This window comes from Streptomyces brevispora (genome assembly GCF_007829885.1).
In the GTDB taxonomy this organism is placed as follows: domain Bacteria; phylum Actinomycetota; class Actinomycetes; order Streptomycetales; family Streptomycetaceae; genus Streptomyces; species Streptomyces brevispora.
Map to the genome: position 1 here is coordinate 3,536,357 of NZ_VIWW01000001.1, position 55,454 is coordinate 3,591,810.

Annotated in this window: 53 protein-coding genes and 1 pseudogene (2 of these 54 running past the window's edge); 23 read left to right on the top strand and 31 right to left on the bottom strand. The window is 71.4% G+C overall.

What is annotated here, in order from left to right:
• The 4 genes in view from FHX80_RS16475 to FHX80_RS16490 are tightly spaced (at most 29 nt apart) and all read right to left on the bottom strand, a layout consistent with a single transcriptional unit that may run on beyond the window.
• Positions 1-127 carry the beginning of an ABC transporter substrate-binding protein gene (locus FHX80_RS16475; protein WP_145764872.1) on the bottom strand. 851 nt of this gene lie to the left of the window's left edge, so 127 of the gene's 978 nt are visible here — the first part of the coding sequence; it begins with the start codon at positions 125-127; its stop codon lies beyond the left edge, outside the window.
• A gap of 29 nt (positions 128-156) precedes the next feature.
• A complete protein-coding gene (locus FHX80_RS16480; RefSeq protein WP_145764873.1) occupies positions 157-1,002 on the bottom strand; it encodes an ABC transporter ATP-binding protein in 846 nt (281 codons plus the stop codon).
• Entirely contained in the window at positions 999-2,069 is a 1,071-nt protein-coding gene (locus FHX80_RS16485) for a FecCD family ABC transporter permease (protein WP_145764874.1), read from the bottom strand. The genes FHX80_RS16480 and FHX80_RS16485 overlap by 4 nt, the downstream gene beginning before the upstream one ends.
• A complete protein-coding gene (locus FHX80_RS16490; RefSeq protein ID WP_145764875.1) occupies positions 2,066-3,076 on the bottom strand; it encodes a FecCD family ABC transporter permease in 1,011 nt (336 codons plus the stop codon). Before FHX80_RS16490 ends, FHX80_RS16485 begins: the two co-directional genes overlap by 4 nt.
• 104 nt (positions 3,077-3,180) lie before the next feature.
• On the opposite strand from FHX80_RS16490, the gene FHX80_RS16495 reads away from it, so the two are divergent.
• Positions 3,181-3,804, top strand: a complete 624-nt coding sequence (locus FHX80_RS16495; protein ID WP_145764876.1) for an HAD family hydrolase — start codon at positions 3,181-3,183, stop codon at positions 3,802-3,804.
• A gap of 178 nt (positions 3,805-3,982) precedes the next feature.
• On the opposite strand, the gene FHX80_RS16500 is transcribed toward FHX80_RS16495, so the two are convergent.
• Entirely contained in the window at positions 3,983-4,207 is a 225-nt protein-coding gene (locus tag FHX80_RS16500) for a hypothetical protein (RefSeq protein ID WP_145764877.1), read from the bottom strand.
• Between the two features lie 210 nt (positions 4,208-4,417).
• Here FHX80_RS16500 and FHX80_RS36400 point away from each other — a divergent pair, with 210 nt between their 5' ends.
• The gene (locus FHX80_RS36400; RefSeq protein ID WP_145764878.1) at positions 4,418-4,801 is read left to right on the top strand and encodes a cold-shock protein; all 384 of its coding nucleotides are present in this window, start codon (positions 4,418-4,420) and stop codon (positions 4,799-4,801) included.
• A gap of 50 nt (positions 4,802-4,851) precedes the next feature.
• Here FHX80_RS36400 and FHX80_RS16510 read toward each other — a convergent pair whose 3' ends face one another.
• From FHX80_RS16510 to FHX80_RS16525, 4 genes are read right to left on the bottom strand one after another with little or no spacing between them, the layout of a single operon-like run.
• Positions 4,852-5,709 (bottom strand): 1,4-dihydroxy-6-naphtoate synthase, encoded by an 858-nt coding sequence (locus FHX80_RS16510; protein WP_145764879.1) that lies wholly within the window; start codon positions 5,707-5,709, stop codon positions 4,852-4,854.
• Positions 5,690-6,397, bottom strand: a complete 708-nt coding sequence (locus FHX80_RS16515; protein WP_145764880.1) for a futalosine hydrolase — start codon at positions 6,395-6,397, stop codon at positions 5,690-5,692. Before FHX80_RS16515 ends, FHX80_RS16510 begins: the two co-directional genes overlap by 20 nt.
• 28 nt (positions 6,398-6,425) lie before the next feature.
• Entirely contained in the window at positions 6,426-6,905 is a 480-nt protein-coding gene (locus FHX80_RS16520) for a DUF2771 domain-containing protein (RefSeq protein WP_145764881.1), read from the bottom strand.
• A gap of 27 nt (positions 6,906-6,932) precedes the next feature.
• Positions 6,933-8,378, bottom strand: a complete 1,446-nt coding sequence (locus FHX80_RS16525; RefSeq protein ID WP_145764882.1) for an MFS transporter — start codon at positions 8,376-8,378, stop codon at positions 6,933-6,935.
• Between the two features lie 419 nt (positions 8,379-8,797).
• Here FHX80_RS16525 and FHX80_RS16535 point away from each other — a divergent pair, with 419 nt between their 5' ends.
• The 3 genes from FHX80_RS16535 to FHX80_RS16545 all read left to right on the top strand — a co-directional run bounded on the left by FHX80_RS16535 (position 8,798) and on the right by FHX80_RS16545 (position 14,602).
• Positions 8,798-9,733: a DUF3027 domain-containing protein gene (locus tag FHX80_RS16535; RefSeq protein ID WP_145764883.1), complete on the top strand. Its 936-nt coding sequence runs from the start codon at positions 8,798-8,800 to the stop codon at positions 9,731-9,733.
• 441 nt (positions 9,734-10,174) lie between these two features.
• Entirely contained in the window at positions 10,175-13,381 is a 3,207-nt protein-coding gene (locus FHX80_RS16540) for a sacsin N-terminal ATP-binding-like domain-containing protein (RefSeq protein ID WP_145767334.1), read from the top strand.
• 273 nt (positions 13,382-13,654) lie between these two features.
• Positions 13,655-14,602: a hypothetical protein gene (locus FHX80_RS16545; RefSeq protein ID WP_145764884.1), complete on the top strand. Its 948-nt coding sequence runs from the start codon at positions 13,655-13,657 to the stop codon at positions 14,600-14,602.
• A gap of 38 nt (positions 14,603-14,640) precedes the next feature.
• Here FHX80_RS16545 and FHX80_RS16550 read toward each other — a convergent pair whose 3' ends face one another.
• Together FHX80_RS16550 and FHX80_RS16555 are read right to left on the bottom strand one after the other, a co-directional pair.
• Positions 14,641-17,127 carry an HAD-IC family P-type ATPase gene (locus FHX80_RS16550; protein ID WP_145764885.1) on the bottom strand — a complete coding sequence of 829 codons (2,487 nt, stop codon included), beginning with the start codon at positions 17,125-17,127 and terminating at the stop codon, positions 14,641-14,643.
• Positions 17,128-17,360: 233 nt separating this feature from the next.
• Positions 17,361-17,660 carry a DUF2530 domain-containing protein gene (locus FHX80_RS16555; protein WP_145764886.1) on the bottom strand — a complete coding sequence of 100 codons (300 nt, stop codon included), beginning with the start codon at positions 17,658-17,660 and terminating at the stop codon, positions 17,361-17,363.
• A gap of 187 nt (positions 17,661-17,847) precedes the next feature.
• Between FHX80_RS16555 and FHX80_RS16560 the strand changes: the two genes are divergently transcribed.
• A complete protein-coding gene (locus FHX80_RS16560) occupies positions 17,848-19,302 on the top strand; it encodes an NCS2 family permease (RefSeq protein WP_145764887.1) in 1,455 nt (484 codons plus the stop codon).
• A gap of 28 nt (positions 19,303-19,330) precedes the next feature.
• Here the strand turns inward: FHX80_RS16560 and FHX80_RS16565 are convergent, their stop codons facing one another.
• Complete coding sequence (locus tag FHX80_RS16565) at positions 19,331-19,540, bottom strand: ribbon-helix-helix protein, CopG family (protein ID WP_145764888.1); 210 nt, start codon at positions 19,538-19,540, stop codon at positions 19,331-19,333.
• A 145-nt stretch (positions 19,541-19,685) separates the two neighbouring features.
• Between FHX80_RS16565 and FHX80_RS16570 the strand changes: the two genes are divergently transcribed.
• From FHX80_RS16570 to thpR, 3 genes are all read left to right on the top strand, one after another.
• The gene (locus FHX80_RS16570) at positions 19,686-20,126 is read left to right on the top strand and encodes a MarR family winged helix-turn-helix transcriptional regulator (RefSeq protein WP_123460825.1); all 441 of its coding nucleotides are present in this window, start codon (positions 19,686-19,688) and stop codon (positions 20,124-20,126) included.
• A 95-nt stretch (positions 20,127-20,221) separates the two neighbouring features.
• The gene (locus FHX80_RS16575; protein WP_145764889.1) at positions 20,222-21,556 is read left to right on the top strand and encodes an MFS transporter; all 1,335 of its coding nucleotides are present in this window, start codon (positions 20,222-20,224) and stop codon (positions 21,554-21,556) included.
• Between the two features lie 127 nt (positions 21,557-21,683).
• Complete coding sequence (thpR, locus tag FHX80_RS16580) at positions 21,684-22,256, top strand: RNA 2',3'-cyclic phosphodiesterase (protein ID WP_145764890.1); 573 nt, start codon at positions 21,684-21,686, stop codon at positions 22,254-22,256.
• 144 nt (positions 22,257-22,400) lie between these two features.
• Here thpR and FHX80_RS16590 read toward each other — a convergent pair whose 3' ends face one another.
• The 3 genes from FHX80_RS16590 to FHX80_RS16600 form a co-directional block, all read right to left on the bottom strand.
• Positions 22,401-23,396 carry an aldo/keto reductase gene (locus FHX80_RS16590; protein ID WP_145764892.1) on the bottom strand — a complete coding sequence of 332 codons (996 nt, stop codon included), beginning with the start codon at positions 23,394-23,396 and terminating at the stop codon, positions 22,401-22,403.
• A gap of 114 nt (positions 23,397-23,510) precedes the next feature.
• Complete coding sequence (gene pip, locus FHX80_RS16595; protein WP_145764893.1) at positions 23,511-24,488, bottom strand: prolyl aminopeptidase; 978 nt, start codon at positions 24,486-24,488, stop codon at positions 23,511-23,513.
• A gap of 61 nt (positions 24,489-24,549) precedes the next feature.
• On the bottom strand, positions 24,550-25,011 hold the full coding sequence (locus FHX80_RS16600) for a DUF2871 domain-containing protein (RefSeq protein WP_145764894.1): 462 nt from the start codon (positions 25,009-25,011) through the stop codon (positions 24,550-24,552).
• Positions 25,012-25,235: 224 nt separating this feature from the next.
• On the opposite strand from FHX80_RS16600, the gene FHX80_RS16605 reads away from it, so the two are divergent.
• Positions 25,236-25,727 carry a hypothetical protein gene (locus FHX80_RS16605; protein ID WP_145764895.1) on the top strand — a complete coding sequence of 164 codons (492 nt, stop codon included), beginning with the start codon at positions 25,236-25,238 and terminating at the stop codon, positions 25,725-25,727.
• A 264-nt stretch (positions 25,728-25,991) separates the two neighbouring features.
• Here FHX80_RS16605 and FHX80_RS16610 read toward each other — a convergent pair whose 3' ends face one another.
• Complete coding sequence (locus FHX80_RS16610) at positions 25,992-26,774, bottom strand: polysaccharide deacetylase family protein (protein ID WP_145764896.1); 783 nt, start codon at positions 26,772-26,774, stop codon at positions 25,992-25,994.
• 326 nt (positions 26,775-27,100) lie between these two features.
• Here FHX80_RS16610 and FHX80_RS16615 point away from each other — a divergent pair, with 326 nt between their 5' ends.
• Positions 27,101-27,790 carry a DUF4232 domain-containing protein gene (locus tag FHX80_RS16615; RefSeq protein ID WP_145764897.1) on the top strand — a complete coding sequence of 230 codons (690 nt, stop codon included), beginning with the start codon at positions 27,101-27,103 and terminating at the stop codon, positions 27,788-27,790.
• A gap of 193 nt (positions 27,791-27,983) precedes the next feature.
• Here FHX80_RS16615 and FHX80_RS16620 read toward each other — a convergent pair whose 3' ends face one another.
• The 4 genes and pseudogenes from FHX80_RS16620 to FHX80_RS36595 all read right to left on the bottom strand — a co-directional run.
• Entirely contained in the window at positions 27,984-28,595 is a 612-nt protein-coding gene (locus FHX80_RS16620) for a hypothetical protein (RefSeq protein ID WP_145764898.1), read from the bottom strand.
• Positions 28,596-28,599: 4 nt separating this feature from the next.
• Positions 28,600-28,779 (bottom strand): DUF397 domain-containing protein, encoded by a 180-nt coding sequence (locus FHX80_RS16625; protein WP_145764899.1) that lies wholly within the window; start codon positions 28,777-28,779, stop codon positions 28,600-28,602.
• Positions 28,769-29,338, bottom strand: a complete 570-nt coding sequence (locus tag FHX80_RS16630; RefSeq protein WP_341874042.1) for a DUF5753 domain-containing protein — start codon at positions 29,336-29,338, stop codon at positions 28,769-28,771. Before FHX80_RS16630 ends, FHX80_RS16625 begins: the two co-directional genes overlap by 11 nt.
• An 84-nt stretch (positions 29,339-29,422) precedes the next feature.
• A pseudogene (locus FHX80_RS36595) lies at positions 29,423-29,638 on the bottom strand (helix-turn-helix domain-containing protein); the annotation flags it as partial.
• 28 nt (positions 29,639-29,666) lie between these two features.
• Here FHX80_RS36595 and FHX80_RS16635 point away from each other — a divergent pair.
• From FHX80_RS16635 to FHX80_RS16650, 3 genes are all read left to right on the top strand, one after another.
• Positions 29,667-30,092, top strand: coding sequence for a hypothetical protein (locus FHX80_RS16635; protein WP_244318302.1), 426 nt, complete (start codon positions 29,667-29,669; stop codon positions 30,090-30,092).
• 838 nt (positions 30,093-30,930) lie between these two features.
• Positions 30,931-31,587: a TetR/AcrR family transcriptional regulator gene (locus tag FHX80_RS16645; protein ID WP_145764901.1), complete on the top strand. Its 657-nt coding sequence runs from the start codon at positions 30,931-30,933 to the stop codon at positions 31,585-31,587.
• A gap of 95 nt (positions 31,588-31,682) precedes the next feature.
• The gene (locus FHX80_RS16650; RefSeq protein WP_145764902.1) at positions 31,683-32,312 is read left to right on the top strand and encodes a helix-turn-helix domain-containing protein; all 630 of its coding nucleotides are present in this window, start codon (positions 31,683-31,685) and stop codon (positions 32,310-32,312) included.
• Here FHX80_RS16650 and FHX80_RS16655 read toward each other — a convergent pair.
• Positions 32,248-33,066 carry a GDSL-type esterase/lipase family protein gene (locus FHX80_RS16655; RefSeq protein ID WP_244318303.1) on the bottom strand — a complete coding sequence of 273 codons (819 nt, stop codon included), beginning with the start codon at positions 33,064-33,066 and terminating at the stop codon, positions 32,248-32,250. The genes FHX80_RS16650 and FHX80_RS16655 overlap by 65 nt on opposite strands.
• Here FHX80_RS16655 and FHX80_RS16660 point away from each other — a divergent pair.
• The 3 genes from FHX80_RS16660 to FHX80_RS16670 all read left to right on the top strand — a co-directional run bounded on the left by FHX80_RS16660 (position 33,065) and on the right by FHX80_RS16670 (position 35,643).
• Positions 33,065-34,051 (top strand): esterase-like activity of phytase family protein, encoded by a 987-nt coding sequence (locus tag FHX80_RS16660; RefSeq protein WP_145764903.1) that lies wholly within the window; start codon positions 33,065-33,067, stop codon positions 34,049-34,051. The genes FHX80_RS16655 and FHX80_RS16660 overlap by 2 nt on opposite strands.
• Positions 34,052-34,114: 63 nt before the next feature.
• Complete coding sequence (locus FHX80_RS16665) at positions 34,115-34,630, top strand: GNAT family N-acetyltransferase (RefSeq protein WP_145764904.1); 516 nt, start codon at positions 34,115-34,117, stop codon at positions 34,628-34,630.
• 107 nt (positions 34,631-34,737) lie between these two features.
• Positions 34,738-35,643: a S41 family peptidase gene (locus FHX80_RS16670; protein WP_145767337.1), complete on the top strand. Its 906-nt coding sequence runs from the start codon at positions 34,738-34,740 to the stop codon at positions 35,641-35,643.
• 15 nt (positions 35,644-35,658) lie between these two features.
• Here FHX80_RS16670 and FHX80_RS16675 read toward each other — a convergent pair whose 3' ends face one another.
• The 8 genes from FHX80_RS16675 to FHX80_RS16710 form a co-directional block, all read right to left on the bottom strand.
• Positions 35,659-36,369, bottom strand: coding sequence for a Uma2 family endonuclease (locus tag FHX80_RS16675; RefSeq protein WP_145764905.1), 711 nt, complete (start codon positions 36,367-36,369; stop codon positions 35,659-35,661).
• 159 nt (positions 36,370-36,528) lie between these two features.
• On the bottom strand, positions 36,529-37,647 hold the full coding sequence (gene serC / locus FHX80_RS16680; RefSeq protein WP_145764906.1) for a phosphoserine transaminase: 1,119 nt from the start codon (positions 37,645-37,647) through the stop codon (positions 36,529-36,531).
• Between the two features lie 119 nt (positions 37,648-37,766).
• A complete protein-coding gene (locus FHX80_RS16685) occupies positions 37,767-38,975 on the bottom strand; it encodes a cytochrome P450 family protein (RefSeq protein ID WP_145764907.1) in 1,209 nt (402 codons plus the stop codon).
• Entirely contained in the window at positions 38,972-40,249 is a 1,278-nt protein-coding gene (locus tag FHX80_RS16690; RefSeq protein WP_145764908.1) for a cytochrome P450, read from the bottom strand. Before FHX80_RS16690 ends, FHX80_RS16685 begins: the two co-directional genes overlap by 4 nt.
• Positions 40,246-40,896: a GTP-binding protein gene (locus FHX80_RS16695; protein WP_145764909.1), complete on the bottom strand. Its 651-nt coding sequence runs from the start codon at positions 40,894-40,896 to the stop codon at positions 40,246-40,248. Before FHX80_RS16695 ends, FHX80_RS16690 begins: the two co-directional genes overlap by 4 nt.
• Positions 40,877-41,242: a DUF742 domain-containing protein gene (locus tag FHX80_RS16700; protein ID WP_145764910.1), complete on the bottom strand. Its 366-nt coding sequence runs from the start codon at positions 41,240-41,242 to the stop codon at positions 40,877-40,879. Before FHX80_RS16700 ends, FHX80_RS16695 begins: the two co-directional genes overlap by 20 nt.
• The gene (locus FHX80_RS16705; RefSeq protein WP_145764911.1) at positions 41,239-41,676 is read right to left on the bottom strand and encodes a roadblock/LC7 domain-containing protein; all 438 of its coding nucleotides are present in this window, start codon (positions 41,674-41,676) and stop codon (positions 41,239-41,241) included. The genes FHX80_RS16700 and FHX80_RS16705 overlap by 4 nt, the downstream gene beginning before the upstream one ends.
• The gene (locus FHX80_RS16710; protein WP_145764912.1) at positions 41,673-43,232 is read right to left on the bottom strand and encodes an ATP-binding protein; all 1,560 of its coding nucleotides are present in this window, start codon (positions 43,230-43,232) and stop codon (positions 41,673-41,675) included. The genes FHX80_RS16705 and FHX80_RS16710 overlap by 4 nt, the downstream gene beginning before the upstream one ends.
• A gap of 278 nt (positions 43,233-43,510) precedes the next feature.
• Between FHX80_RS16710 and FHX80_RS16715 the strand changes: the two genes are divergently transcribed.
• Positions 43,511-46,348, top strand: coding sequence for an FAD-binding and (Fe-S)-binding domain-containing protein (locus FHX80_RS16715; protein ID WP_145764913.1), 2,838 nt, complete (start codon positions 43,511-43,513; stop codon positions 46,346-46,348).
• A 150-nt stretch (positions 46,349-46,498) separates the two neighbouring features.
• Here the strand turns inward: FHX80_RS16715 and FHX80_RS16720 are convergent, their stop codons facing one another.
• The gene (locus FHX80_RS16720) at positions 46,499-47,467 is read right to left on the bottom strand and encodes a LysR family transcriptional regulator (protein ID WP_145764914.1); all 969 of its coding nucleotides are present in this window, start codon (positions 47,465-47,467) and stop codon (positions 46,499-46,501) included.
• 162 nt (positions 47,468-47,629) lie between these two features.
• Between FHX80_RS16720 and FHX80_RS16725 the strand changes: the two genes are divergently transcribed.
• Positions 47,630-48,592, top strand: coding sequence for an EamA family transporter (locus FHX80_RS16725; protein ID WP_145767338.1), 963 nt, complete (start codon positions 47,630-47,632; stop codon positions 48,590-48,592).
• A 272-nt stretch (positions 48,593-48,864) separates the two neighbouring features.
• Here the strand turns inward: FHX80_RS16725 and FHX80_RS16730 are convergent, their stop codons facing one another.
• The gene (locus FHX80_RS16730) at positions 48,865-49,812 is read right to left on the bottom strand and encodes an alpha/beta fold hydrolase (protein WP_208764672.1); all 948 of its coding nucleotides are present in this window, start codon (positions 49,810-49,812) and stop codon (positions 48,865-48,867) included.
• 362 nt (positions 49,813-50,174) lie between these two features.
• Between FHX80_RS16730 and FHX80_RS16735 the strand changes: the two genes are divergently transcribed.
• The 4 genes in view from FHX80_RS16735 to FHX80_RS16750 are tightly spaced (at most 11 nt apart) and all read left to right on the top strand, a layout consistent with a single transcriptional unit that may run on beyond the window.
• Positions 50,175-50,975: a TIGR03084 family metal-binding protein gene (locus tag FHX80_RS16735; RefSeq protein WP_145764915.1), complete on the top strand. Its 801-nt coding sequence runs from the start codon at positions 50,175-50,177 to the stop codon at positions 50,973-50,975.
• An 11-nt stretch (positions 50,976-50,986) separates the two neighbouring features.
• Positions 50,987-52,771 (top strand): acyclic terpene utilization AtuA family protein, encoded by a 1,785-nt coding sequence (locus FHX80_RS16740; RefSeq protein ID WP_145767340.1) that lies wholly within the window; start codon positions 50,987-50,989, stop codon positions 52,769-52,771.
• Positions 52,768-54,366: an acyl-CoA carboxylase subunit beta gene (locus tag FHX80_RS16745; RefSeq protein WP_145764916.1), complete on the top strand. Its 1,599-nt coding sequence runs from the start codon at positions 52,768-52,770 to the stop codon at positions 54,364-54,366. The genes FHX80_RS16740 and FHX80_RS16745 overlap by 4 nt, the downstream gene beginning before the upstream one ends.
• Before the next feature lie 8 nt (positions 54,367-54,374).
• Positions 54,375-55,454: the 5' portion of an acetyl/propionyl/methylcrotonyl-CoA carboxylase subunit alpha gene (locus FHX80_RS16750; RefSeq protein ID WP_145767341.1), read on the top strand. It continues 885 nt past the right edge of the window; only the first 1,080 of its 1,965 coding nucleotides appear in the window; it begins with the start codon at positions 54,375-54,377; the stop codon falls past the right edge of the window.

The following is a 55,454-nucleotide window of genomic DNA, read 5'->3' on the forward strand; positions in this document are numbered from 1 at the left end:
CGCCGGCCGGTGAACTGTCGTCGCTCTTGCTGCCGGAGTCCGAGGAGCCGCAGGCGGAGAGTGCGAGTGCGCCGGTCAGGGCGAGTGCGCCGAGAGTGAGGCCACGGCGGCGGACGGAGGAGCCCATCGATTGCCTTTCGTAGGGGGTGCGCGGATTCAGGACGCCTGCGCGGGCTTCCAGGGAGCCCCCGGCACGACGAGCGGCGAACCCGTCACCGGGTCGGGGACGATCACCGCCTCCAGACCGAAGACCTCACGGACGAGTTCGGCGGTGACGACGTCCTCGGGGCGGCCCTCGGCGACGATCCGGCCCGCCTTCATGGCGACCAGGTGGTCGGCGTACCGGGCGGCCTGGTTGAGGTCGTGGAGCACCGTCACCACGGTCCGGCCGCGGGTGCCGTCGGCCGCCGGGGCGGCGAGCCGGCGCACCAGGTCGAGGACCTCCACCTGGTGGGCGATGTCGAGGTAGGTGGTCGGCTCGTCGAGCAGCAGCAGATCGGTCTCCTGGGCGAGCGCCATCGCGATCCACACCCGCTGGCGCTGCCCGCCGGAGAGCTCGTCCACCGACCGGGTGCCGAGCGCGGTGATGTCGGTGCGCTCCATGGCGTCCGTCACCGCCCGCTCGTCCTCCTGGGACCACTGCTGCCACCAGTGCTGGTGGGGCTGGCGGCCGCGGGCCACCAGGTCGGAGACGGTGATCGCCTCGGGGGCCACCGGGGTCTGCGGGAGCAGCCCGATCGACTGGGCGATCTTCTTCGTGGGGATCCTCGACAGCTCGGTGCCGTCCAGCAGCACCGCCCCGCCGCGCGGCTTGAGGAGGCGGCCCAGCGCCCGCAGGGTCGTCGACTTGCCGCAGGCGTTCGGCCCGACGATGACCGTCACCCGGCCGTCGGGGACGGCCAGGTCCAGCTCGTGGACGACGGTGCGGTCCTCGTACGCGAGCGTCAGCCCGCGCACCGTCAGCCGGCTGGTCACGGCGTCCTGCTGCCGGGTCGTGGTCATGCGTTGCCTCCCCTGCGGCCACTGTGACCGCGGATGATCAGCCAGATCAGGTACGGGGCGCCGACCGCCGCCGTCAGGACGCCCACCGGGAGTTCGGTGGGGGAGAAGAGCCTGCGGGCCAGCAGGTCCGCGAAGACGACGATCACCGCGCCGAGCAGTGCCGAACACAGCAGCGGGATCTGCGCGGTCCGGGTCATCCGGCGGGCGATCTGCGGGGCGAGCAGGGCCACGAAGTCGACCGGCCCGGCCGTCCCCGTCGCCACCGACGCCAGGATCACGCCGAGCGCGACGAGCCCCAGCCGTACCCGGCCCAGCCGGACCCCGAGCGCGGTCGCCGTGTCGTCGTCCATGGTCACGGTGCGCTGGGCGCGGGCGGCCCACAGGACGGCGGGCAGCAGGATCAGCAGCGTCCAGCCGATGGGTGCGGCCTCGTCGTAGCCGCGGCCGTTGAGCGAGCCGGTCATCCAGATCTGCGCCTGCTGGGCGACGAGGTAGTCGCCCTTGGTCAGGAACAGGGTGGTGACCGAGCGCAGCGCGATGGCGAAGCCGATGCCGATCAGGACGAAGCGGGTGGCGTGCAGCCCGCCGCGCCAGGCGAAGGCGTAGACGAGCGCCGCGGCCGCGACCCCGCCGATCACCGACAGGTACGGCAGCACGGTGTACGAGGTGATGCCGAACGTCATCGCGCCGACCGTGAGCGCGCTCGCGCCCTGGCTGATGCCGATGATGTCGGGGCTGGCGAGGGGGTTGCGGGCCACGGTCTGGATCAGCGCGCCGGCGATCCCGAACGCGAGGCCGACGAGCAGCCCGACGACCATGCGCGGCAGCCGCAGCGTGCCGACGACGAGTTCGTCGGCGGACGGCCGGCCCAGGACCACCTTCAGGACCTCGCCCGGCGCGACGAAGCTCTCGCCGACGCAGAGGTACGCGACACAGACGGCGGCCAGCAGCGCGACGAGCGCGGCGGCGACGACCGCGGCCCGGCGGTGCAGCAGGAACCGGCCGCGCGCCCCGATCCGTACGACGCTGTACCCGGCGGGCCGCACGGCGGCCGTGGTGGCGCTCACGCGGGCACCGCCTTCCGGCGCACCAGCGCGACCAGGAACGGCACCCCGATCAGTGCCGTCATCACACCGGCCGGGATCTCGCTGGGCGGGAAGACGATCCGGCCGACCACATCGGATACGAGCAGCATCACGGGTCCGATCAGAGCGGCCATCGGCAGCACCCAGCGGTGGTCGCTGCCGACGATTGCGCGGGCGATGTGTGGAACGGCGAGGCCGATGAACGCGATCGGCCCGGCCGCCGCGACGCCGACGCCGGTGAGCACGGTGGCACCGATGCCGCCGACGATCCGTACCGTCGCGATCTTCTGCCCGAGCCCCTTCGCCATGTCCTCGCCGAGCGCCAGCGCATCGAGCCCGCGGGCCACGGAGAGTACGAGGACCGTCCCCACCAGCAGGAACGGCCAGATCTGCTGAGCCACCTGGGCCTCGCGGCCGGCGATCGAGCCGACCTGCCAGAACCGGAACTCGTCCAGCGCGGACGCCTTCGTCGTCAGCACGGCCATGGTCACCGACACCAGCAGCGCGTTGATCGCGGCGCCGCCGAGCGCGAGCTTCACCGGGGTGGCGCCGCCGCGCCCGCTGGAGGCGATGGCGTACACCGCGACGGAGGCGACGGCCGCACCCGCGAAGGCGAACCAGACGTACCCGGTGAGCGTGTGGACACCCGCGTACGCGATGGCCAGCACCACACCGACCGAGGCGCCCTGGCTGATGCCGAGGATGCCGGGGTCGGCGATGGGGTTACGGGTGATGCCCTGGAGCACCGTGCCGGCGAGGGCGAGGGCGGCGCCGACCATCAGCCCGATCAGGGTGCGGGGCACCCGCATGTTCCGGATGACCTCGGCGGCGTCGGAGTGCCCGCCGTGCAGCAGGGCGTCCAGGACGGCGGACGGGGCGATGGGGCGCGCCCCGACGGCGAGGCTGAGCAGTACGGCGAACAGCAGCGCCAGGACGGCCGCCGCCGTCATGAGAGCGCGTCTGGAGCGGCGTGGTGCGGCGGCTGACATCGGACCCAATCGAAAAGCGAAGCATGGTTAGGCTTGGCTAAGTCTAAGCACCGGCTCCGTGGGACCGTCCGGGGGTGTGCGGAGTCCTGCACGCCCTCGGCACAATGGCAGTCATGGCTTCGCACGCGCTGATGGTCGGCTTCGACCTGGACATGACGCTCATCGACTCCCGGCCCGGCATCAAGGCCGCCTACCTGGCGCTTTCCGCCGAAACCGGGGCGGTGATCGACGCCGACCTGGTGGTGAGCCGGCTGGGCCCGCCGGTGGAGGACGAGCTGGCGAACTGGTTTCCGGCCGCGGAAGTGGCCGCGGTGGCCGACCGGTACCGCGAGATCTATCCCACACACGCGATCGTCCCGACGCTCTCGATGCCCGGGGCGCGGGAGTCGGTGGCGGCGATCCGCGAACTGGGCGGCCGGACGATGGTCGTCACTGCCAAGTACGAGCCGAACGCGAAGCTGCACCTCGCCCATCTGGGGATCGAGCCCGACGTGATCGTGGGCGGCCTGTGGGCCGAGGCGAAGGCGGATGCGCTGCGGGAGCACGGGGCGGGCGTGTACGTGGGCGACCACACCGGCGACGTACGCGGAGCGCGGGTCGCGGGCGCGCTGTCGGTGGGCGTGACGACGGGCCCGTGCGACGCGGAGGAACTCCGGTCGGCGGGGGCGGACGTGGTGCTGGCGTCGCTGACGGAGTTCCCGGCGTGGCTGGAGACGTACGCGGCGTAGGACTTCGGCGGGGAGCGGGCGCGGGATCGCGGAGCGCGTTCCCGCTCACTGGTCGGACCGTGACCAAGGGGATCCCTCAGCCATGGGTTCCGATAATCCGGCGGCAGCGGCTGCTCGGGCCCACCATTACGTGGTCGCGCCGGGCGCGCAGCACCGTGACGGAGACATCCCCCCGGCCCTACTGCTTCGGCGCACCCGCCCGCGCAGACCGGACGACGCCCGCCGCGGCGATCAGGAAGCCGACGCCCATCAGCATGCACAGGGCCCAGGCGATGGACGGCAGCGGGTGGGTGCCGAGGAAGAGCGGTGCCATGGTGGCCAGGGTGCACAGCGCGCCGACGAAGAAGACGATCGCGCCGATCCGGACCAGCCGGTCACCTGCGCCAGAAGATGTAGTACTCACGCTGCCAGGGTAGTTCCCGACGGCGGCGAACCACCCCGGGTCGGCCGGTCGGCGCGGCAAGTGCCGTTTCCGGACAGAGTCCGGATGACCAGGCTTGACGAGGGGTACTTCACCTGTGGAGGCTTCTGTCAGCAGGGGGAGCACGACCACTGGACGGCCTGACCTGCTGAGGCTTTGTTCCGGCATACGTGTTGAGATGGGGTGCGTGCTTTGCCGACTGGCAAGGTCAAATGGTTCAACAGCGAGAAGGGCTTCGGCTTCCTCTCCCGCGACGACGGCAGCGACGTCTTCGTGCACTCGTCCGTGCTGCCCGCAGGAGTCGACGCCCTCAAGCCCGGCCAGCGTGTCGAATTCGGCGTGGTCGCCGGACAACGCGGTGACCAGGCACTTTCCGTGGCGATCCTCGACCCCACACCGTCCGTCGCGGCCGCCCAGCGCCGCAAACCGGACGAGTTGGCGTCGATCGTGCAGGACCTGACGACCGTCCTGGAGAACATCACCCCGCTGCTGGAGCGCGGCCGCTACCCCGACAAGGCCTCCGGCACCAAGATCGCCGGGCTGCTCCGCGCGGTCGCGGACCAGCTCGACGTGTAGGACACCGCCTCAGGGGCACGGCTCAGGGACACCTGCTCAGAGGCACCGCCTCAGGGACACGACAGCGCGTCCGGGCCGAGGGGCGGGACCAGGCCCTCGGCCGCGGCGCGGGTCAGCAGGCCGCGGATCGCCGCGTAGCCGTTCTCGCCGAGGTCGGCGGTGAACTCGTTCACGTACAGGCCGATGTGCTGGTCGGCGACGGACGGGTCCATCTCCTGCGAGTGCTCCAGGACGTACGGGCGCGAAGCCTGCGGGTCGTCCCACGCCATCCGTACCGACGCGCGCACCGACTCGGCGAGCAGCTTCAGCGTGTCCGCGCCCAGCGAGCGCTTCGCGATGATCGCGCCGAGCGGGATCGGTAGACCGGTCGTCTCCTCCCAGTGGCGGCCCATGTCGGCGAGGTTGTGCAGGCCGTAGTTCTGGTACGTGAAGCGCGCCTCGTGGATGACGAGACCGGCGTCCACCTTGCCGTCCCGTACCGCCGGCATGATCTCGTCGAACGGCATGACGACGATCTCGCCGACCCCGCCCGGCACCGCTTCGGCCGCCCAGAGGCGGAACAGCAGGTACGCGGTGGAGCGCTCGCTCGGTACGGCGACGGTCCTGCCCGTCAGGTCCGTGCCCGGCTCCTTCGTGAGGACGAGCGGCCCGCAGCCCCGTCCCAGCGCCCCGCCGCACGGCAGCAGCGCGTACTCCTGAAGGACCCAGGGCAGCACCGCGTACGACACCTTCAGGACGTCGAGCTCGCCGCGCTCGGCCATGCCGTTGGTGATGTCGATGTCGGCGAAGGTGACATCGAGGGCGGGCGCGTCGGGGATCCTGCCGTGCGCCCAGGCGTCGAAGACGAACGTGTCGTTCGGGCACGGCGAGAAGGCGATCCGCAGCGGGTCAGGAGTGGTCTCGGTCATGGTGGGTCGTCCAGCCTTCCAGTACGGGTGTGAGCTGCCCGAACGCGTCGGTGAGCGCGGCCAGCGCGTCGCCGATGCGCCAGGCGTCGCGGTCGCGGGGGCCCACGGCGTTCGAGACGGCCCTGATCTCCAGGACGGGCACGCCGGTCAGGCCGGCGGCCTCCGCGACCCCGAACCCCTCCATGGCCTCGGCGACGGCGCCGGGGTGCGCGGCGAGGAGGGCGGCGGCGCGCTCCGCCGTGCCGGTCACGGTGGAGACGGTGAGGACGTCGCCGGTCACCGCACCGGTCGCGGCGGACACCGCGCGCACCAGGGAGCGGGGCGGGTGGTGCCAGTCCCGGCCGAAGCCGAGCTCGGTGACGGGCACGAAGCCCGCGGGTGTCTCGGCGCCCAGGTCCGCCGCGCCGATGCGGCCGGCCACGACGAGAGAGCCGACCGGGGCGACACCGGCGAAGCCACCGCCGATGCCGGCCGAGATCACCAGGTCGTAGCGGTCCGAGACCAGGGCGAACGCGGCCGAGGCCGCTGCCGCGGCCGGTCCCGCACCGCCCGCGAGCACGTCGAAGGGGCCCGCGCGGTGGATCTCCGCACCCGGCACCCGGCGCACCGACACCTCGGAGCCGTCCCCGGACGCGCGCGTGACCGCGTCCCGTTCCACCGGGACAGCGGTCACGACAAGCACACGCACGGGAGGAGCCTCCGAGGTCAGGAGGGGATCAGTCGGTCTTCTTGAGCTCGAAGTGCCAGATGCCCAGCAGCTCCTTGCCCTTGGTCTCCACGATGCTGATCTGCGTCTTGTTCGAGATCTCGCCGGTCTGGCTGGAGAAGAAGGCGCTGCCCGGGATGGACCGGTAGGTCTTCTTGTACGGCTCCTGCTCGGCCTGCTGGCCGTTGATGAAGAGCGTCCAGCCGTTGTCCGCGACCTTGGGGTCGACGCCGAAGCGGACCTTGTCGTCCATCGCGACCTTGACGGACTTCTCCGCCTTCTTGTTGAGGCAGCTCTTGTACTCGGATTCCTTGAGGGCCTTGCCGTCGTTGTAGCAGGACGCCTCGGCGTTCACCGAGTTGTCGCCGACCGTCACGGTGGCGAGTGGCGTCGGCTTGTCACAGGCGGAGAGGACAAGGAGTCCCGCGGACACGGCACCAAGAGCGACGCCGATTCGGCGGCCCTTACCGGAGAAGAACGCAACGGTCATGGGCCGAAGGCTATCGGTCGCTCCGGCTCATGCCACGCGGGGGTGCGGCGAGCCGCGCCGCGCGGCACCCAGCAGCCCCCGTACGGAGGCCGCCGCACCGAGCGTGAGGATGCCCGCGGCGACCGACATGCCCAGTACGCCGTTGAGGGGCAACGAGATCCCGATCGCGCCGCCGGCCACCCACGCCATCTGGAGCAGTGTCTCGGAGCGGGCGAACGCGGAGGTGCGCACCTCCTCCGGCACATCGCGCTGGATCATCGCGTCCAGCGACAGCTTCGACAGCGCCTGGGTGAAGCCCGCCGTGGCCGCGAGCGCGGCGACCAGGACCGTGCTGAAGAAGGCCGCGGCCAGCACGGCGATGCCGAGCGCCAGGCCCAGCACCGAGGCGATGATCACTTCCGGGCCGCGGGCCTTGAGCCAGGAGCCGACCGCCGTGCCCAGCGCGTTGCCCGTCCCGGCCGCCACACCCACGATGCCGAGCGAGATCGCGGCGCTCTGACCGGAGAGCGGCTGCTCGCGCAGCAGGAACGCCAGGAAGAAGATCAGGAAGCCGGAGAGCGCCCGGTGCGCGGCGTTGGCCTGGAGTCCGTGCAGGACGGACGGGCCGACCGAACGCAGCCCCGGCCGTTTCTCGCCGCCCTTCCCCCCGGACCTGGCCGCTCTCCTCCACACCTTCCCGGTTGTGGACGTGGCGGGCTTGCGGAGCGGGGCGGGCCGGACCGCGCCGTCGTCGTGCGGGTGCACGAGGTGCGCCTTGCGTTCGCCCTTCGCCGAGTCCACCTTGGGCGGTAGCGTGAAGGCGAGCACGGTGCCGCCGACGAAGATCGCGCACGCGCCGTACAGCGGCCAGTGCGGGCCGATCGTCTGGAGTCCCGCCCCGATCGGAGCGGCCGCACCCGTGGCGAGGAGACCGGCGAGGGTGACCCGTGAGTTCGCCTTCACCAGCGAGAACCGGGGCGGCAGCAGCCGCGGCACGACGGCGCTGCGCACGACTCCGTACGCCTTCGAGCAGACCAGGACGCCCAGAGCCGCCGGATACAGCTCCAGGCCGCCGGTGGCGACCGCGCCCGACATGGTGAGCGCCAGCAGCGCACGGGCCAGCATGGAGCCCGCCATCGCGGCACGGCGGCCGTGCGGCAGCCGGTCCAGGAGCGGGCCGATGACCGGGGCGAGGACGATGAACGGCGCCATCGTGACCGCGAGGTACAGCGCGACCCGGCCGCGGGCCTGGTCCGTCGGAACGGAGAAGAACACCGTGGACGCCAGCGCGATCGTGATCATCACGTCACCCGCGCCGTTCACCGCGTGCAACTCGATCAGTTTGCCGAGACCGGACTCGCCGGCTCCGTGTGCGTGCGTCGCCTTCCGGATGCCCCTGGCGGTCCCGGTGAACGGGGACCGAAGGGCATGACCGATCGACCGGCCCGTCCTGCGGAGCGGGCCGGATCCGTCGTGCGACCGGGCTGAAGCCACTTGGTCATAGTGCCCCAGTCCCCGTCGTCGCGAACCGGAACGGGCACGGGGCGCGGCGTGCACCGCCCCGTCGGGTCAGCGATCGGGCAGGTCGCAGGGGGTGCGGACCGGTCGGCACCCATGGCCGGACCGTGCTCTTCATACGGGACACGGCACCGGATACGGCGTCGTTTGGGACGGGCAGGTGGGCGGGAAGCGGCGGAGAGGGTAGCGTGCCTAGCGCGCCACCGGCGGTTGTTCTTGGCCGCGCGCCTCTCGGCGATCCCGCAGAATGGATTGCAGAAGGTGCGCCCGAGGCAGGCACAACGGGTGTGGACGTCGACGCGGCCCCCAGGTCCGCTCCGCCCGCAACCGTATGGCCGAAATCGATGGATGTGCTGGCGCGCTCGTGAGACTGGCGTAGGAGAGAAGCGAGACCTGTGAGTGCTGCGACGACGCGAAGCCGTACGGCCCGTACCCCTGTTCCCGACCGTTTGTGCGCCGAGGCGGTAGACCTCGCCCGCGCGGCGGCCGAGGAGGCAGCCGCGCCAGGGGTCGTGGGTGAGCATGTGGACGTGGTCCCCGAGGGGGACCGGGTCGTCACGCACTACTTCGAGTGCGAGGACCCGGCCTACCGGGGCTGGCGCTGGGCTGTGACGGTCGCCAGGGCCTCCCGGGCGAAGAACGTCACGCTTGACGAAACGGTGCTGCTGCCGGGAGGCGAAGCGCTGCTCGCGCCGGAGTGGGTGCCGTGGAGCGAGCGGCTGCGGCCGGGCGACATGGGGCCGGGCGATCTGCTGCCCACCGAGGCGGACGACCTGCGTCTGGAGCCCGGTTACACCGGCGACGACGAGCCGCCGCCCAATTCCGCGGTCGCCGCGGTCTCGGGTGAGCTGGCCGACCTCGTCGAGTCGGAGGACGCGGAGCTGACGACGCGCCCGCAGCCCCCGCGCCGCGGTTCGATCGCGGCGGTCGCGGACGAACTCGGGATGCGGCGTGCGCGGGTGCTGTCGCGGTACGGGCTGCATGCGGCGGCCGACCGCTGGGACGAGGGGTTCGGCGCGAAGACGCCGATGGCCCAGGCCGCCCCGGCCTCCTGCGTGTCGTGTGCCTTCCTGGTGCCGCTGGCGGGTTCGCTGAAGCAGGCCTTCGGGGTGTGCGCGAACGAGTTCGGTCCGGCGGACGGGCATGTGGTGTCCCTGTCGTACGGCTGCGGTGGGCATTCGGAGGCCGCGGTGATGCCGAAGCCGCCGAAGCCGGCGCCGCATGCGCTGGACACGATGCAGGTGGACGAGTACCCGCTGCGTCCGGCGCGGGATTCCGGCTCCGTGCCGGTGGAGCCGGATGCGCCGTCGGAGGACCTCGGCCACTCGTAGGCGGTGGCCTGGGGCGGGTCCGTGCGGGGTGCCCTGGCGGGCTGCTCCGGGGGCTGCTCCGGCGGGCGGCTCCGGCGGGCGGCTCCGTCGTACCGCGTTGTCCTCAATCGCCGGACGGGCTTGGTTGTGACAGACGGGCTTGGTCGTGCCGGGCCGGCTTGGTTGTGCCGGGCCGGCTTGGTTTTGTGCGGGTTGTTCCGGCTCGCCGGTTCCGTCCTCAATCGCCGGACGGGCTCGGGTGGGTGTGGCGGGCGGGTTCGGTTGTGCCGGGCGGGCTTGAATCGCTTGCCGTGTCCGGGTTGCTGCTGTTCCCCCGGGGGCCGGGTACCCCACCCCGTCCGGCGATTGCGGGCAGGGCCGCTCGCGCGGACCCGGTAGCTTCGGGGCGCACACTTGGCGGCACGGGTACCCGGCACCGGAAGAGGGAGTCACAGCGTGAGCATGATTGCGACCGAGGGGGCCGACCCATTCGGCACCGCACGGCTGCGGCGCGGCGTGCTCGACGCCTGGGGGGCCGGTCCCGCCCGCTTCCGTGAGGACGCCAACGCCGAGGAGGACCTCGCGCTCGGCGGCTACCGCGACCGCCTCGTCGTCGAACTGGCGCAGAACGCCGCCGACGCCGCCGCCCGCGCCCAGGCATCCGGCCGGCTCCGCCTCACCCTGCGCCCGGCGACCGCCGACGCCCCCGCCGTCCTCGCCGCCGCCAACACCGGAGCGCCCCTGGACGCCACCGGGGTGGAGTCGCTGTCCACCCTGCGCGCCTCCGCCAAGCGCGAGGGCCACGAGTCCGCCGTGGGCAGGTTCGGCGTCGGGTTCGCCGCCGTGCTCGCCGTCAGCGACGAGCCCGCCGTCATCGGCCGGCACGGCGGCGTGCGCTGGTCCCTCTCGGAGGCCCGCGAACTCGCCCGGGAAGCCGCCGTCGGGAGCCCCGGACTGGGCGACGAGCTCCGCCGCCGCGACGGCCACGTCCCCCTGCTGCGGCTCCCGCTGCCCGCCGAGGGCACCGCGCCGGACGGCTACGACACCGTCGTCGTCCTGCCGCTGCGCGACGGCGGCGCCGAGGACCTGGTCGGCCGGCTGCTCGACGCCGTCGACGACGCACTGCTGCTCACCCTGCGCGGACTCGACGAGATCGTCATCGAAACCCCGGACACCGTACGGACGTTGAGTCGCTCGCAGCACGGCCCGTACACGCACGTCGTGGACTCCGCGCACGGTACGAACCGCTGGCGCACCGTCGCCCACCACGGCCCCGTCGAGCCCGCCCTGCTCGCCGACCGCCCGCTGGAGGAACGGCTGCGCCCGCACTGGTCGGTGACCTGGGCCGTCCCGGTGGACGCGGAGGGCGCGCCGGTGCACCCCCGTACCGCACCCGTCATGCACGCGCCGACCCCCACCGACGAACCGCTCGGCGTACCCGCGCTGCTCATCGCGTCACTGCCGCTGGACACCACCCGCCGCCACCCCGCGCCGGGCCCGCTCACCGACTTCCTGGTGCAGCGCGCGGCCGACGCGTACGCCGAACTGCTCGCCGACTGGCAGCCGGTCTCCGTCGCCACCATCGCTCTCGTGCCCGGACCGCTCGGCAAGGGCGAACTGGACGGCGCGCTGCGCGGCGCGATCCTGGAGCGGCTGCCGCGCGTCGCGTTCCTGGAACCGGCCGCCCCGCGCGAACCCGCCGCCGAGCCCGACCGGTGGGACGACTGGGACGCGGGGACCGACGACAGCCGCAAGGACACCACCGCCCTGCGGCCCGTCGAGGCCGAGGTGCTGGAGGGGGTCGGCGCGGAGACGGTCGCGGTGCTGGCCGAGGTGCTGCCGTGTCTGCTGCCCGCCGGCCTGGAGCGCCGGGTCGAGCTGCGCACGCTCGGCGTCGCCCGGGTGCCGCTGACCGAGGCGATCGACCGGCTCGCCGGGCTGGAACGCGACCCGGGCTGGTGGCGGCGGCTGTACGACAGCCTGGCCGGCGTCGACCCGGACCGGCTCTCCGGGCTGCCGGTGCCGCTCGCCGGGACGACGTCCCAGGGGCCGGGCCCCGGGGCCCCGGCCGTCCCCCGTACCACCATCGGCCCCCGGCAGGTCCTGCTCCCGCTCCCGGACGCGCTGACCGGCCCGGTCCTGGACCGGCTCGCCCGGCTCGGACTGAAGGTCGCCCACCCGGACGCCGCCCACCCGCTCCTGGAGAAGCTCGGCGCCCTGCCCGCGAGCCCGCGCGCCGTGCTGACGACCCCGCAGGTGCGGGCCGCCGTCGCCGGTTCGCTGGACGCGGGCGAGATCTGGGACGAGGACGCGCTCGACGGCGACGAGCTCGTGGAGACCGTCCTCACCCTGGTCCGGGACGCCGACCTGGCACCCGGCGACGAGCCCTGGCTCGGGGCGCTCGCCCTGCCGGACGAGGACGGCGAGCCCGCACCGGCCGGTGAACTCGTGCTGCCCGCAAGCCCGTTCGCCGACATCATGCGCGACGGCGAACTCGCCCTGTGCGACCAGGAGTTGGCCGACCGCTGGGGCGAGCAGCCGCTCACCGCCTGCGGGGTGCTGGCCACCTTCGCACTGGTGCGGGCCACCGATGTGGTCCTGGACCCGGACGAACTGGAGCCGCGCGACGGCGACTTCGCCGAACCCGACGACGCCGGGCTGCTCGACGCCGTCGACGTGTGGTGCGAGGACATCATCGACCAGCTCCCGGACACACCGGTGCCGCCGGTCGCCACCGAACTCGTCGCCGTCCGCGACCTCGACCTGGTCGACGACGACGCCTGGCCCCAGGCGCTCGCACTCCTCGCCCAACCGCCGCTGCGCGACGCACTGACCCAGCCGGTACGGGTGCTGCTCCCGGACGGCACCACGCGGTCCGTGCGCCCGTACACCTCCTGGTGGCTGCGCGACCACCCGGTGCTGGACGGCCGCCGCCCGGCGGGCCTGCGCGCCGACGGGGGCGATCCCCTGCTGGCGGGCCTGTACGACTCCGCCGACGCGACCGGCTTCGACGACGCCCAGGTGCTGCGCGCCCTCGGGGTGCGCACCTCGGTCGCCGCCCTGCTGGACGAGCCCGGCGGTTCGGCCGAACTGCTGGGCCGGCTCGCGGACGAGGACCGCCGGGTCGGTCCCGTACAGCTGCACTCCCTGTACACGGCGCTGGCCGATCTCGACCCGGAACAGGTCACGCTGCCGGACGAGTTGCGGGCCGTGGTCGACGGCGAGGTGCGGGTCGTCGACGCGGCGGACGCGGTGATCGCGGACGCGCCCGATCTGCTGCCGCTGACCGCGGGCCTGCCGCTCCTGCCGGTCGCCCCGGCGAACGCGGCGGAGCTGGCCGAGCTGTTCCAGGTGCGGCGGCTCGGGGAGAGCGTCGAGGCGGAGGTGACGAGCGACGGCGAGGAGCGCCGGGTGCCGGAGCCGGTGCGCGTCCTGCTCGGCGCGGGCACCCCGGACACCTACGTCGAGCACGGTGAACTGCGCGCGGGCGGCGTCGAACTGGACTGGCGCCGCACCCCGGACGGAACCGTGCACGCCGCGACCCTGGAGGGCGTCGCGGCGGGCCTGGCCTGGGCGGCGGGCCAGTGGCCGCGCCGCTTCGAGGTCGCGGCCCTGCTGGAGGACCCGTCGCGCTCGGAGGAACTGGCCCGGGACCGCTGGTTCGACTGAGTACGGCCCGCCGCCGGCCGTCGCGGGGCTTCGGCGTCGGGCCCGGGCCCGACGCCGAACCGCACTGCTGCCACGACCGGCCCGGGATCCACAGGGTTTCCACAGGAAGCCCTGTGGAAAATTCACAGAAAATACTCAAGGCCCGCACAACCCTTCGGGGTTGGCGATGGTCTCGTCTGTGAAGTCACCAGGCTTCGTGCTTCACCGACGATTCTGGGTCCGGGCGGACATACGTCCGTCGCGGACCCCCTTCTCCAACTTGGGGAACAGAACATGCGCACTCGTGCCACCGTTGCCGCCGTCAGCGGCGCCCTGGCCCTTTCCGCTTTCGTCCTCCCTTCGGCCGCCCAGGCCGACGGCGCGCACGCTTCGGCCGACTCGGCCGCCGCCGTCGCGCGCGCGGCCCAGGCCGCCTCCGCCGCGCCCTCCGCCGCGAAGACCGGTGCGCGCTCGGCCGCGCCCGCGGCCGAGCCCATCCCGGCCCAGCTCGACCTCACCTTCTCCAAGTTCACCGTCAACGGCGGCAAGCCGATCGTCGTGGGGACCACGTACACGAAGCGGGTGGCGACCACCTTCACCGTGACGCACGCCGCCGATGTGGACATCTTCGCGTCGGACTTCGCGCTCGACGTCTCCCTCTACCGCGGCTCGTTCGACTCCCCGAAGAACGAGCTGTACGGCGATGTCATCCCCGTCTGCAAGGCGGTGTCCGCCAAGGTCGCCACCTGCAAGGGCAACATCGCCGTCGTGCCCGGCTTCGACCTGATCGGCAACGCCGACGCCACGAAGTGGAAGGCGATGGGCTTCGCCGTCGACTACAACGGCCAGGACAACCTGGAGAACCCCGACTTCTCCAAGATCGGCTTCGCCCTTCAGGACAACCTGGGCGGCTCCAGCCTCCAGCGCGCGTCGAAGCAGACCGTCAACGCCTCTCCGGAGCCGGTCAAGAAGGGCAAGACCCTCACGGTCACCGGATGGCTGTCGCGGGCGAACTTCGACGACCTGAAGTACCACGGCTACACCGTCCAGCCGGTGAAGCTCCAGTTCCGCAAGAAGGGCAGCAGCACCTACACGACGGTGAAGACCGTCAAGACGAACAACAAGGGTGACCTGAAGACCACGGTCAAGGCCACGGTCGACGGTTACTGGCGTTACAGCTTCGCCGGTACGTCCACCACTCCCGCGGCCACCGCCACGGGTGACTACGTCGACGTGAAGTAGCCCCTCCCGGCTGCTTGTCCGGGCCGCCGCTTCCCCCGTTACACCGGGAAGCGGCGGCTCACCAGGCGCCAGGCGTACTCCAGGGCGGCCGAGGCGATCACGGCGATGCCCACCGCCGTCCACGGCATCTGCGCACCCACCAGCTTCAGGGCGAAGAAGTTCTGCAGCCACGGCACCACGAGCACGACCAGGAACGCCAGGCCCATCGCGGCCACCAGGCAGATCCGCCACCAGGTGTAGGGGCGGGCGATGATCGCCAGGACCCACATCGAGACCAGGAACAGCGTGAGTGTGGCCGCGCTGGTCTCCGCGTCCAGCGAGCCGGGGCCCACGTAGTGGTGCCGGGCGAGCAGGTACGTCACGAAGGTGGCGACGGCCGCGATGGTGCCCGACGGGATCGAGTACCGCATGACGCGGCGTACGAAGTGCGGGTGCGCGCGTTCCTTGTTGGGGGCCAGGGCGAGGAAGAACGCCGGGATGCCGATCGTCAGCGTCGACAGCAGTGTCAGGTGCCGCGGCAGGAACGGGTACTCGACCTGGAAGCAGACCACCAGGATGGCCAGCAGCACCGAGTAGACGGTCTTCGTCAGGAACAGGGTGGCGACCCGGGTGATGTTGCCGATGACCCGGCGGCCCTCGGCGACGACGGACGGCAGCGTCGCGAAGCTGTTGTTAAGCAGCACGATCTGGGCGACGGCCCTGGTCGCCTCCGAGCCGGAACCCATCGAGACGCCGATGTCGGCGTCCTTAAGGGCGAGGACGTCGTTGACCCCGTCGCCCGTCATCGCGACGGTGTGGCCTCGGGACTGGAGTGCGGCGACCATCTCCCGCTTCTGCTGCGGGGTGACGCGGCCGAAGACCGTGTTGTTCTCCATGGCCGTGGCCAGCTCGTCCGGGTCGGTGGGCAGCCGGCGCGCGTCCATGGTGTGTTCGGCGCCCGCCAGCCCGAGCTTCGCGGCGACGGCGCCGACCGAGACCGCGTTGTCGCCGGAGATCACCTTCGTGGCGACCCGCTGGTCGGCGAAGTAGGCGAGGGTCTCCCGTGCGTCGGGCCGCAGCCGCTGTTCCAGCACGATCAGCGCGCTGGGCAGGGCCCCGGCCGCGATGCCGGGCCCGTCGAGCGGGCCCTCGACGCGGGCCAGCAGCAGGACCCGCAGGCCCTGCTGGTTGAGCTGGTCGATCTCGGTGAGGGCCGGGTCCTCCTCGGGCAGCAGCACATCGGGGGCACCGAGCAGCCAGGCGGATGTCCGCCCGTCGTCCTCGTCGAAGGCGGCGCCGCTGTACTTGCGGGCCGAGGAGAACGGCAGCGCCTGCGTGATGCCCCAGTCCTTGCCGTCCGGGACCGGGTAGGCGTCGATGATCGCCTGGAGGCTGGCGTTGGGCCGGGTGTCGGAGGCGCCGAGGGCGGCCAGCACCCGGTGCAGGTACGGCTCGTCCACGCCGTTCAGCGCGCGGACCTCGGTGACGTCCATGCCGCCCTCGGTGAGGGTGCCGGTCTTGTCCAGGCAGACGATGTCGACCCGGGCCAGGCCCTCGATGGCGGGGAGCTCCTGCACCAGGCACTGCTTGCGGCCCAGCCGTACGACGCCGATCGCGAAGGCGACCGAGGTGAGCAGGACCAGGCCCTCCGGGATCATCGGGACGATGCCGCCGACGGTCCGGGCGATGGACTCCCTGAAGTTGTTGTCCTTCACCACCAGCTGGCTGAGGACCAGGCCGATCGCGGTCGGGATCATCATCCAGGTGACGTACTTGAGGATGGTGGAGATGCCGCTGCGCAGCTCGGACTGGACGAGCGTGAAGCGGGAGGCCTCCTCGGCGAGCTGTGCGGCGTAGGCCTCGCGGCCGACCTTGGTGGCGGCGAACGCCCCGCCGCCCGCGACCACGAAGCTGCCGGACATGACGGGGTCTCCGGGCCGTTTCAGTACCGGGTCGGCCTCGCCGGTGAGCAGTGATTCGTCGATCTCCAGGCTGTCGGCCTCGGCGACCCTGCCGTCCACGACGACCTTGTCGCCGGGGCCGAGCTCGACGAGATCGCCCAGGACGATCTCGGAGGTGGAGATCTCGGCCGCGACGCCGTCCCGCCGCACGGTGGGTTTGGCCTCGCCGATGACCGCGAGGCTGTCCAGGGTCTTCTTGGCCCGCCACTCCTGCACGATGCCGATGCCGGTGTTGGCGATGATCACGAAGCCGAAGAGGCTGTCCTGGATCGGCGCGACGAACAGCATGATCAGCCAGAGCAGGCCGATGATCAGGTTGAACCGGGTGAAGACGTTGGCGCGGACGATCTCGCTCATGGAGCGGGACGAGCGGACCGGGACGTCGTTGACCTCGCCGCGGGCGATGCGCTCGGCGACCTCGGCCGCGGTCAGCCCGCGCCCGGCGTCCGCCGGAGCCGGCAGTCCGACCGGGTGGACCGGGTCGAGCTCGCTCCCGGCGTCGATCATCACCGGCCGGTCGGTGCCGGAAGGCCTTGAGGATCTGTTCGGCTCATCCCCGGAGGGGCCGTGTGCCCGCTGAGTCATGGTTCAGACGGTACGGGTGCAACGTCCGCTTCACCCGCCGGGGGTCCGAAGATCAGACCGGGGGAGGACGGGAATCGTCCCGTGGCAGTACGGCGAGGGGGGCCGCCCTCTGACTTTCGGCACTGGTGCGGGGCCGGATGCTCTGATCCCCGACGAGGGTGCGGGACCGGATGCTCTGATCCCCGACGAGGGCGCGGGGCCGTGAACGGGAGGTGGGGGCCGGTGCCGTGGTCTCAGGCGGTGGCGCCGGGGGTGTCCCCGGAGCAGTCCCGCGGGGCGGCGGCGCCAGCCGCGGCGGCCCGCTTGATCGCGGCGTCGCGTCCCCGCACGTACCAGATGCCGATCAGGCCGAGGCCCGCACCGGCCAGGCAGGTCCACACCCACCACAGGTGTCCGTGGTCGTCGAACCAGCCGTAGAACGGGAGCTGGACGAGGAAGAGGACGAACCAGAGGATCGTGCCGCCGGTGATGGTCGCGACGACAGGCCCCTCCAGGGGCTCGGGTGCCTCGTGCTTCGGTGTCCACTTCGCCATGCGGTCAGTGTATGCGGCGTGTGCACATAGGCCGCCGGGTCAGTCGGCCCATGGGTCTACGCGCGGAGATAGCGATCTTCGGCTTATGTATTCATACTGAATCTGCTTACGACTGACTTAAATTGTTCGTATGAAAGTCCAAAGCTGACCGCATTTAGTCTCCCTCTACATATGACTGAGGTCCTACATGTCCTCCTCGGCCACTGCTCCGGTCGACTCCGATCAGCCCCCGGCTCCCCAGCCCTCGGGTGGCCTGGATCGTTTCTTCAAGATCTCCGAGCGGGGGTCGTCGGTCGCGCGTGAGATCCGCGGCGGATTCGCCACCTTCTTCGCGATGGCGTACATCATCGTGCTGAACCCGATCATCCTGGGCAGCGCGAAGGACATGTACGGTCACCAGCTCGACGGTGGCCAGCTGGTCACCGCGACGGTGCTGGTCGCGGCCTTCTCCACCCTCCTCATGGGCGTCATCGGCAACGTGCCGATCGCGCTGGCCGCGGGCCTCGGCGTCAACACCGTCGTCGCCCTCCAGCTCGCCCCCCGGATGAGCTGGCCCGACGCGATGGGCATGGTCGTCCTCGCGGGCGTCGTGGTCATGCTGCTGGTCGCGACCGGGCTGCGGGAACGCGTGATGAACGCCGTACCGACCTCGCTCCGCAAGGGCATCGCGATCGGCATCGGCCTCTTCATCCTGCTGATCGGCCTGGTCGACTCGGGCTTCGTCTCCCGCATCCCGGACGCCGCGCACACCACCGTCCCGCTCCAGCTCGGCCACGACGGCCACCTCAACGGCTGGCCGGTCCTGGTCTTCGTCCTCGGCGCGCTGCTCACCCTCGCGCTGATCGTCCGCAAGATGCCGGGCGCGATCCTGATCTCCATCGTGGCGATGACGGTCGTCGCGCTGGTCATCGACGCGATCGCGGACCTGCCGGCCGACGCCTGGGGTCTGACCGTCCCGCAGTGGCCGGGCAATCCGGTCGCCACCCCGGACTTCGGGCTGATCGGCGAGGTCAGCCTGTTCGGCGGCTTCGGCAAGGTCGGCGTACTGACCGGCATCCTGTTCGTCTTCACCGTGCTGCTGTCCTGCTTCTTCGACGCGATGGGCACCATCCTCGGCGTCGGCGACGAGGCCAAGCTGACGGACAAGGACGGCAACTTCCCCGGCATCAACAAGGTGCTGTTCGTCGACGGCATCGCGGTCGCCGCCGGCGGTGCGAGCTCCGCCTCGGCGGGCACCTGCTTCGTGGAGTCCACGGCGGGCGTCGGCGAGGGGGCCCGCACGGGCTTCGCGAGCGTCGTGACGGGTCTGCTGTTCACGGCAGCACTGTTCCTGACACCACTGGCGACGATGGTCCCCTCGCAGGCGGCCACTCCGGCGCTGCTCGCGGTGGGCTTCCTGATCATCGCGGGCTCGGTGCGGGACATCGACTGGAGCGACTACACGCTCTCGATCCCGGCCTTCCTCGCCATGGTGATGATGCCGTTCACGTACTCGATCACCAACGGCATCGGCATCGGCTTCATCACGTTCTGCGTGCTGCGGCTGGCCGCCGGGCGCGGTCGCTCGGTGCCCGTGGCCATGTACGTGGTGTCGGCGGTCTTCGTCTTCTACTACGCGATGCCGGCGCTCGGCCTCACGTGATCCCTTCGCGGGCGCACGGCCGGCGGGGTCAGGTGACCTCGTCGGCCGTGACTCCTTCTTCCGCCCCGTAGAACTTCTCTGTCTCGTCGACGGCCGCCTGGAAGCGCTCGTCGAAGTCGTCGCGAATGAGCGTCCGGACCACATAGTCCTGGACGCTCATTCCGCGTTTGGCCGCGTGCCGCTTGAGCCGGTCGAGCAGCTCACCGTCTATCCGCAGGCTGAGCACTGTCGATCCCATGGCATGCAGGGTTACGTCCTCCGGGCCCGACACGCGTGACTTTTCGCAGCCGACTCACTCGTTTGGGTGATCGATTGGTGATTCGGCTCTCGCGCGTGTACCACCGAGTGGTCTTTAGGGTAGGTAATGAGTTACGCTAATAAACATGCCTGACCTGATCCACGACGGCGACAGTGCCGCCGCCGTGAGCTCCCTTCGCTCCGCCGTGATGCTGCTCGGCCGGCGCCTCAAGCACCAGCGCGTCGACGAGTCGCTGAGCCCCACCGAGATGTCGGTGCTCGGCACGCTCGCCCGCTGCGGTTCGGCCACCCCCGGTGAGCTGGCCCGCAAGGAGCACGTACAGCCGCCGTCGATGACCCGCATCGTCGCGCTGCTGGAAGCAAAGGGACTCGTCAGACTGGAACCGCACCCCGATGACCGTCGTCAGAAGATGGTCAGCCAGACCGAGCAGGCCGAGGCCATGCTCGCCGAGAGCCGCTCCAAGCGGAACGCCTGGCTGACCACCCTCGCCGAAGGCCTGGACGAGGACGAGTGGGAGACGCTGCGCAACGCGGCGCCCGTGCTGGAGAAGCTCGCCCACCTGTAGCGGAGCGGGCCGCGCCGGACCGGAACCGGCGCACCGCCCCACCGCCGCATCCCCGTCAGCCCGCGCAGCGTCCACGCCCGAGGAGGCGAACCCTTTTGAGTACGGGATCCGGAGCAGACTCCGCCCCCGCACCGACTTCCACCCACGAGAGCAAGCCCGGCGGGACCTTCTCGTCGCTGAAGATCCGTAACTACCGCCTGTTCGCCACGGGCGCCGTGATCTCCAACACCGGTACCTGGATGTCCCGCATCACGCAGGACTGGCTCGTCCTGAGCCTCACCGGGTCCGCCGCCGCCGTCGGCATCACCACGGCCCTCCAGTTCCTCCCCATGCTGCTCTTCGGCCTGTACGGCGGCGTCATCGCCGACCGTCTCCCGAAGCGCAAGCTCCTGCTCTTCAGCCAGGCCGCGCTCGGCCTGTGCGGTGTCGCGCTCGCGGTGCTCACGCTCTCCGGCGTGGTCCAGGTGTGGCACGTCTACCTGATCGCCTTCCTGCTCGGCATGGTCACGGTCGTGGACAACCCGGCCCGCCAGTCGTTCGTCTCCGAGATGGTCGGCCCCGCCCAGCTGCGGAACGCGGTCAGCCTGAACTCGGCGAACTTCCAGTCCGCCCGGCTCATCGGCCCCGCCGTCGCGGGTGTGCTGATCACCACGGTCGGCAGCGGCTGGGCCTTCATGTTCAACGGCCTGTCGTTCCTCGCACCGCTCGTCGGCCTGCTGATGATGCGTACGAGCGAGCTGCACAAGGCTGTTGTCGTACCGCGCGCCAAGGGGCAGCTGCGCGAAGGGCTGCGCTACGTCTCCGGCCGTCCGGATCTGATCTGGCCGATCGTCCTCGTCGGCTTCGTCGGCACCTTCGGCTTCAACTTCCCGATCTATCTGACGGCCTTCGCGGACGAGATCTTCCACGGCGGCGCCGGGATGTACTCGTTCTTCAACATCCTGATGGCCGCCGGTTCCCTCGTCGGGGCCCTGCTCGCCGCCCGCCGTCGCTCCTCGCGGCTGCGGACGCTGGTCCTCGCGGGCTCCGTCTTCGGCGCGCTGGAGATCATCGCCTCCGTCTCGCCGTCCGTCTGGCTGTTCTCGATCCTGCTCGTCCCGATCGGCATGATCGGTCTGACGACCAACATCATCGCGAACACCAGCGTCCAGATGGCGGCCGACCCGGCCATGCGCGGCCGGGTGATGAGCCTGTACATGATGGTCTTCGCCGGCGGTACGCCGGTGGGCGCCCCGATCGTCGGCTGGATCAGTGACGGGTACGGCGTCCGGACCGGTATGGCGGTCGGCGGTGCGTTCTCCCTGGTGGCCGCGCTCGGCGTCGGCTTCATGCTGGCCCGCGTCGGCGGCCTGCGCCTCCAGGTCGACCTGCGCCCCGGCCGCCGGCGCGTGCGGTTCGTCCCGCGCGAGCAGCTGGCCACGGCGGCCTGAGCACCGCCGGTCGTACCTACGCGATCACGGCCCCGACCGGGTATCCCCGGTACGGGGCCGTGGCACGTGCGGGGGACTTCCCGAAGACCGCCCCGGGGTGCGGCCGGGGCGGTGCGACACTCGCCCCATGAGCCGCACGAGACTCTTCACCGCCGTGCTGCCGCCGGACCCCGCCCTGCGGGAACTCCGCCGTGCGGTGGCCCCGCTCCACGCCCTGCCCGGCGCCGACGCGCTGCGCTGGACCGGCCCGGCCGGCCGGCACTTCACCCTGGCCTTCCTCGGAAACGTCGACGAGGAGGTGCTGCCCGATCTGTACAGCCGGCTGGAGCGGGCCGCCCACCGCACCCCGGCGTTCCCGCTGCGCGTCCACGGGGCCGGCCGGTTCGGCGGGCGGGTCCTGTGGGCGGGGGCCGCGGGCGACCTGGACACCATGCGGCTGCTGGCCGAACGCGCCCACGCCGCCGCCCGCCGGGCCGGGCTCCCGATGGAGGAGCACCGCCGCTACACCCCGCACCTCACCCTCGCCCGCAGCCGCGACGAAGCGGATCTGGCCCCGTTCACCGCGGCCCTGGGGGGCTTCGAGGGCATGCGCTGGGAGACCGGTGAGCTCAGCCTCGTACGCAGCGATCTGCCGGTGGACGGGGTGCCGGGGGAGCAGCCGCGGTACGAGGTGGTGCGGGCCTGGCCGCTGGGCCGGTGAGCGGGGCGGTTACGCTCGTCGGGTGGACCCCAAGACCAGAAACCGCATTATGGCGGCCGTGCTCGTGCTGATGTTCGTCGTCGTCGCAGCGGCGGCCGCCCTCGGCTGATCAGCCTGCCGGGGCGGCCGCACGCGAGCCCGTACCTACCAGGCGAAGTTCTCCGGCGACGGGCCCGGACCGGGGAAGATCCCGTCCAGCGCGGTCAGCACCTCGTCCGACAGCTCCAGCTCCACGGCGCGCAGCGCGGAGTCGAGCTGCTCACGCGTACGCGGACCCGAGATCGGGCCGGTGACGCCGGGCCGGGTCAGCAGCCAGGCCAGACCGGCCTCGCCGGGCTCCAGACCGTGCTTCTCCAGCAGGTCCTCGTACGCCTGGACCTGCGCCCGCACCTTCGGGTCGGCGAGCGCCTCGGCGGAGCGGCCCGAGGTGGACCGGGCGCCGCCGCCCTCGCGCTCCTTGCGGAGCGCGCCACCGAGCAGCCCGCCGTGCAGCGGCGACCACGGAATGACGCCGAGGCCGTACTCCTGGGCGGCCGGGATGACCTCCATCTCGGCACCCCGCTCCATCAGGTTGTAGATGCACTGCTCGCTGACCAGGCCGTAGCTGCCGCGCTGCCGGGCGACCTCATTGGCCTGGGCGATCTTGTAACCCGCGAAGTTGGACGAGCCCGCGTAGAGGATCTTGCCCTGCTGGATCAGTACGTCGATGGCCTGCCAGATCTCCTCGATCGGGGTGGACCGGTCGACGTGGTGGAACTGGTAGAGGTCGATGTGGTCCGTCTGCAGCCGCTTCAGGCTGGCGTCCACGGCCCGGCGGATGTTGAGCGCGGACAGCTTGTCGTGGTTGGGCCACGCCTCGCCGTCGGCGCCCATGTTGCCGTAGACCTTGGTGGCGAGGACGACCTTGTCGCGGCGGTCGCCGCCCTGGGCGAACCAGGTGCCGAGGATCTCCTCGGTACGGCCCTTGTTCTCACCCCAGCCGTAGACGTTCGCCGTGTCGAAGAAATTGACGCCCGCGTCCAGGGCGGCGTCCATGAGCGTGTGGCTGTCGCTCTCGTTGGTCTGGGGGCCGAAGTTCATCGTCCCCAGGACGAGGCGGCTGACTTTGAGTCCGGTGCGTCCGAGCTGCGTGTACTTCATGGGGCCAAGCCAACTCCTTCGAGTCCGCTCGAAGCAAGAGCGGATGCCCGAGGCGCGGCGGACTCCCCCGGTCCGCCGCCCGCCGGGCGCCCCGCTCCGGCCGTACCGGGCCCGCTACTCCCGCGCGAACCGGTCCAGCGCGGCCAGCACCGCCCGGCTCGTCGCCGCCCCGCCGAGATGGCCCGCGCCGTCGATGACGGTCAGTTCCGCGTCCGGCCACGCCCTCGCCAGCTCCCACGCGGTGATCAGCGGGCCGCCCAGGTCGAACCGCCCGTGCACCAGCACGCCCGGGATGCCCGCCAGCCGCCCGGCGTCCCGGATCAGCTGCCCCTCCTCCAGCCAGGCGCCGTTGGAGAAGTAGTGCGCGCAGATCCGTACCAGCGCCTGCTGCGCCCGGGCGGGCCGGCCGCTGTACGGCGGCGGCCCGGTGTACGTCTCCTGGGACAGGACCGCGTCCTCCCAGGCGCACCAGTCGGCCGTCGCCCGCGCCCGTACCTCCGGGTCGGGGCTCTCCGTCCGCCGGGCGTACGCGGCGAGCACGTCCGGTGTCGCGTCGCTCGCGGCCTCCGGGACCCCGGCCCGGAACAGGTCGTGTGCCTCGGGGAAGATCCGCCCCGCGACCCGGTACAGCCAGTCGATCTCGGAGCGGCGGGTCGTGGTGACGGCCGGGATCACGATCTCGCTGACCCGCTCCGGGTGCTGCTCGGCGTACGCGAGGATCAGCGTCGATCCCCAGGAACCCCCGTACAGCAGCCACTTGTCGATGCCCAGCCGGATGCGCAGCCGCTCCATGTCGGCGATCAGCCGGTCCGTCGTGTTGAACCGCATGTCGGCGGCCGGGTCGCTCGCGTGCGGGGTGGAGCGGCCGCAGCCGCGCTGGTCGAAGAGGATCACCCGGTAGCGGTCCGGGTCGAAGTACTGCCGGGGCCGCTCGGTGCACCCCGAGCCGGGTCCGCCGTGCACGACGACGGCGGGTTTGCCGGCCGGGTTGCCGCACGCCTCCCAGTACACGAGGTTGCCTTCGCCGACGTCGAGCATCCCCTGCTCGTACGGCTCGATCGGCGGGTACTTCTCGTCCGGGTGGCGTTCCACGGCGGTGTCTCCCTCGGTGCGGCGGCGTGCGAAGGGGGACACCGCGTCGGCGCCGGAATTCTCACATGGATGCGGTCTCGGCCTGCTCGCTTTTCGTCCCGGACGGCCGCACGTGCTCGTTGACGCGCTTGCCGAGCAGCACGAACAACTGGATGAGGCCGACGGTCAGCAGGATGTGCCCGAATCCGGCGGTCAGCGGCACCACCTCGGAGATGTGGTCCTCGTCGCGACCGAGCACGGTCAAGATCCCGTGCACTCCCATCATCCCCGTCGAGATGACGAGGCCGGCGTTGTAGAACCAGAAGAACGCGGTGAAGAGCCTCGTCCCCGAGAGCTGGAAGACCTTGTCGAGGACGAGGACGATGAGGAAGGCGATCATGCCCAGGGTCAGCAAGTGGGTGTGCATGAGTCCCAGTTGCGAATCGCCGGTGAAGTCCTTCATCTTCGTGAACTCTCGGTAGAAGAGCCCCGAGAGCACGCCTACGATCATGTAGACGTGTGCCGCGTAGTAGGATTTCCGCACTTTTATTCCCCCCTGAACCGAGTCTCGGCGCGTCCATTCAAGCGGTTCAGGCAGTTCCGCAAGGCGATTTCATCGGAACAGGTGTTCGTTTCGCGGGGTTTCGCGTGTCGGGTCTCCCGCTCCGCGAGGCGGAGAGTGCGGCGATCCACCCCTCGGGCCGGCTGCTTTCGGGCGGACCGCGTCGGCCTGATCTGCCGCTTCGCCCGGCGGCGTAGCGTAGAAGGGTGAACGCGACTCCTGAGGTCCTGGCCGTACTTGACGATCTGCTCGCCTCCACAGCCCCCGACGCCCGCGGGGCCATCTGGCAACTGTCCGAGCAGGGGCGGGAGCTGGACGCCAATCTGGTGCGCCTTCCGCCGGGCGCGGAGGTCGGCGAGCACCAGGAGGACGTACTGGACGTGCTCCTCGTGGTCCTCGCGGGCAGCGGCCGTCTCACCCCGGGCGGCGACGGCACCCCCCTGGACCTGACCCCGACGACGGTCACCTGGCTGCCCCGCACCTCCCGGCGCGCCCTGGCCGCCGGGCCGGACGGCCTCGCCTACCTCACGGTCCACCGCCGCCGCCCGGGTCTCACCATCAAGCCGACGGTGTTCGCGGGGGAGGGCGGCGAGGCCCCGTGCTCCCTGGACCGGGTGTGCCCGGAGTGCGGCCGGATGTCGCAGGAGTCGGCGCCGAAGTACTGCGGCGCGTGCGGGGAGCGGTTCCCGGAGCGCTGAATGCCCCGGCCGACGCGGCGTCGCGTCCGCAGATCGACGAGCCCGGCCGCGGCACCGACCGACGCAGCCCGCCCGCCGCTCACGCCCTTGCCGGGGCTCAGGGCCTGTCGGGTGACCTCTGATCGGGCGGCCACGCCCTGGCACGCACGCTTCCCGCGTTGCCGAAATGTCCTAGTAAGCTCCGCTACGAGGACATCCCGCCGCCTTGGAATCGCACGCACCAGACCGCGTCCGCTATCCGATCGAAGGTCACCCGACAGGCTCTCAGCGCACCGGGAAGCCGAAGGTGTAGCCCTGCTCCTTGAGCCGGGGCAGGAGGGTGCGCAGGGCCTCGACGGTCTGGGTGCGGTCGCCGCCCGCGTCGTGGAAGAGGAGCGTCGGCCCGTTGGGCAGTTCCCTCTCGACGGTGGCGATGATGGCGTCAGTGCCGGGGTGCTCGAAGTCCTTGGTGTCCACGTTCCAGCCCAGCGGGCGCATGCCCCGGGAGGCGGCGAGCGTGCGGCTGTACGGGGTGAAGGCTCCGCCGGGCGCCCGGTAGTACATCGACCGTACGCCCCCGGACGCCTTGGTGATCATGCGTTCGGCGTCGAGTATCTGCTGCGACTGGTAGGTCTGGGAGGCCTTGTCCATGGCGGTGTTGTGCGACACGGTGTGGTTGCACAGCCGGTGCCCGGCCGCGACCACCTTCTTCACGAGGTCCGGATGGGCCTGCGCCTGCGTCCCCACCATGCAGAACGTGGCCTTCACCTGGTACGTGCGGAGCAGGTCGAGCACCTGAGGGGTCCACACGGGGTCGGGGCCGTCGTCGATGGTGAGGTTGATGCCGCGCTTCCCCGCGTCCGAGGCGTGCACGATGGTCTTCGAGACCGGCTTGCCGCCCTTGCCCGGCGCGGCCGGCGAGGCCGACGCGGTGGCCTTCGGTGACGAGGCGCCCGCGGGCCCGGCCTGCGCGGTCCACACCGAGGCACCCGTGGCGAGCATCGTCACCCCGAGCGCCGCCCCGACCACTTTGCCGTACCAGCTCCGCCCGCCCGCGTGCCGTGCCATGTCCGCCCCTTTTCGCGCAGTGCCTCGTCGATGGTCCCCGGTCACCTTGCGACCACCTGACAGGACGAGGCGCGCGGGCAAAGGGATGCGCGCGTTACCGATCAGGGACATTTCCGGGAAAGTCTGCGGACAACTCTCCGCGAACAGCACCCCTGTACGGCGGACGGCTCCTTCGCCGCGTGACCGTGTCACCGCTCCGTGACAACGGTGTCGTGGAACGGCGACGTCGCTATCCCCTCGGTTCGCAGGCTCGTCATAGTGATCAAGCAAGCACCGGGGAGCCGAAACCGTTTCGGCGTCAACGACCGCACACCAAGGGGACTTTCATGTACGGCAACCGTCGCAAGGCCTTCCTCGTCTCCGCACTCCTCGTCGGCGGAGCCATGCTGATGACGGCATGCCAGGACGCTGACGCGGACGCCGCTCAGGGCACCTCGTCCGCCACTCCGGCCGGTCAGACGGATGCCTCGCCCGGCGCGTCGGCCACGGGCGGCGAGCAGGGCGGCGAAGAGGACAAGGCCTCCGGGGACAGCTCCGGCGGGAAGGACGCGGCCTCCGGGTCCGGGTCCGGTTCCGGCGCGAACGGCAAGGCCGGCAAGGTCGGCACGTGCCGCACCGACGGGCTGAAGATCACGGCGGCGGACAACACCATCGACGGCGACCCCGATCTCACCGTCGCGGTGACGATGAAGAACATCGGCACGGACTGTGCGATGTCCGGGTACGCGGGCGTCGATCTGAAGACGAACGCGGGGCCGCTGTCCGCGAAGCGCACGGGTCAGGAGCCCACGTCGTTCACCCTCAAGAGCGGGGAGTCGGTGGCCTTCCCCATCAACTACCCGGCCAACGACTCGGGCGGCTCCGGTGTCCGCATCACGGGTCTGCTGGTGACCCCGCCGAACGAGACGAAGACGGTCACCCTCCAGTGGCCGGGCGCCGCCACGCTGCCCGTCACGGAGGACGGCGGCTCCCCGGTGAAGGTCGGCCCGGTCGGAAGCGCCGGTCAGGGCAGCTGACCCGGCCCGTGATCCGGGGCCGTGGATGTCTTCCTCATGATGGGCCGAGGTCGGACGAAGGGCTGCCGCGATGCGCGGCAGCGGACGGCGAGGTCCGGTCAACCTCGGCTCGGGGATGCCCAGTTGGCGAAGGGCGCCGGGTCGTGTCCGATGCGGTCCCGGGCGGGCTCCCGGTCGGGGAGGATGCCGCCGCCTACTTCCGGGCGGGGAACGCCTCGTCGAGCGTGGGGACCACGAGGTGGTCGGTCGTCAGCGCGTCCAGGACGTCGTCCAGCCGCAGGTAGCGTCCCTGCTGGATGCCGGGTGAGACCTTTCCGATCGTGCCGGCCTCTCTGAGGTGGAAGACGGTCCACGGGCGCTTCCAGAAGTCCAGGGCCTCTCCGTCGCGCGTGATCTGCCGCGTCTGCGCGGTCGTGCCGCGCGTCCCGTCGATGTTCTGGTTGACGGTCTCGACCGCATCGACGCCGAAGACCAGCCCCTTGCCGCCCGGCCGGTACATCACGAGCATCTTGGGACGGGCGAGCCCCACGTGCTTGCTGTCGTGAGGGCATACGTATGCGCCGTGCGCGGCGAGATCGGTCATGGCCTGGTTGTTCGCGGGCACGATCACCGCGTGCTCCTGGAGGGAGCGGAACCAGCCGAGTGCGGCCTCCTCCTCCCAGACGAACTTGTTGCGATTGCGGGCCAGCGGATCAGCGGCCAGCCCTCTGGACGCCATGAGTTCGATATTGCGCGGCGGCCGCGCCACCAGTTGCCCGAAGTCGGCTCGGGTGATCACCTCGGGCAGTTCGTCGAACCAGGACATCGTGCTAGACCACCGTGTACTTGAGGAAGGCCGACCAGGCGGCGGGGGAGACGCTGAGGGAGGGGACGGTGAGGTCCTTGGAGTCGCGGATGCGGATCGCGTGGGGGCCGGTGGCCACCTCTATGCAGTCCCCGCCCTGGTCGCCGCTGTAGCTGCTCTTGAACCAGTGGAGTTCAGTGCTCATTCTCTGCCGCCTCTTCGATCAGTTTCATCGACGCTTCGGGACTGAGCGCCTGCGCCCGCAGAATCCCATACTTCCCGAACAGGTTTCCCAGGTCCGGCTGTTCACTGACGAAGAAGCTTCCGCTCTGGCCCTCGACGTAGGCGAGGCGGCTTCGTTCCGCCGTCTCCAGCAGGACGAAGGGGCCGTTGAGACCGGCATGGGTCGTGCGGTCCGGTGCCATGACCTGGATCTGCACGTTCCGCAGCTGTGCGATGTCAAGGATGTGCAGGAGCTGGCGCTTTCGCGCCTGGCTGCCGCCGATGGGCCGGGTCAGTGGATGCAGCTCCAGCACGAAGCCGATGTCAGGTGCTGGCCTCCGGGTCAGGAGTGCTTGCCGCTCCATCCGGGCCGCGACCCGCCCCTCGATCTGCTCGTCGTCGAGTGACGGGTAGTGGTTGGTGAAGACCGCGCGGGCGTGCTCCTCGGTCTGAAGGAGGCCGGGCACCGCGTGCGTCTCGTACTGGTGGCGAGCGCAGGCTCTCGTCTCCACCTGCGCGAACTCCGCGAACCATGAGGCCAAATGGCTGCTCCGCAGTGTCGCTCCAGCCGCAGTCAGTGCACCTTGTGCACCGAGAACGTCGTCTGCGCGCGCGACGAAGTCACCCCTGGGCGGACGGTCCCCCCGTTCCACCATCGCCACCTGTGACTTGGAGAAACCAATCTTCCTGCCCAACGCCTCCTGTGAGAGGCCCGCCCGCTCGCGGAAGAATCGCAGTAGCGCCCCGAACGTCTCGGAGTTACCGCCCCCGTGATTACTGGAATGCACAGCTCTTCCCCCTCCGCGCACAGCAGTGCACAGACGCCTCGTGTCCCTGGTCACGGTACGTGCGGGCGCCGACGCTTTGCGTATGGAACCGAAAACTTCACCTGACCTGATGCCCTCCTGGATTCCCGTGAACGGGCACGCCCTGCGCCATGCCGGGATTCACTTCGACGCCGTACGGATCATCGGCCTGCTGGGCGAGCAAGTGGCGTACGAGGTCATGCAGTTCACGGACTTCCGGGCGGGCCCCATCATCCGGTCCTCGATCGGGGAGCGGAGCATGTACTTCCTGCTGCCGCCAGGCAGTGCCCGCGCGTACCGATGGCCCGTCGGGGCCGAGGCGTTGGTGCGGGAGGGGGCGGCGTTCGTCGGGGTGCCCGCGCTGGAGGGGCTGACGTATCCGCTGGACTGGCGTTCGCGGCCCACCGCCCAAGTCCCGTTCGTGGATGCGGAACTGTTGTTCGAGCTGCTGAACGGTGTGGTGGAAGCGGAGAAGTGTGATGTACCGTGATCGCGTCATTACGCTCCGTGCGCATCCGCGCATGGGGCGGCCCCCGGAGGTGCTACCAACACCTGACCGAGGGCCTTCACCCCACGATGGATATTCGAGGTCCACCGAGAATGCTTTTTCATGCTATCTCGCCGTCCTACGGCTATGTGAAGGCGTCCCATGACGTCATCCGGCATCCGCGCCTCGGCAGCGACGCGAAGGTCTTGATCACCTACGTGCAGGGGCTGCCCCCGGGGCGGGCCGAGCGGGCGTTGAGCGATCACGCCAAGTGGATCGGGATCACCGGGCGTGCGTACCAGAAGGCGAAGGCCCAGCTCAAGGAAGACGGGTTCGTGCACGAGTGGCGGCGGCAGGGCGACGGAGGGCTGTGGGTGACCGATCAGCTCGTCAGCAACGTGTCGCTCTCCGACGGGGAGGCCCGGAGGTTCCGGGACGCGAGAGCGGAATCACCGCAGGTGGGACCGAGTAGTCACCATCCGACGGTCGGTCATCCGGGTACTCGGTCGGCCGGTGGTTACCTACCGGTGGATGAAGAACGTGAGAAGAACTCAACCCACCCACCCTCCGAAGTGGTTCGCAAAGCGACCGAGTCCGTGGAGAGCGAACCGGAGGCCGAAGTCGGCCGCCAAGTGGCCCGTCTACGCCCCCGATCGGGGCGAGGACTTCGAGGCGTCCGAACCGTTGCCCTGGCGGGAGCGGGTCGCGGCAGTCCTCGCGCAGGACGTGTCCGGCGGTGCCGGCTGAGGCGTACGGCCGTTCGCTGGTGTGGCGGTTCCACCACTGACGCGGTGGAGCGAGGAGAGTGGGCCCAGGGGCCTGGACGGACTGAGGAGGACCGATGGTGGACACCATGGTTGACCAGTGGGACGGAGCTCGGGCGACAAGGGACCCGGCGCGGTGCCGTGCGCAACTGATGGCGGCCGGGCGTACCTTGTTCGCCGTGTACGGGTACGCCCGTACCTCCGTCGAGGATCTCTGCGCCGCGGCGCACGTACAACTGCGTGATTTTTACCGTGAGTTCGAATCGCGTGAGGCGCTTCTCGTCGATCTGTACGACGAGGTGGCGATCGGCGGGATGCGTGCGGCCGAGGTGGAGCTCTCGGCGGAGGGCATCGAGACCTGTTCGACGGAGGAACGGATCCGCAGACTGTTCGACGCCTATGTGCGGGTCGTCACGCGGGACCCGCAGGCGGCGCGGGTGGCGTTCGTCGAGGTGCTCGGGGTGAGCCGGGCGATGGACGACCACCTCACGATGTGGCGGACGGTGTGGGTCGAGTTCCTGACCCGTGAGGCCGAGCGCGCCGCGCAGCGGGGCCATGGGCTCGACGGTGATCTCACGGTCGTCGTGAAGGTGCTGACGCGTTCCGTCGACGAGCTCCTCGCCCACCACGGGCGCCGTCCGCGCCAGGTGCCGTCCGACTGGCTGACCAGTGAGCTGACCCGGATGTCGCTGGCCATGATCGGTCCGAGCGCCCCTCCCGAGACCTCCGCCTGACAGAGCCGCCTGGCAGAGCCGCCTGGCAGAGCCGTCCGGCGCTGCCGCATGACAAGGCCGCTTGCCGGATCGGCAAGCGGCGGCATGATGGAGGAATGGCAGCACACGAGCACGGGCCGCAGGACGGCGACACGGTGGACGACGAGTTCTCGGCCGTCCTGACGGGCGTGGGGCCGCGGCTGCGCGCGCTGCGGACGGAGCGCGGTACGACGCTGGCCCAGCTGAGCGAGACCACCGGGATCTCGCTCAGCACGCTCTCCCGGCTGGAGTCCGGGGGCCGCAAGCCGACCCTGGAGCTGCTGCTCCCGCTGGCCAAGGCGTACGGGGTGCAGCTGGACGAGCTCGTCGGCGCGCCGGACACCGGCGATCCGCGGGTCACGTTCCGCCCGTTCAACCGGCACGGCATGACGTTCGTGCCGCTGACCCGGCACATCGGCGGGGTGAACGCGTACAAGCAGGTCATGCCGGGCCTGACCGGCCCGCCGGGGCCGGTGGAGCAGCGGGTGCACGAGGGGTACGAGTGGCTGTACGTGCTGTCGGGGCGGCTGCGGCTGGTGCTCGGCGAGCACGATCTGGTGCTGTCGGCGGGAGAGGTGGCCGAGTTCGACACGCGTACACCGCACTGGTGGGGCAACGTCGGTCCGGAACCGGTGGAGTTTCTCAGCCTGTTCGGACCGCAGGGGGAGCGGATGCACGTACGGGCGAAACCGGCGGGGAAGCAGTGACGGACCGGTCCGCCGGCGGGACGTACGCCCCGCCCAGCCCCCACGCCTGGTGCATCGCGTCGGCGTAGGCGGCCGCGAGCCGGTGCTCCCCGGACGGGCCGGGGTGCGTGCCGTCGTAGGTGTCCGTGTGGATGTCGTAGCCCGGCGGCCGTGACGCCAGCAGGATCGGGGACATCGGTTCGTCGAGGTCGGCCACGGCCTTGGCGAGGAGTTCGTTGAAGCGGTCGCACTCGGCGGCGAAGGGGGCGTCGGACTCGGCCCGGATGTTCGGTATGACGGGGAGCAGCACGCACCTGATGCGCGGGTTCGCGGTGCGGGCCGCCGCGAGGAACGCGCGGGCGTTGCGTGCGGTCTGCCCGCTGTCCGTGTAGAAGCCGAGGTCTATCAGGCCGAGCGAGACGAGCAGGATGTCCGCGCGGTGCGCGGCGACCGTGTCCGCGATCACCGGGGCCATGTGCAGCCAGCCCTCGCCCCAGCCGGCCAGGTGGTGGCGGGCGTCGGCGGGAAAGGCCGGGGCGCCGTACGCGTACGAGACCGGGGTGCCCGTCGCGGTGTCGTACAGCTCGGTGCGCGGGCCGACGATCGCGTAGGGGCCGTCGAAGGATGCTTCGAGGTGCTGCCACATGCGGTAGCGCCAGGTGAAGTCGCCGGCGCGTCCGATGGTCATGGAATCGCCGACGAACATGAAACGCATGGCGTCATCATCGCGGATCATGGCTCCGGCCTGCGACGTGACGATGGACACTTGTGCCATGCGCTCGTATCGACTGACTGCCCTCGGCACCGCCGCGCTCCTGTCCCTCGCGGTGGCGGCGCCCGCCGTGGCCGATGACGGCGGGGCCGACCAGAGCTTCACGATCCTGGACCCGCGGATCACCGAGTCCAGCGGCCTTGCCGCCAGCCGTGCCCATCCGGGGATCTACTGGACGCACAACGACAGCGACGACGGCCCGTACGTCTTCGCCGTCGACTCCCGCACCGGGAAGACCGTCGCGACGATCACCATGAAGGGTGTCGGGGAGCCGCGCGACGTGGAGGCGATCTCGCTCGGACCCGACGGGAACCTGTACGTCGGGGACATCGGCGACAACCTGAACGGCAGCTGGGACCACGTCTGGATCTACCGCTTCCCCGAGCCGAAGGTGCTGCGTGACGCGACGGTCCGCGCGACGCAGTTCGACGTGAAGTACGCGGACGGCCCGCGCAACGCGGAGTCGCTGATGGTCCACCCGAAGACCGGGCGCGTGTTCATCGCCTCGAAGAACGAGGACGGCGGCGGGCTCTACGAGGGGCCCGCCAAGCTCACGACCGGCTCCGACAACATCTTCCGGCGGGTCGGCGAGGTGCCCTGGGTGACGGACGGGGCGTTCTCGCCGGACGGGAAGGAACTGGTGCTGCGCTCGTACTTCAGCGCACGTGGCTACACGTTCGAGAACGGCCGGCTCGGGAAGGACTACCCGGTTCAGTCCCCGCTGCTGAGGCAGGCCGAGTCGGTCACGTACACGGCTGACGGCTCGGCGCTCATGTACGGCTCCGAGGGTGTGCGGAGCGATGTGGTGCGGGTGGACCTGAAGAACGGCGGCGAATCGGGCCGTACCGGGGTGAAGTCGCCGTCGTCCGCCGGGGCGGGGAGCGACGGCGGCGGCGCGCCGGTGAAGGGCACCACGCTGATCGGGATCGCGGTGCTCGCCGGGATCGGTCTGCTGCTGCTCCTGGGCAGGCGGCGCAGGAAGGGCTGACAGCCGCGCGGACGCCCGCCGCGCCCGGAGCCCGGCCCTGCCCAGAAGTAAGATCATCCGATCATGACGACTGACACCGGGCCTGTGCCCTTCTCCACCTCCCGCCTGGACGCCGAGCCCTTGCGGGTGGCGCACGCCGGCGAGATGGCGTCCGTACTCGCCGACCCGGCCCTGCACACCTTCACCGGCGGCGCCCCGGAGGACACGGACGCCCTGCGGATCCGCTACGCCCGCCAGTCGGCCGGCTCCCCGGACCCGGCCGAGCGGTGGTGGAACTGGGTGCTCAGGGTGCGCGGCGACGACTGCCTGGTCGGCTACGCGCAGGCCACGGTGAACCTGACCGACGCGCAGGCCGAGATCGCCTGGGTGATCGGGTCCGGATGGCAGGGCCGCGGCTACGCCAAGGAAGCAGCCGTGGGCCTCGTGGCGCACCTGCTGGACGGGAGAGCGGTGCGCACGGTCGTCGCCCACATCCACCCCGACCACGCGGCCTCCGCCGCGGTGGCCGCCGCTGCGGGGCTGGTGCGGACCGAGGAGTGGGAGGACAGCGAGGTGCGGTGGCGTCTGGACGCGCGATGAGGGGCCGGTTCCGGGTCCTGTCGTCGGTGGCCCTCGCCTCCGTCGTGCTGGCGGCGGTGGCGGGATGCACGGCCTCCGACACCGACGCCGGCGGTCCCGAGGACAGGATGGCGCCGAAGGCGCGCGCCTATCTCGCCTCGGCCCTGGACGTGATGGAGAAGCACGCCCTGGTCACCGAGGACGTGGACTGGCCGAAGCTCCGGCAGGACGCCTTCGCGGAGGCCCGGCAGGCACGGACACCGTCCGACACCTACCGGGCGATCCGGCAGGGGCTCCGGGACCTGAACGACGAGCACAGCACGTTCTACGACCCTGAGGCGGCCCCCGAGAACCTGAACACACCGGCCGACGACCTGATACTCCCCGAGGGGCACCGGCTCGCCGGGAGCATCGGCCAGCTGATACTCCCCCCGGAACCCTCCGACCGGGTCGCCGCCCCCTACGTCCGCTCCGCGCGCTCGACCGTCGCCGAGCTCGACGGTCAGGGCGTCTGCGGCTGGATCATCGACCTGCGGAGCAACCACGGCGGAGACATGTGGGGGCCGCTCGCCGCCGTGGGCCCGGTACTGGGCGACGGCACGGTCGGGTCAGTCGTCTACGCGGACGGCAAGAAGTCCCCCTGGACGCTCAGGAACGGCACCCCCCGCCAGTACCTGGACAAGTGGGGCCCGGCGAAGCCGCTGGCCCGTCCAGCGCCACCGGTCGCCGTCCTGACCAGCCGGAGGACGGCGAGCGCCGCGGAGGCCGTCACGATCGCGTTCCGGGGCCGCCCGGACACCCGCACGTTCGGGGAGGCGACCGCGGGTGTCCCCACCGCGAACGCGTCGTACGAGCTGTCCGACGGTGCGCTGGTCATCCTGACCGTGGCCCGTGAGGCCGACCGGAACGGGCGGCTCTACAACGGGCCCGTCGAACCGGACGTGGAGGTCCCCGAGACTCGGGGGCACGACCAGGCCCTGGAGGAAGCGACGGACTGGCTCAGGAAGCAGAAAGCCTGCCGTAGGGCCCCCTGACCGGGCGACCGGCACTCAGCCCTCGGACGGCTCCTGCTCCTGCGACGGCGACGGCGACGGCGACGGCTCCGGTTCCTGCTCGGGCTTCGGCTTCGGGCGGGGGCGGCCCGCCGCCACCAGGGCGGTGACGTCGAGCGCGACCTCGGCGCCGATCGAGTCGGGGAGCGTGAGGCTGTGGCCGGGCGCGTACACCTGGTGGGTGTCGTACCCGCCGGCGAGGGGCTCCGTGAGGACGTGGACGCGGCCGTGCTTGCGGTCGAGGATGACGTAGACGGGGATCTTGGCGTTGGCGTAGGCCGCGACCTTGTTCCGCAGGTCGTTCTGGTAGTTGCCGGAGGTGACCTCAAGGACGAGGCGGAAGGCGGCGGGGTCGTAGCAGTTGTTCTCGACCACGTGCTCGTCGAAGTCGGCGTCGACGACGGCCAGGTCCGGGATGGCGTAGTCCGAGGAGCCGCTGGGCAGCCATACCCCGACAGCCTGCAGAACCTTGGATTCCCCGCCGTGGAGGCCTGCTGTGAGGAAAGGGATCATGAGCGAGGTCAGCGCATTCGCGTGCGCGCCGTCCGGGGACGGGGCCACGGTGATGACGTCTCCGATGATCTCGACGCGGTGACCCGGGAGCTGCTCCGAGAGCCTGTTGGCGCTCTCGAGCAGCGATTCGGGCTCCGGCCGCTCCGGCCGATCCGGCTCACCGTCGCAAGGGTGCTCGACTGCCGCTGCACACATTGCGGGCCTCCTGAAAGGGCTGATGTCGAGAACATCATCGTAGGACTGTGTGCCCGTATGCGGCGTGTACGCACCGCGCCACCCTGTCGAGTGAAGCAGAAACGGCCCTGCACGCGTGATCTCGTGTGCAGGGCCGTTCCGTACGCGTAAGAGGTACCGCTACAGCTTCTCGATCACGTAGTCGATGCACGCCGTCAGCGCCTGGACGTCCGACGGGTCGATCGCCGGGAACATCGCCACGCGCAGCTGGTTGCGGCCCAGCTTGCGGTACGGCTCCGTGTCGACGATGCCGTTGGCACGCAGCACCTTGGCGACGGCGGCGGCGTCGATCTCGTCCGCGAAGTCGATGGTGCCGATGACCTGCGAGCGCTTGGCCGCGTCGGTGACGAACGGGGTCGCGTACTTGGAGTCCTCGGCCCAGCCGTACAGGTGGCCCGACGAGGCGGCCGTGCGGCCGGTGGTGAACTCCAGGCCGCCCTGGGTGTTCATCCAGGTCAGCTGCTCGTTCAGGAGGAACAGCGTGGCCAGGGCCGGGGTGTTGTACGTCTGGTTCTTCAGGGAGTTGTCGATCGCCGTGGGCAGCGAGAAGAACTCCGGGATGTGACGCCCGGAGGCGTGGACGCGGGCCGCGCGCTCCAGGGCCGCCGGGGAGAAGACGCCGATCCACAGGCCGCCGTCGGAGGCGAAGGACTTCTGCGGGGCGAAGTAGTAGACGTCCGTCTCGGCGATGTCGACCGGCAGGCCGCCCGCGCCGGAGGTGGCGTCCACCAGGACCAGGGAGCCCTCGTCGGCACCCGCGACGCGCTTGACGGGCGCGGCGACACCGGTCGAGGTCTCGTTGTGGGTGAAGGCGTAGACGTCGACGCCCGCCTCGGCCTTCGGGTCCGGGTGGGTGCCCGGGTCGGAGGCGATGACGGTCGGGTCGGCCAGCCACGGGGCGAGCTTGGCGGCCTTCGCGAACTTCGAGGAGAACTCACCGAAGTTGAGGTGCTGGGACTTCGACTCGATCAGACCGTGCGTCGCGATGTCCCAGAAGGCGGTGGAGCCGCCGTTGCCCAGGATCACCTCGTAGCCCTCGGGGAGGGAGAAGAGGTCGCGCACTCCGTCACGTACCGCGCCGACCAGGTTCTTCACCGGAGCCTGGCGGTGGGATGTACCGAGGAGCGAGGTTCCGGTGGCGGCCAGCGCGTCGAGCGCCTCCGTCCGAACCTTGGAAGGACCGGCGCCGAAGCGTCCGTCGGTGGGCTTGATGTCAGCGGGAATCTGGATGTCGGCCACGACTCGGAGCGTAGCCCCTCGGTACGGCGGCTACGCATCCTGTCCGTCGGATGAGACGCGCGATCCGGTTCGTGGATGCCGGATCGCGCGCCCCGTCGGATGCTCGCCGGGTGTGCCGGTCAGCCCAGTTCGACCGGGAGGTCGAACAGGTCGTTCTGGGTGACGATCGGCTTGTTGCGCAGCTCGGATGCGGGGACCGCGAGGTCGAGCTCCGGGAAGCGCTCGTAGAGCGCGGGGAGTGCGACCCCCGCCTCCAGCCGGGACAGTGCGGCACCCGGGCAGACGTGCGGGCCGTGACCGAAGGCGATGTGGCGGTTGGGGGAGCGGGTGACGTCGAACTCGGCGGCGGTCGGCCCGTACTGCTGCTCGTCGCGGCCCAGCGCGCCGAACGAGACGATCAGGGCCTCGCCCTTGGGGAGGACCTTGTCGCCGACCGGTACGTCCTCGGTCGCGAAGCGGATCAGGACGTGTGAGGTCGGGGTGTTCCAGCGCAGGGTCTCCTCGATGACGTTGTCCCACGGCACCTCGCCGCCGAGCACCTGCTTGCGCTGCTCGGGGTGGGTCTGGAGGGCGACGACAGCGTTCACGATCAGGCTGATCGTGGTCTCGTGGCCGGCCGCGATGATCAGCTGGAGGGTGTTGACGATCTCCTCGTTGCTGAGGTGGTCGCCGTCCTCGGAGGCCGCGATCAGGGCGCTGGTCAGGTCGTCGCCCGGCACGGCCCGCTTGCTGTCGACGATCTTCGTGAAGAGCGCGCCGAGGTCCGCCATCATCTGCGGGACCTCCTCCGGCGGCGTCTGCGTCGAGAAGAACTTCTCGAACAGTTCCTTGAGGCGGGGGTGGTCGGCCGCGTCGACGCCCATCAGTTCGCTGATGACGTTCATCGGCAGCGGGTAGGCGAACTCCGCCTTCAGGTCGATCTTTTCGCCCTTGGGCAGGGCCGCGAGGCGGTCCAGGCTCGCGGTCGTGAGCGCCTCGATGCCGGTGCGCAGCCGTTCCACCCGCTTCACCGTCAGGGCCTGCGCCACCAGCGTGCGGAGCCGGCGGTGGTCGCTTCCGTCGACGGTCAGCATGGAGCGGCCCGGGTTGGCGAGGCCGATCAGCGGCCAGTCCAGGGGTATCTCGCCGCGCTGCCAGGCGCCCCAGACGTTGATGTCCTTCACGATCCGGGTGTCGGTCAGCAGCTGCCGCGCCTCGGCGTGGTGGGTGACCGCGTAGCAGTTCACCCCGCCCGGCAGTTCCACCTCGGCGAGCGGGCCCGCGGCGCGCAGCGCGGCGCTCTCGCCGTCGAGGTCGGTGACGAAGGGGTCGAGGACGATCCGGGTCATTGCTGGCCTCCGATGGCAGATCCTGTGGCGGGTCCCGTGGCAGGGGTGGGTGTGAAGGCGACGGGCAGGTCCGTCAGTCCCCGCAGCCAGGGGGACGGGCGTCGGGTGAGCTGTGCGGCGGGGACGGCGAGGTCGATGTCCGGGAGGCGGTCGAGCAGTACCTCGATGCCGGTACGGGCGATGACCTCGGCGGTCTCCTGGGCCGTGAAGGGGCAGCGGTGCTCGCCGTGGCCGAAGGACAGGAACGCGTTGTTGCCGCCGGTCAGCGCGGAGCCGTCGGTGCGGACCTGCGGGTCGGCGTTGGCGGCGGCGAAGCTCAGGACGAGCAGTTCGCCCGCCTGGATGTGGCGGCCCCCGAGGTGGGTGTCGCGTGAGGCCCAGCGGCCCGCGATGTTCTGCGTCGGGGTGTCCTCCCACAGCACTTCGTTCATGGCCTCGGCGACGCTGTGCCGGCCGCCCGAGAGCGAGGCGGCGAAGCGGTCGTCGGTGAGCATCAGCCGCAGCGAGTTGCCCATCCAGTCGGCGGTCGGCTGGTGGCCCGCGGCCATCATGACCATCAGGTCCTGGGCGATCTCCTCGTCCGTGAAGCCGCCGGGGTCGGCCAGCATCCGGGTCGCGACGTCGTCGTCGGGTTCGGCGTGCTTGTCGGCCAGCAGCTGGAACATCGAGGTGGCGAGGTGCTGCTGGCCGGCGAGCGCGCGCTCCCGGCCGTCGATCATGTCGTTGATCGAGCCGACGAGCGCGTCGCCGACCTCGTCGCTGAAGCCGTAGATCCGTGCCAGGACGCGGGCCGGGAGCAGCATCGCGTACTCGGCGATGATGTCGGTCCCGCCCCTGGAGCAGAACCGGTCGATCAGCTCGTCGGCGAACTCCTCCGCGTAACGCTTGAGGGCGAACGGGTCGACCGCGTCCAGGGCGTCGCTGATCATGCGGGCGCGCTCGACGTGCCGGGGGCCGACCGTGTAGAGGATCGACGGCTGTTTGCGGCCGATCATCGGCAGCAGCGGCCAGTCGTCGGGGATGTGCACCCACTGGTTCCACAGGTCGGAGTCGCGGCTGAACAGCACCGGGTCACTGGTGACCTGGTGCAGCTCGCGGTAGCCGAGCACCAGCCAGGCCGGAATGTCGCCGTCCAGGGCGATGGGCGCCACGGCGCCGTGGTCGCGGCGCATCTCCCGGTACAGCTGGGTGGGTTCGGTCTGGAACCGTGGCCCGGACAGGGGCACGCGGCCGTGCGCCGGGCAGCCCGGGGGTGGTTCGGTGGGCTGGGTCACGTGGTGTGCTCCGGGGTCTTCTCCGGCGTGGATTCCGGACGGGCGGCGGCGGAGGAGCTGATCGTGCCCTTGGAGAGGGCGTAGAGGTGCTCCACCAGGGTGATCAGTACGTACTTGCTGGAGGACCGGTCCCGGGCGTCGCACTCCACGAGCGGTACGTCCTCGGAGAGGTCGAGCGCCTCACGGATCTGCTGCTCGGTGTGGAGCGGGCCGCCGAAGTCGTTGCACGCCACGATGAACGGCGTGCCGTGGTGCTCCAGCCGGTCGATGGCGTACCAGGAGTCGGCGAGGCGCCGGGTGTCGACGAGTACGACGGCACCGAGCGTCCCGGAGAACAGCCGGTCCCAAAGGAACCAGAAGCGCTCCTGGCCGGGTGCGCCGAACAGGTACAGCACCGAGCGTGCGTCGAGGGTGATCCGGCCGAAGTCGAAGGCGACGGTGGTGGACGTCTTCGACTGCACGCCGTCGAGGTGGTCGACCGCCTCGCCCGCGCGGGTCATCGTCTCCTCCGTGTTGAGCGGACGGATCTCGCTCACGGATCGGACCATGGTGGTCTTGCCTACCCCGAAGCCACCGACGACGACTATTTTCAGTCCGTTGTCGGCCGTGGCCTGCAGGGCGGCACGGTCAGAGGTTGCGGAGTCCAACGAGCACCTGTTCCAGGATGTCGGGGTCGGGGAGCCGGTCCGCGACGCGTGCGGTACGAGGATGACGGGCGCTGATCCTGCCGGTGTCGAGCAGGTCGCACAGCAGGATGCGCACGATGCTGACCGGCAGGTTCAGGCTCGCGGCGATCTCGACGACCGCGGTGGGCCGTTCGCACATCCGCAGGATCGCGACGTGCTCCGACTGCATACCGGGGGCCGGTTCGCATTCCGAGACGACGAGCGTCACCAGGTCGAAGGCGGCCGAATCGGAGTGGCTGCGGCCCCCGGTGAGGGTGTACAGCCGGTCCGGGGCGTCGTCCCGGCCGGGACGGGGACGCGGCGTCATACGGCCGTTTTCTCGGTGGTCCCGGTGGTCTCGGAGGGTTCGCGCGGCGGGGCGACGAGGTGTTCGCCGAGCTGCTCGACGAGCTCGCTCATGTTGTGCCCGACGAGGCCGACATCGGCGTCCTCGGAGGCGACGACGGCGAGATGGGCGCCCGCACCCGCCTCCACGATGAACAGCACGCCGCCGTAGAACTCGGTCATCGCGGACCGTACGCCGCCGGTGCCGTCGCCGAACTCGACGGACGCGCCGTGCGACAGGCTCTGGATGCCGGCCGAGATCGCGGCCAGCTGGTCAGCCTGGTCGACGGAGAGCTCGGGGGTCCGGCACAGTTTCAGGCCGTCCCTGGACAGCACGAGGGCGTGGCGGGCGCCGGGGGTGCGCTCAAGGAGCCCCTCCAGCAGCCAGTTGAGCTTCTCGTCCGTGGTCGCGGTCATCGGGTGTTGCCTTCCGGGTGCGGTGAGTTGGGCCGTACGGCCTGGCGGAAGCTGCTGAAGCGGGCTGCCTGGGCCTTGGGGTCGGACGTACGGGTCCGGGGGTTCGGTCCGTCGGTTGCGTCGGCGTCGGATTCACCGGCAGCCCTGGCGCGGGACTCGGCGGCGGCCAGGGTGCGGCCGCGGGAGCGCTTGGGGAGGCCGCTCTCGCCGAACCGGGGGAGGCCGCCGGTGGTCTCCGACGCGGAGTCGGGGCGCGGGATGTCCTGGGTGCGGGAGCCGTCCGGGGCCACGGTGTGGTCTCCCTGGTCTGCCTGGTCGGTCCGGTCGGCTCCGGACGCGTGGACCGGCTCGGGCTCACGCGGGGGAGCGGTCACCGGCGTGGCAGCGGGTTCCCGCGTCGGTGCCGGTGCCGGTGTCGGGGTCGACAACGATGCCGGGGCCGATGCCGAGGCCGGTGCCTGCGCCGGGGTTCTGGTGATGATCTCCTGCGGGAGCATCATCAGCGCGCCCGTACCGCCGCGCGCCGACGGCCGGAACGAGACCGTCAGCCCGTGCTTGCGGGCCAGCCGGCCGACGACGGCGAGGCCGAGCCGGGTGCCGGAGAGGCCGGCCAGGTCCTGGTTGGTCGCGGAGACGGCGCTCTCGGCGCGGCGCAGCTGCACATCGCTCATGACCAGACCGCTGTCCTCGACGGTCAGCACGATGCCGGCCGGCACCTCTTCCACGTACACGTGGACCTCGGCCGTGGGGGGCGAGAAGTTCGCCGCGTTGTCGAGGAGTTCGGCCAGCGCGTGCATGACGCCCTCGGCGGCGTGCCCGGCGACGGCGACATCACTGGTGGAGTGGAGACGGATGCGCTGGTAGCCGCTGATCCGGCCCATCGCGCCGCGCAGGATGGATTCCATGACGATGGGCTTCGCCCAGCGGCGTCCGGAACGCGCACCGGTCAGCACGGCGATGGAGTCGGCCAGCCGGCCCGCCTGGGCGGTGCGGTGGTCCAGGTGCAGCAGATCGCCCAGGACGTCCTCGGAGGCGTGCCGGTTCTCCATGTCGCGCAGGTCGGCGAGCATGCTCGTGGCGAGTGCCTGCATCCGGCCCGCGGCGTTGGCGCACGCGGCGATGGCGGCGGAGCGTTCGGTCTCGCTGCGGGAGACGCGGGCCTTGAGCCTGGCGTTCTCGGCGGTGAACCGCTTGACGTCGGCCGCGGCCTGCTCGGTGAGCCTGGCGTTCTCGGCGGCGGCAGCCGATTTCATCCTCGCCGTTTCGGCGGTGAACCGCTGGGCGTCGTAGGCGGAGGCCGACACCATCCGTGAGGTCTCGGCGGTGAACCGGCTGCTCTCGGCCGCGTGCATCGCCCGCAGTCGGCGCACCGTGGCGCGGGCGTGGACGGTGGTGGCGACGGAGACGGACAGCAGCACGGCGGCGGCTCCCGCCCCCCATGCCACAGCGGTCCTGGCCGAGTCGGGGGCGGCGACGACCGCCCAGAGGCACAGTGATCCGGTGATGGCCACCGTGACCAGCAGGGCCAGTGCGGTCGGCCTGGTTGAGGGGCGCAAGCGGAGTCCTTGGGGGGCGGACGGTGACGGACGGGACGGTTCGGACGAGTCGGTACGGGAGAGAGCAAATGCGACAACTGGAACAGATTATTCCCAGACAAGTCTCAGTCACTATATGAGAATTGACGATCTGTTTGGGAAGTACTTGTGGTGCACTCTGTTGCGTAAATGTTTGAGAGCCCGATGTGAGGGCCGGACGGATTCCGACGTATTGACGTTTTCGGAAGAAACGCACAGGGCCGCATGACCACGGGCCGGACCGGCGGCATCCTGGCCGGATGGCACCTCGTGAGAAGACGACCGGCACCGACCGCACCGCGCTCGCCGACGAACTGCGGTCAGCCGTCCGCGGCGAGGTCGCGTTCGACGCCACCGCGCGGGCCCTGACGACGATGGACGCCTCCAACTACCGCCGGGTGCCGCTCGGGGTCGTCGCCCCGCGCGACGCCGACGACATCGCCGCCGCGCTCGCCGTCTGCCGTGCGTACGGGGTGCCCGTCGTGCCGCGCGGCGGCGGTACGTCCATCGCCGGGCAGGCCACCGGCACCGGCGTCGTCCTCGACCTCACCCGGCATCTGCGGTCCGTCGTCGAACTGGACGCCGGATCCCGTACGGCAGTGGTCCAGCCGGGCGTCGTCCTGGACGACCTGCGGGCCGCCGCCGCCCCGCACGGGCTCACCTTCGGCCCGGACCCCTCCACGCACAGCCGCTGCACGATCGGCGGCATGATCGGCAACAACTCCTGCGGTTCGCACTCGGTCGCCTGGGGCACCACCGCCGACAACGTCCACGCCCTGACCGTCACCCGCTACGGCGGCGACACCCTGCGCCTGGAACGGGGCGCCGAGGGACCCGCCGGACTCCACGAACTCGTCGCCGCCCACCTCGCCCTCCTGCGCACCGGATTCCCCGAACTCCCGCGCCGCATCTCGGGATACGCCCTGGACGCGCTGCTGCCCGAACGCGGCCCCGACCCCGCCCGCGCGTTCTGCGGCAGCGAGGGCACGCTCGGCGTGGTGACGGAGGCGACGCTGCGGCTCGTCGAGGCACCGGCGGCCCGCGCACTCGCCGTACTCGGCTACGCCGACGAGTCCGCCGCCGCCGAGGCCGCCCCCGGCCTCCTCCCGCACCACCCGCTGACCGTCGAGGGCATGGCCGCCGACCTCGTACGCGAACCGGCCGGGCTGCCGCGCGGCGCCGCCTGGCTCTTCGCCGAGACGGGCGGCGCCACCCCGGCCGAGGCGCGGGCCCACGCCGAACGAATCGTGCGCGCCGCGTCCCCGGACGCGGTGGACGCCGCCGTCGTCACCGACCCCGCCGGGCAGCGCGCGCTGTGGCGGATCAGGGAGGACGCGGCGGGAACGGCCACCCGCACACCGGACGGCAACGAGGCCTGGCCCGGCTGGGAGGACTGCGCCGTGCCGCCCGCCCGGCTCGGCCCCTACCTCCGCGACTTCCGCGCCCTGCTCACCGAGCACGCGCTGCGCGGCACCCCGTACGGGCACTTCGGCGACGGCTGCATCCACGTCCGGATCGACTTCGACCTGCTGAGCGCCGCCGGAGTGGCCCGCTTCCGCCGCTTCTCCGAGGAACTCGCCTCGCTCGTCGTCGCACACGGCGGATCACTGTCCGGGGAGCACGGCGACGGCCAGGCACGCGCCGAACTCCTGCCCAGGATGTACGGGAGCGAACTGGTGGCCCTGTTCTCCCGGTTCAAGGACCTCTGGGACCCGGACGGCGGCATGAACCCCGGCATCCTCGCCCGCCCCGCCCGCCTGGACGAGAACCTGCGCTTCGACGTACTGCCCCGCGAGCCCGTCGACGTGACCTTCGGCTACCCGCACGACGGCGGCGACTTCTCGGCCGCGGTGCGCAGGTGCGTCGGCGTCGCCAAGTGCCGTACACGGGAAGCCGCGGGACCGGCCGTGATGTGCCCGTCCTTCCGCGCGACCGGCGAGGAGGCCCACTCCACCCGCGGCCGGGCCCGGCTGCTGCACGAGATGCTGGCCGGCCCCGCGGGCGGGGTGATCACGGACGGCTGGCGCTCCACGGAGGTACGCGACGCGCTCGACCTGTGCCTGTCCTGCAAGGGCTGCCGCAGCGACTGCCCGGTGGGCGTCGACATGGCCACGTACAAGGCGGAGTTCCTGCACCACCACTACCGGCACCGGATGCGCCCCGCCGCCCACTACGCGCTGGGATGGCTCCCGCTGTGGCTGCGCCTGGCGTCCCCCTTCGCGGGCGCGCTGAACGCGGCGGCCCGGGTCCGGCCGCTCGCGGCGCTCGCCAAGCGGCTGGCGGGCATCGCGCCGGAGCGGGGGATCCCGGTACTGGCGCGGGAGACGTACAGCCGCTGGCTGAACCGGCGCTGGGGCAAAGGGACGTTCATCCTCTCCAACGACGAGGTGGCCGCCATCTGGCCCGACACCTTCACCGAACACCTCTCGCCCGAGGTGGGCCGGGCGGCGGTGAAGGTCGTGGAGGCGGCGACGGGCCGCCGGGTGCTCACGCCCGGCCGCGGACTGTGCTGCGGCCTCACCTACGTCTCCACCGGCCAGCTGGACAAGGCCCGCAAGGTGATGCGCCGCACCCTGGACCGGCTGACCGGCACCCACGACAGCCCCGTGATCGTCCTCGAACCGAGCTGCGCGGCCACCCTCCGCGGCGACCTCCCGGAACTCCTCCCCGACGACCCCCGCGCCGCCGAACTGGCCGCCGCTGTCCACACCCTGGCCGAGTACCTGGAGAAGTACGCCCCCGACTGGCAGCCCCCGCACCTGGACCGCCCGGTCACCGGCCAGACGCACTGCCACCAGCACGCGGTCCTGGGCGACGAACCGGACCGCCGCCTGCGCGCACGGGCGGGCCTGACAGGCGAGTTGACGGGAGGCTGCTGCGGCCTGGCCGGAAACTTCGGCTTCGAACGCGGCCACTGGGAGGTGTCCGCGGCCTGCGCCGAGGACGCGCTGCTTCCGGCGGTACGGGAAGCGGCGCCCGGCACGGAGATCCTGGCGGACGGGTTCTCCTGCCGCACCCAGCTGGAGCAGCTGGGCGGGGTGCGGGCCCGGCATCTGGCGGAGGTGCTGGCGGAGGGGCTGGGGCCTGACAGGCCCTGACGGCCGCCATCGCCGGCCTTTACCGCCTCGAAGCCGGCGGCCACGGTTCCGTGCACGTTGATGCTGCCCGACATGGTTTCCCCAGGAGAAGCGTCCGGTGCATCCCTCATTCACTGCACCCCAACTACGCCTCTGCGCCGGGAAATGCCCTCATTCCGAGACGTCTCGCGCCACGATCTCCCGGGCCAGCGCGACGAGGTCCGCCAGTGCCGGGTGGCCGGGGGCGTCGCGGCGGGCGAGCAGTACCGGCACGGTCGGGGCGTCGGTGAGCGGGCGGTAGACGACGCCCGCGTGCGGGTGCATGCCGGCGGTCGAGGCGGTGGAGACCCCGGTGCCCCGGCCCGCGGCGATGGCGGTCAGCCAGTCGTCGGTGTTGGCGACGGTGAGGGTGGCGGCGGGGCGCGCGGACGGCGGCCACAGGTCGGGGGTGGTGGTGCCGGAGACGGTGTTCAGGACGACGGTGCCGGTCGCCAGGTCGGCGAGCCGGAGCGCGGTGCGGGCGGCCAGTGGGCCGTCCGCCGCCACGGCCGCGACCCGCTCCTCGTCGTACAGCACCTCGGTGAGGAGGCCGGGCGCCTCGACGGGCCCGCGCAGCAGCGCGGCATCGACCTCGCCCCGGGTCAGCCCGGCCGTGCGGTCGTCGATCCGCAGGAGTTCGAGCGGGGTCTGCGGATACCGCTCCTGCCAGCCGCGGAGCAGCGGTGTGGTGTACCGGCCGAACGCGGACCAGGGGTGCCCCAGCCGCAGCGGCCGGCGCCGCAGCCCGCCGGGGTCGATCGCCGCGTCGAACGCGGCCACCGCGGCGGCGGCCTTGTCCCGGAAGGCGACGCCTTCGGGGGTGAGGACCAGGTGGTGGGTGGAGCGGTCGACGAGCCGGATGCCGAGGTGCTGCTCCAGGGCGGCCAGGGTCCGTGAGACGGCGGGCTGGGTGAGCCGGAGCCGGGCGGCGGCCCGGGTGACGCTGGACTCGTCGGCCACGGCGAGGAACGCGCGCAGATGCCGGATCTCGACCGCGCGCCCGGGGGCGCGGCCCGCGGTTCGGCCCGATGCCCGGTCCGTGGCCCGGCCTGCGGCCCGGCCTGTTTCCGCGCCCCGGTCCGCGCCTTGTCCTCTGCTCATGCGTAGGAAGCATAACGAGAGCCCAGTCGGCATTTCACGCGCCGCGCGGGGGTGCCTACGGTGAGGAGACGGGCTGCACGGGATGAGTGCAGTATCTTCAATCCCAAAGTGCAATGTGTTGCACTTATCGTGTTCGTGAACTCAGGAAAGTCAGGGCCACAGGTGAACGACCAGGGCACCGCCGCGGAATCGGCCGCAGCAGTCACTGTCCCGGAGGCGGTCACCGCCCTCGCTGAACCGGGCGGTCCGGCCCCCGTCGGTGGGCGCGGAGCCGCGCTCGCGCCGGTCGCGCTGGTGGTGGGGGGCGCCCTCTCCGTCCAGTTCGGAGCGGCGGTCGCGGTCATGCTGATGCCGAAGGCCGGCGCCCTGGGTGTCGTCACACTGCGGCTGGTCGCCGCCGCGCTGGTGCTGCTCGTCGTCTGCCGCCCGAAGCTGCGCGGCCACTCGCGCGCCGACTGGGGAACGGTGCTCGCGTTCGGCGTCGCGATGGGAGGCATGAACACGCTCTTCTACCAGGCCGCCGACCGCATCCCGCTCGGCGCGGCCGTCACCCTGGAGGTGCTGGGCCCGCTCGCCCTCTCGGTGTTCGCCTCGCGCCGCCTGGTCAACGTGGTCTGGGCGGCCCTCGCGCTGGGCGGCGTCCTGCTGCTGAGCGGCGGCGGCTTCGACCGGCTCGATCCGGTGGGCGCCGCGTACGCGCTGGGCGCGGGAGTCATGTGGGCGGCGTACATCATCTTCAGCGCCCGCACCGGCCGCCGCTTCCCGCAGGCCGACGGGCTGGCCATGGCGATGGTGGTCGCGGCGGTGCTCTCGCTGCCGCTCGGCATCATGGACGCGGGCTCGAAGCTCCTGGTCCCCAGCACGCTCGGACTGGGCGCGGCCGTCGCGCTGCTGAGCTCGGTCCTCCCGTACACCCTCGAACTCATCGCGCTGCGCAGGCTGCCCGCGCCCACCTTCGCGATCCTGATGAGCCTGGAACCGGCGATCGCGGCCACGGCGGGCTTCCTCATCCTCAACCAGGCGCTCTCCACCACGGACGCCCTGGCCATCGCCCTGGTCATCGGGGCGAGCATGGGCGCGGTGCGCAGCCAGGTGAGGGGCCGGCGCAAGGCGGCGGGCGGCTGAGCCGGGCGCCTGGGCGTCCCGAAGGCCCACCTAAGACGGAGGCCGGGTGGCCGAGTCGTCCTGGCTGGAATCGCCTGGGCCGTTGCCGCGCCTCCTGGCCTGCGGGGCGCCGGGCAGCCCGCCCCGACCTGCCCGCCCCGTCTGATCATGGCCGACGGGGATGAACGTCTCCCCGTACCACGTCGCGGCACTCTGACCCGGGACGCTCCGACCCGTACCCCTGTCCGTCCGGCCGGTTCCTCCGTGAGGGGCCGGTCGGCGGGGCGGGATCGTCAGCCCACCGCCTTCAGCATCTTCCCGACCGCCGTGACAATGACGTCCGGGCGGTCGCCCGCGATGTCGTGCGAGCTCTTCGCGGCGGTGACGAGGTCGCGGTTCGGGGCCCCCTTCACGAACTCCTGCTGGGCGTTTCGCCAGAGCTGCGCGTCCTCGGGTGTTTCAAAGGGGGTCTTCTCCGACACGATGGCCGTCGCCGGGACGCTCCGGGGCCAGGAGATCTGGTGGTACGCGCGGTGCGTCGGGCCGTAGCCCTCCGCGGTGGCGAGCAGTTGGCGGGTCTGCTGCGTCGAGGGCTGGTCCTTGAGGGCCGCCACCTGCGCCTTGTTCGCGGCTTCGATCCTCGCCGTCTCCTCGTCCGTGTAGAACTCGGGCAGACTTCCGTCGACGAGGACGGCGCCCGCGAGCCAATTCGGGTTCTCCTTGGCGAAATAGGTGGCGACCTCGCCCGCCTGGGAATGCGAAACCAGGATCACGTCATGGGTGATTCCCAGCTGTGTCAGTCCGGCCTTCAGATCGGACACCGCGTTCTCGACTTTCCACGCCCCGGGAACCTCGTCGCTCTTTCCCATTCCGGCCCGGTCGTACGTGACGACCATGGAACCGGTCCTCTTGGCCAGGTCGGGCGCCATCTTCTTCCAGTACGACGAGTCCTCGCCGCCGCCCGCGTCCAGGACCAGGGCCGGGAGCCGGCCGGGGGTGACATGGAAGGCCAGGCTGTGGTCACCGTTCGCGACCATACGGAGGGAGGCAGCGGACGCCGACGGCTTCACGGCAGCCGGGGCCTTGGAATTCTGGTGGGACGACTGGCCGGGGCTCTTCGGCTTCCCGGAATCGGAAGGGGTCGAATCCGCGCAGGCGGTGATTCCGGTCAGCGCGGCGGCCAGGCAGAGGCCCACGATGGCGGGCCGGAGGCGGTGGTTCTTCCGTACGGTCTCAAACATGGCTGTGTCATTCCCAGGGATTGGCTGAACGGCTGGGCCGGAATGCCTTCCGGCATGTCCGACGTGCCCGGTCGGGCTTCTTCGAACATCAGTAATCCTTCTTGAAATCGGATTCCCGGTCGATGGGGCTGCCCGCCGGGCACGTGACTGCCTGAGGCCACTGGTGACGGTGGGGGTATCCCCCAGGTGTCCCCGGCCATCCCGGCCAACTCCGGTCATCCGTGGCCACCCCCCGGGGACCCCGCAGGGTCGTTCGCGCGGGGGGTGTCCGCGCGGGCAAAAATAATGCAAGCATGCTTGATTGTTTTCTGTCCCGCTGGCAGGCTCCGGGGCACACCGCCACGCCCCGAGGGGAGCGCACCGTGTCCGATGCCTCAGCCGTGCTCGACGATCTCCGCAGTGAGAGCGAGGAACTCGACCTGCTGGTAGCCAAGTTGAGCGAGTCGCAATGGGCGTCGGCGACGCCCGCCGCAGGGTGGAGCATCGCCCATCAGGTGGCCCATCTGAGCTGGACCGACGAGGTCGCCCTGCTCTCCGCCACCGACCCCGAGCGGTTCGGCGGCGAGGTCGCGCGGGCGATGCGGGACCCCGAGGGCTTCGTCGGCGAGGCCGCCGGCGCCGTCGTGGCGGCGTACGCCCCGGGCGCCCTGCTCACTCGCTGGCGCACCGGGCGGGAGCGGCTTCAGGAAGCCCTGCGCGCGGCCCCCGCCGGGACCCGGTTTCCCTGGTACGGGCCGCCCATGAGCGTCGCATCGATGGCGACCGGGCGGCTCATGGAGACCTGGGCGCACGGCCAGGACGTGGCCGACGCACTCGGTGTCACCCGCGCCCCCACCGCCCGGCTGCGGCACGTCGCCCGCATCGGGGTACGGGCCCGGGACTACGCCTTCCTCGTACGGGGGATCAAGGCGCCCGACGAGGAGTTCCGGGTAGAACTGATCGCACCCGGTGGGGAGTTGATCGGTTACGGGCCGGAGGGCGCCGCCCAGCGGGTCACCGGGCCGCTGCACGACTTCTGCCTGCTCGTCACCCAGCGCGCCCACCGCGACGACCTCGCCGTACGGGCCGAGGGGGCGGACGCCGACACCTGGCTGGACATCGCCCAGGCCTTCGCCGGGCCCGCCGGACCCGGACGCGCCCCGAAGCAGGGGAGCGGCAAGTGACGGACGCGCCCGTGCCCGCCCCGCTGCGGATCGGCAACGCTTCCGGGTTCTACGGCGACCGCTTCGACGCCGTGCGCGAGATGCTCACCGGCGGCCCCCTCGACATCCTCACCGGCGACTACCTAGCCGAGCTCACCATGCTCATCCTCGGCCGCAGCCGGCTGAAGGACCCCTCGCGCGGCTACGCCACCACCTTCCTGCGGCAACTGGAGGAGGGCCTCGGGCTCGCCCGGGAGCGCGGGGTGCGGATCGTCACCAACGCGGGCGGCCTCAACCCGACCAGACTGGCCGACGCCGTAAGGGAGTTGGCCGACAAGGTGGGCGTGCCCGTGCGCGTCGCGCACGTCGAGGGCGACAGCCTGCCCGTCCCCGACGGATACCTCACCGCCAACGCCTACCTCGGGGGCGACGGCATCGCCGCCTGCCTGCGGGCCGGGGCCGACGTCGTCGTCACCGGCCGGGTCACCGACGCCGCGCTCGTCACCGGGCCCGCCACCGCCCACTTCGGCTGGGGACCCGACGACCACGACGCGCTCGCCGGAGCCGTCGTCGCCGGGCACGTGCTGGAGTGCGGCACCCAGGCCACCGGCGGGAACTACTCCTTCTTCCGCGGCCACGACCTCCGGCGCCCCGGCTTCCCCGTCGCCGAGATCCACGCCGACGGCACGTCCGTCATCACCAAGCACGACGGAACCGGCGGCGTCGTCGACGTCGGCACGGTCACCGCCCAACTGCTGTACGAGACCGGCGGCGCCCGGTACGCGGGACCCGACGTCACCGCCCGGCTCGACACCGTACGACTGGCGCGGCAGGGCCCCGACCGGGTCAGGATCTCCGGGGTGCGCGGTGAGGCCCCGCCGCCCACCCTCAAGGCCGGGCTCACCCGGCTCGGCGGCTGGCGGGGCGAGGTCGTCTTCGTGCTCACCGGACTCGACATCGAGGCCAAGGCGCAACTCGTCCGGGACCAGTTCGCGGACGCCTTCGCACGTGCCGGGAGGCAGCCCGACGAGGTGCGGTGGGAGCTCGCCCGTACCGACCGGGCCGACGCCGCGACCGAGGAGACCGCGAGCGCCCTGCTCCGGCTCGTCGTCCGTGACCAGGAACCGGACGTCGTCGGGCGCGCCCTCTCCGGCGCCGCGATCGAACTGGCCCTCGGCAGCTACCCGGGCTTCCACGTCACCGCCCCGCCCGGAAAGGGCGCGCCCTACGGGGTGTTCGAGGCCCGGTACATACCGGCGGGAGAGGTGACCCATGTCGCCGTGCTCCCGGACGGGCGGCGGGAAGTGCAGGAGCCGCCCGCCCGCACCCGGGCCCTCCAGGAAGCCGAACAGCCCCCGCTGCCGGATCCGTTGGCCGCCGGGCCCACCCGTACCGTCCCGCTCGGGCTCGTCGCGGGCGCCCGCAGCGGCGACAAGGGCGGGGACGCGAACGTCGGGGTGTGGGTGCGCGACGACGAGGCGTGGCGGTGGCTGGCCCACGAACTGACCGTCGAGCGGTTCCGGGAACTGCTCCCGGAGACCGCCGCACTCCCCGTCGTACGCCATGTCCTGCCGAACCTGCGCGCCCTGAACTTCACCGTCCCCGGGCTCCTCGGCGAGGGCGTCGCCGCCCAGCACCGCTTCGACCCGCAGGCCAAGGCGCTGGGGGAGTGGCTGCGCTCACGCCACCTGCCCGTACCCGTGACCCTGCTGCCGGTGTCGGACGGCGAGGCCTCCGTGACCCTGCTGCCGACACGGGACGGCGAGCCCCCCGTACCCCCGATGGACAGCACCGACGCACCGGAGGTGCACGCATGACCGTCCTGCCCACCGGGCTCGACACCGCGAGCCCCGACTACACCGCCAACCGCGCCGCCATGCTCGACAAGCTCGCCGGTCTCGACGCCGCGCACGCCAAGGCACTGGAGGGCGGCGGCGAGAAGTACGTCGAGCGGCACCGCGCACGCGGCAAGCTGCTGGCCCGTGAGCGCATCGAGTTGCTCATCGACCAGGACACCCCGTTCCTGGAGCTGTCGCCGCTCGCCGCCTGGGGGAGCGACTACGCGGTGGGTGCCTCGCTCGTCACCGGGATCGGAGTGGTCGAGGGCGTGGAGTGCCTGATCACCGCCAACGACCCGACCGTACGCGGCGGCGCCTCCAACCCCTGGACGCTGAAGAAGGCCCTGCGCGCCAACGAGATCGCCTTCGCCAACCGGCTGCCGACCATCAGCCTCGTCGAGTCGGGCGGCGCCGACCTCCCGTCCCAGAAGGAGATCTTCATCCCCGGCGGGGCGCTCTTCCGCGACCTCACCCGGCTGTCGGCCGCCGGCATCCCGACCGTGGCCGTCGTCTTCGGGAACTCCACGGCCGGTGGGGCGTACGTCCCCGGCATGTCCGACCACACCGTCATGATCAAGGAGCGGTCCAAGGTCTTCCTCGGCGGTCCGCCGCTGGTGAAGATGGCCACCGGCGAGGAGAGCGACGACGAATCGCTCGGCGGCGCCGAGATGCACGCGCGCACCTCCGGCCTCGCCGACCACTTCGCCGTCGACGAGCAGGACGCGCTGCGCCAGGCCCGCCGGGTCGTCGCCCGCCTCAACTGGCGCAAGGCGCACGCCGATCCGGGCCCGGCCGAGCCGCCCAAGTACGACGAGGACGAGCTGATCGGCATCGTGCCCGGCGACCTGAAGGTGCCCTTCGACCCGCGCGAGGTCATCGCCCGGCTGGTCGACGGCTCGGACTTCGACGCCTTCAAACCGCTCTACGGGACGAGCCTGGTCACGGGATGGGCCCGGCTGCACGGCTATCCGGTCGGCATCCTCGCCAACGCGCAGGGCGTGCTGTTCAGCGAGGAGTCGCAGAAGGCCGCCCAGTTCATCCAGCTCGCCAACCAGCGTGACATCCCGCTGCTGTTCCTGCACAACACCACCGGCTACATGGTCGGCAAGGAGTACGAGCAGGGCGGCATCATCAAGCACGGCGCGATGATGATCAACGCGGTGTCGAACTCCAGGGTCCCGCATCTGTCCGTGCTGATGGGCGCCTCCTACGGCGCCGGCCACTACGGCATGTGCGGCCGGGCCTACGACCCGCGCTTCCTGTTCGCCTGGCCCAGCAGCAAGTCCGCCGTCATGGGCCCGCAGCAGCTGGCCGGGGTGCTCTCCATCGTCGCCCGCGCCTCCGCCGCCGCGAAGGGGCAGCCGTACGACGACGAGGCCGACGCCGGACTCCGTGCCATGGTCGAGCAGCAGATCGAGTCCGAGTCCCTGCCGATGTTCCTGTCCGGGCGGCTGTACGACGACGGGGTCATCGACCCGCGCGACACCAGGACCGTCCTCGGGCTGTGCCTGTCCGCCATCCACACCGCACCGGTCGAGGGCGCCCGCGGCGGCTTCGGCATCTTCCGGATGTGAGCACCCACATGATCACCACACTGCTCGTCGCCAACCGAGGCGAGATCGCCTGCCGGATCTTCCGCACCTGCCGCACGCTCGGTATAGCCACCGTCGCCGTGTACTCCGACGCGGACGCCGACGCGCTGCACGTAAGGGAGGCCGACACCGCCGTGCGGCTCCCGGGGGCCGCGCCCTCCGCCACGTATCTGCGCGGCGACCTCGTCGTGGCCGCCGCGCTCGCGGCGGGCGCGGACGCCGTCCATCCCGGGTACGGCTTCCTCTCCGAGAACGCCGGATTCGCCGCCGCCGTGCAGGACGCGGGGCTGGTCTGGGTCGGCCCGCCGGTCAAGGCCATCGAGCTGATGGCGTCCAAGACCCGAGCCAAGGAACTGATGGCCGCCGCCGGGGTCCCGCTCCTCGCCCCCGTCGACCCGGCCGAGGCCCGCGCCGAGGACCTGCCGCTGCTGCTGAAGGCGGCGGCGGGCGGGGGCGGTCGCGGGATGCGGATCGTGCGCGAACTGGTAGACCTCGAAGAAGAGTTGACTGCCGCAGTGGCCGAGGCGCTGTCCGCCTTCGGGAACGGGGAGGTCTTCGCCGAGCCGTACGTGGAGCGCGGCCGGCATGTCGAGGTCCAGATCATGGCCGACGAGCACGACGGGGTCTGGGCGCTCGGCACCCGCGACTGCTCCCTCCAGCGCCGCCACCAGAAGGTCATCGAGGAGGCCCCCGCACCCGGTCTCAGTGACGAGCTGCGCGACCGGCTGCACGCCGCCGCCGTGGCCGCCGCACGGGCCGTCGGCTACCGGGGCGCGGGCACCGTCGAATTCCTGCTCACCGACGACGGACGGCCGTACTTCCTGGAGATGAACACCCGCCTCCAGGTCGAACACCCCGTCACCGAGGCCGTGTTCGGCCTCGACCTCGTCGCGCTCCAGCTGCGCACCGCCGAGGGTGAACCGCTGCCCGCCGCCGCACCCCCGCACCCGGCCGGACACGCCGTCGAGGCCCGGCTCTACGCCGAGGACCCGGCCCGCGACTGGCAGCCACAGACCGGAGCACTGCTCTCGCTCGACGTGCCGGAGGAGCCCGGCATACGCCTGGACACC

What these genes read in the sequence shown, in the direction of transcription:
- FHX80_RS16480 (WP_145764873.1), bottom strand. Translation starts at nt 1,002, where the DNA reads ATGACCACGACCCGGCAGCAGGACGCCGTGACCAGCCGGCTGACGGTG.
- FHX80_RS16490 (WP_145764875.1), bottom strand. Translation starts at nt 3,076, where the DNA reads ATGTCAGCCGCCGCACCACGCCGCTCCAGACGCGCTCTCATGACGGCG.
- FHX80_RS16495 (WP_145764876.1), top strand. Translation starts at nt 3,181, where the DNA reads ATGGCAGTCATGGCTTCGCACGCGCTGATGGTCGGCTTCGACCTGGAC.
- FHX80_RS16510 (WP_145764879.1), bottom strand. Translation starts at nt 5,709, where the DNA reads ATGACCGAGACCACTCCTGACCCGCTGCGGATCGCCTTCTCGCCGTGC.
- FHX80_RS16520 (WP_145764881.1), bottom strand. Translation starts at nt 6,905, where the DNA reads ATGACCGTTGCGTTCTTCTCCGGTAAGGGCCGCCGAATCGGCGTCGCT.
- FHX80_RS16540 (WP_145767334.1), top strand. Translation starts at nt 10,175, where the DNA reads ATGATTGCGACCGAGGGGGCCGACCCATTCGGCACCGCACGGCTGCGG.
- FHX80_RS16545 (WP_145764884.1), top strand. Translation starts at nt 13,655, where the DNA reads ATGCGCACTCGTGCCACCGTTGCCGCCGTCAGCGGCGCCCTGGCCCTT.
- FHX80_RS16550 (WP_145764885.1), bottom strand. Translation starts at nt 17,127, where the DNA reads ATGACTCAGCGGGCACACGGCCCCTCCGGGGATGAGCCGAACAGATCC.
- FHX80_RS16555 (WP_145764886.1), bottom strand. Translation starts at nt 17,660, where the DNA reads ATGGCGAAGTGGACACCGAAGCACGAGGCACCCGAGCCCCTGGAGGGG.
- FHX80_RS16560 (WP_145764887.1), top strand. Translation starts at nt 17,848, where the DNA reads ATGTCCTCCTCGGCCACTGCTCCGGTCGACTCCGATCAGCCCCCGGCT.
- FHX80_RS16565 (WP_145764888.1), bottom strand. Translation starts at nt 19,540, where the DNA reads ATGGGATCGACAGTGCTCAGCCTGCGGATAGACGGTGAGCTGCTCGAC.
- FHX80_RS16570 (WP_123460825.1), top strand. Translation starts at nt 19,686, where the DNA reads ATGCCTGACCTGATCCACGACGGCGACAGTGCCGCCGCCGTGAGCTCC.
- thpR (WP_145764890.1), top strand. Translation starts at nt 21,684, where the DNA reads ATGAGCCGCACGAGACTCTTCACCGCCGTGCTGCCGCCGGACCCCGCC.
- FHX80_RS16590 (WP_145764892.1), bottom strand. Translation starts at nt 23,396, where the DNA reads ATGAAGTACACGCAGCTCGGACGCACCGGACTCAAAGTCAGCCGCCTC.
- FHX80_RS16610 (WP_145764896.1), bottom strand. Translation starts at nt 26,774, where the DNA reads ATGGCACGGCACGCGGGCGGGCGGAGCTGGTACGGCAAAGTGGTCGGG.
- FHX80_RS16615 (WP_145764897.1), top strand. Translation starts at nt 27,101, where the DNA reads ATGTACGGCAACCGTCGCAAGGCCTTCCTCGTCTCCGCACTCCTCGTC.
- FHX80_RS16620 (WP_145764898.1), bottom strand. Translation starts at nt 28,595, where the DNA reads ATGTCCTGGTTCGACGAACTGCCCGAGGTGATCACCCGAGCCGACTTC.
- FHX80_RS16625 (WP_145764899.1), bottom strand. Translation starts at nt 28,779, where the DNA reads ATGAGCACTGAACTCCACTGGTTCAAGAGCAGCTACAGCGGCGACCAG.
- FHX80_RS16635 (WP_244318302.1), top strand. Translation starts at nt 29,667, where the DNA reads ATGGAACCGAAAACTTCACCTGACCTGATGCCCTCCTGGATTCCCGTG.
- FHX80_RS16645 (WP_145764901.1), top strand. Translation starts at nt 30,931, where the DNA reads ATGGTGGACACCATGGTTGACCAGTGGGACGGAGCTCGGGCGACAAGG.
- FHX80_RS16650 (WP_145764902.1), top strand. Translation starts at nt 31,683, where the DNA reads ATGGCAGCACACGAGCACGGGCCGCAGGACGGCGACACGGTGGACGAC.
- FHX80_RS16660 (WP_145764903.1), top strand. Translation starts at nt 33,065, where the DNA reads ATGCGCTCGTATCGACTGACTGCCCTCGGCACCGCCGCGCTCCTGTCC.
- FHX80_RS16655 (WP_244318303.1), bottom strand. Translation starts at nt 33,066, where the DNA reads ATGGCACAAGTGTCCATCGTCACGTCGCAGGCCGGAGCCATGATCCGC.
- FHX80_RS16665 (WP_145764904.1), top strand. Translation starts at nt 34,115, where the DNA reads ATGACGACTGACACCGGGCCTGTGCCCTTCTCCACCTCCCGCCTGGAC.
- FHX80_RS16670 (WP_145767337.1), top strand. Translation starts at nt 34,738, where the DNA reads ATGGCGCCGAAGGCGCGCGCCTATCTCGCCTCGGCCCTGGACGTGATG.
- FHX80_RS16675 (WP_145764905.1), bottom strand. Translation starts at nt 36,369, where the DNA reads ATGTGTGCAGCGGCAGTCGAGCACCCTTGCGACGGTGAGCCGGATCGG.
- FHX80_RS16685 (WP_145764907.1), bottom strand. Translation starts at nt 38,975, where the DNA reads ATGACCCGGATCGTCCTCGACCCCTTCGTCACCGACCTCGACGGCGAG.
- FHX80_RS16700 (WP_145764910.1), bottom strand. Translation starts at nt 41,242, where the DNA reads ATGACGCCGCGTCCCCGTCCCGGCCGGGACGACGCCCCGGACCGGCTG.
- FHX80_RS16705 (WP_145764911.1), bottom strand. Translation starts at nt 41,676, where the DNA reads ATGACCGCGACCACGGACGAGAAGCTCAACTGGCTGCTGGAGGGGCTC.
- FHX80_RS16715 (WP_145764913.1), top strand. Translation starts at nt 43,511, where the DNA reads ATGGCACCTCGTGAGAAGACGACCGGCACCGACCGCACCGCGCTCGCC.
- FHX80_RS16720 (WP_145764914.1), bottom strand. Translation starts at nt 47,467, where the DNA reads ATGAGCAGAGGACAAGGCGCGGACCGGGGCGCGGAAACAGGCCGGGCC.
- FHX80_RS16730 (WP_208764672.1), bottom strand. Translation starts at nt 49,812, where the DNA reads ATGTTTGAGACCGTACGGAAGAACCACCGCCTCCGGCCCGCCATCGTG.
- FHX80_RS16745 (WP_145764916.1), top strand. Translation starts at nt 52,768, where the DNA reads ATGACCGTCCTGCCCACCGGGCTCGACACCGCGAGCCCCGACTACACC.